The organism is Acinetobacter sp. TTH0-4, assembly GCF_015602665.1.
Classification (GTDB): Bacteria; Pseudomonadota; Gammaproteobacteria; order Pseudomonadales; family Moraxellaceae; genus Acinetobacter; species Acinetobacter albensis.
The window spans coordinates 402,126-459,796 of record NZ_CP059079.1; the positions used below are offsets into that span (position 1 = coordinate 402,126).

At 39.1% G+C, this 57,671-nt stretch carries 51 protein-coding genes, 6 tRNA genes and 3 rRNA genes (2 of these 60 cut by a window edge); 32 read left to right on the top strand and 28 right to left on the bottom strand.

The genetic code is table 11. The features are described from left to right. On the bottom strand, positions 1 to 854 hold the 5' portion of the coding sequence (locus tag H0S58_RS01915) for an acyl-CoA dehydrogenase family protein (RefSeq protein WP_195726979.1). 319 nt of this gene lie to the left of the window's left edge; the window shows 854 of its 1,173 coding nt (coding positions 1-854); it begins with the start codon at positions 852 to 854; its stop codon lies off the left edge, out of view. Positions 855 to 1,041: 187 nt separating this feature from the next. Here H0S58_RS01915 and H0S58_RS01920 point away from each other — a divergent pair, with 187 nt between their 5' ends. The 5 genes from H0S58_RS01920 to H0S58_RS01940 all read left to right on the top strand — a co-directional run bounded on the left by H0S58_RS01920 (position 1,042) and on the right by H0S58_RS01940 (position 6,286). Next, on the top strand, positions 1,042 to 1,299 hold the full coding sequence (locus tag H0S58_RS01920; RefSeq protein ID WP_053579524.1) for a succinate dehydrogenase assembly factor 2: 258 nt from the start codon (positions 1,042 to 1,044) through the stop codon (positions 1,297 to 1,299). After that, positions 1,292 to 1,678: a hypothetical protein gene (locus H0S58_RS01925; RefSeq protein WP_195726980.1), complete on the top strand. Its 387-nt coding sequence runs from the start codon at positions 1,292 to 1,294 to the stop codon at positions 1,676 to 1,678. Before H0S58_RS01920 ends, H0S58_RS01925 begins: the two co-directional genes overlap by 8 nt. 517 nt (positions 1,679 to 2,195) lie before the next feature. After that, complete coding sequence (locus H0S58_RS01930; protein ID WP_053579526.1) at positions 2,196 to 3,263, top strand: hypothetical protein; 1,068 nt, start codon at positions 2,196 to 2,198, stop codon at positions 3,261 to 3,263. 73 nt (positions 3,264 to 3,336) lie between these two features. Further along, positions 3,337 to 3,912: a rhombosortase gene (gene rrtA / locus H0S58_RS01935; protein ID WP_195726981.1), complete on the top strand. Its 576-nt coding sequence runs from the start codon at positions 3,337 to 3,339 to the stop codon at positions 3,910 to 3,912. Positions 3,913 to 4,087: 175 nt separating this feature from the next. Next, entirely contained in the window at positions 4,088 to 6,286 is a 2,199-nt protein-coding gene (locus tag H0S58_RS01940) for a TRAP transporter large permease subunit (protein ID WP_053579528.1), read from the top strand. Positions 6,287 to 6,784: 498 nt separating this feature from the next. Here the strand turns inward: H0S58_RS01940 and H0S58_RS01945 are convergent, their stop codons facing one another. From H0S58_RS01945 to rnr, 5 genes are all read right to left on the bottom strand, one after another. Next, complete coding sequence (locus H0S58_RS01945; RefSeq protein WP_195726982.1) at positions 6,785 to 7,195, bottom strand: hypothetical protein; 411 nt, start codon at positions 7,193 to 7,195, stop codon at positions 6,785 to 6,787. A 15-nt stretch (positions 7,196 to 7,210) separates the two neighbouring features. Next, positions 7,211 to 7,420 (bottom strand): YheV family putative zinc ribbon protein, encoded by a 210-nt coding sequence (locus tag H0S58_RS01950; protein ID WP_171250377.1) that lies wholly within the window; start codon positions 7,418 to 7,420, stop codon positions 7,211 to 7,213. Between the two features lie 40 nt (positions 7,421 to 7,460). Then, positions 7,461 to 9,518 (bottom strand): M3 family metallopeptidase, encoded by a 2,058-nt coding sequence (locus tag H0S58_RS01955; RefSeq protein WP_227592250.1) that lies wholly within the window; start codon positions 9,516 to 9,518, stop codon positions 7,461 to 7,463. Between the two features lie 51 nt (positions 9,519 to 9,569). Then, positions 9,570 to 10,124 carry a hypothetical protein gene (locus H0S58_RS01960; protein WP_195726984.1) on the bottom strand — a complete coding sequence of 185 codons (555 nt, stop codon included), beginning with the start codon at positions 10,122 to 10,124 and terminating at the stop codon, positions 9,570 to 9,572. Positions 10,125 to 10,198: 74 nt separating this feature from the next. Then, the gene (gene rnr, locus H0S58_RS01965) at positions 10,199 to 12,616 is read right to left on the bottom strand and encodes a ribonuclease R (protein WP_195726985.1); all 2,418 of its coding nucleotides are present in this window, start codon (positions 12,614 to 12,616) and stop codon (positions 10,199 to 10,201) included. A 265-nt stretch (positions 12,617 to 12,881) separates the two neighbouring features. Here rnr and H0S58_RS01970 point away from each other — a divergent pair. The 4 genes from H0S58_RS01970 to H0S58_RS01985 all read left to right on the top strand — a co-directional run bounded on the left by H0S58_RS01970 (position 12,882) and on the right by H0S58_RS01985 (position 13,569). Continuing rightward, positions 12,882 to 12,973: transfer RNA gene (locus H0S58_RS01970), tRNA-Ser, on the top strand. Between the two features lie 15 nt (positions 12,974 to 12,988). Beyond that, a tRNA-Arg gene (locus tag H0S58_RS01975) sits at positions 12,989 to 13,065 on the top strand. Positions 13,066 to 13,145: 80 nt separating this feature from the next. Further along, positions 13,146 to 13,222: transfer RNA gene (locus H0S58_RS01980), tRNA-Arg, on the top strand. A 270-nt stretch (positions 13,223 to 13,492) separates the two neighbouring features. Continuing rightward, positions 13,493 to 13,569 (top strand) — tRNA-Arg (locus H0S58_RS01985). Between the two features lie 96 nt (positions 13,570 to 13,665). Here the strand turns inward: H0S58_RS01985 and H0S58_RS01990 are convergent. Next, a complete protein-coding gene (locus tag H0S58_RS01990; protein WP_195726986.1) occupies positions 13,666 to 14,967 on the bottom strand; it encodes an SRPBCC family protein in 1,302 nt (433 codons plus the stop codon). A gap of 169 nt (positions 14,968 to 15,136) precedes the next feature. Between H0S58_RS01990 and H0S58_RS01995 the strand changes: the two genes are divergently transcribed. After that, positions 15,137 to 15,634: a YcxB family protein gene (locus H0S58_RS01995; protein WP_053580296.1), complete on the top strand. Its 498-nt coding sequence runs from the start codon at positions 15,137 to 15,139 to the stop codon at positions 15,632 to 15,634. 56 nt (positions 15,635 to 15,690) lie between these two features. Further along, on the top strand, positions 15,691 to 16,332 hold the full coding sequence (locus H0S58_RS02000; RefSeq protein WP_195726987.1) for a fumarylacetoacetate hydrolase family protein: 642 nt from the start codon (positions 15,691 to 15,693) through the stop codon (positions 16,330 to 16,332). Between the two features lie 122 nt (positions 16,333 to 16,454). Here the strand turns inward: H0S58_RS02000 and H0S58_RS02005 are convergent, their stop codons facing one another. Continuing rightward, a complete protein-coding gene (locus H0S58_RS02005) occupies positions 16,455 to 17,702 on the bottom strand; it encodes a YihY family inner membrane protein (RefSeq protein ID WP_053579535.1) in 1,248 nt (415 codons plus the stop codon). Between the two features lie 115 nt (positions 17,703 to 17,817). On the opposite strand from H0S58_RS02005, the gene wrbA reads away from it, so the two are divergent. Next, positions 17,818 to 18,414 carry an NAD(P)H:quinone oxidoreductase gene (gene wrbA / locus H0S58_RS02010; protein ID WP_195726988.1) on the top strand — a complete coding sequence of 199 codons (597 nt, stop codon included), beginning with the start codon at positions 17,818 to 17,820 and terminating at the stop codon, positions 18,412 to 18,414. Positions 18,415 to 18,461: 47 nt separating this feature from the next. On the opposite strand, the gene H0S58_RS02015 is transcribed toward wrbA, so the two are convergent. The 5 genes from H0S58_RS02015 to H0S58_RS02035 all read right to left on the bottom strand — a co-directional run bounded on the left by H0S58_RS02015 (position 18,462) and on the right by H0S58_RS02035 (position 21,816). Continuing rightward, a complete protein-coding gene (locus H0S58_RS02015) occupies positions 18,462 to 18,848 on the bottom strand; it encodes a hypothetical protein (protein WP_053579537.1) in 387 nt (128 codons plus the stop codon). 212 nt (positions 18,849 to 19,060) lie between these two features. Beyond that, complete coding sequence (locus H0S58_RS02020) at positions 19,061 to 19,423, bottom strand: VOC family protein (RefSeq protein WP_212772141.1); 363 nt, start codon at positions 19,421 to 19,423, stop codon at positions 19,061 to 19,063. A 168-nt stretch (positions 19,424 to 19,591) separates the two neighbouring features. Then, on the bottom strand, positions 19,592 to 20,167 hold the full coding sequence (locus tag H0S58_RS02025; RefSeq protein WP_053579538.1) for a xanthine phosphoribosyltransferase: 576 nt from the start codon (positions 20,165 to 20,167) through the stop codon (positions 19,592 to 19,594). Between the two features lie 90 nt (positions 20,168 to 20,257). Then, a complete protein-coding gene (locus H0S58_RS02030; protein ID WP_193889621.1) occupies positions 20,258 to 20,971 on the bottom strand; it encodes a DUF3108 domain-containing protein in 714 nt (237 codons plus the stop codon). Between the two features lie 155 nt (positions 20,972 to 21,126). Beyond that, positions 21,127 to 21,816: a hypothetical protein gene (locus tag H0S58_RS02035; RefSeq protein WP_195726989.1), complete on the bottom strand. Its 690-nt coding sequence runs from the start codon at positions 21,814 to 21,816 to the stop codon at positions 21,127 to 21,129. A 236-nt stretch (positions 21,817 to 22,052) separates the two neighbouring features. On the opposite strand from H0S58_RS02035, the gene H0S58_RS02040 reads away from it, so the two are divergent. Further along, positions 22,053 to 22,931, top strand: a complete 879-nt coding sequence (locus tag H0S58_RS02040; RefSeq protein WP_195726990.1) for an energy transducer TonB — start codon at positions 22,053 to 22,055, stop codon at positions 22,929 to 22,931. Positions 22,932 to 22,979: 48 nt separating this feature from the next. Here the strand turns inward: H0S58_RS02040 and H0S58_RS02045 are convergent, their stop codons facing one another. From H0S58_RS02045 to miaB, 4 genes are all read right to left on the bottom strand, one after another. Further along, a complete protein-coding gene (locus tag H0S58_RS02045) occupies positions 22,980 to 23,378 on the bottom strand; it encodes a hypothetical protein (RefSeq protein ID WP_195726991.1) in 399 nt (132 codons plus the stop codon). A gap of 99 nt (positions 23,379 to 23,477) precedes the next feature. Beyond that, positions 23,478 to 23,957 (bottom strand): rRNA maturation RNase YbeY, encoded by a 480-nt coding sequence (gene ybeY, locus H0S58_RS02050; RefSeq protein WP_053579543.1) that lies wholly within the window; start codon positions 23,955 to 23,957, stop codon positions 23,478 to 23,480. Positions 23,958 to 23,965: 8 nt separating this feature from the next. Further along, on the bottom strand, positions 23,966 to 25,072 hold the full coding sequence (locus tag H0S58_RS02055; RefSeq protein WP_053579544.1) for a PhoH family protein: 1,107 nt from the start codon (positions 25,070 to 25,072) through the stop codon (positions 23,966 to 23,968). A 37-nt stretch (positions 25,073 to 25,109) separates the two neighbouring features. Continuing rightward, the gene (gene miaB / locus H0S58_RS02060) at positions 25,110 to 26,564 is read right to left on the bottom strand and encodes a tRNA (N6-isopentenyl adenosine(37)-C2)-methylthiotransferase MiaB (protein WP_195726992.1); all 1,455 of its coding nucleotides are present in this window, start codon (positions 26,562 to 26,564) and stop codon (positions 25,110 to 25,112) included. Between the two features lie 423 nt (positions 26,565 to 26,987). On the opposite strand from miaB, the gene H0S58_RS02065 reads away from it, so the two are divergent. From H0S58_RS02065 to H0S58_RS02085, 5 genes are all read left to right on the top strand, one after another. Next, positions 26,988 to 28,907, top strand: coding sequence for a transglycosylase SLT domain-containing protein (locus H0S58_RS02065; protein ID WP_413784415.1), 1,920 nt, complete (start codon positions 26,988 to 26,990; stop codon positions 28,905 to 28,907). A 31-nt stretch (positions 28,908 to 28,938) separates the two neighbouring features. Next, positions 28,939 to 29,595 carry a ribonuclease I gene (locus H0S58_RS02070; protein ID WP_195726994.1) on the top strand — a complete coding sequence of 219 codons (657 nt, stop codon included), beginning with the start codon at positions 28,939 to 28,941 and terminating at the stop codon, positions 29,593 to 29,595. Positions 29,596 to 29,764: 169 nt separating this feature from the next. After that, complete coding sequence (locus tag H0S58_RS02075; protein ID WP_053579547.1) at positions 29,765 to 30,751, top strand: malate dehydrogenase; 987 nt, start codon at positions 29,765 to 29,767, stop codon at positions 30,749 to 30,751. A 179-nt stretch (positions 30,752 to 30,930) separates the two neighbouring features. Continuing rightward, complete coding sequence (locus tag H0S58_RS02080; protein WP_053579548.1) at positions 30,931 to 31,179, top strand: DUF2789 family protein; 249 nt, start codon at positions 30,931 to 30,933, stop codon at positions 31,177 to 31,179. 118 nt (positions 31,180 to 31,297) lie between these two features. Further along, entirely contained in the window at positions 31,298 to 31,558 is a 261-nt protein-coding gene (locus H0S58_RS02085; RefSeq protein ID WP_053579549.1) for a DUF2789 family protein, read from the top strand. Positions 31,559 to 31,658: 100 nt separating this feature from the next. Here H0S58_RS02085 and H0S58_RS02090 read toward each other — a convergent pair whose 3' ends face one another. Then, a complete protein-coding gene (locus tag H0S58_RS02090) occupies positions 31,659 to 32,186 on the bottom strand; it encodes a hypothetical protein (RefSeq protein WP_195726995.1) in 528 nt (175 codons plus the stop codon). 90 nt (positions 32,187 to 32,276) lie between these two features. Then, the gene (locus H0S58_RS02095; RefSeq protein WP_195726996.1) at positions 32,277 to 32,879 is read right to left on the bottom strand and encodes a 2OG-Fe(II) oxygenase; all 603 of its coding nucleotides are present in this window, start codon (positions 32,877 to 32,879) and stop codon (positions 32,277 to 32,279) included. Positions 32,880 to 32,995: 116 nt separating this feature from the next. On the opposite strand from H0S58_RS02095, the gene H0S58_RS02100 reads away from it, so the two are divergent. The 9 genes from H0S58_RS02100 (at position 32,996) to H0S58_RS02140 (ending at position 48,119) form a co-directional block, all read left to right on the top strand. After that, positions 32,996 to 33,853 carry a 23S rRNA (adenine(2030)-N(6))-methyltransferase RlmJ gene (locus H0S58_RS02100; RefSeq protein ID WP_053579552.1) on the top strand — a complete coding sequence of 286 codons (858 nt, stop codon included), beginning with the start codon at positions 32,996 to 32,998 and terminating at the stop codon, positions 33,851 to 33,853. 46 nt (positions 33,854 to 33,899) lie between these two features. After that, complete coding sequence (gene pssA, locus H0S58_RS02105; protein WP_053579553.1) at positions 33,900 to 34,727, top strand: CDP-diacylglycerol--serine O-phosphatidyltransferase; 828 nt, start codon at positions 33,900 to 33,902, stop codon at positions 34,725 to 34,727. A gap of 38 nt (positions 34,728 to 34,765) precedes the next feature. Continuing rightward, positions 34,766 to 35,839: a DUF6670 family protein gene (locus tag H0S58_RS02110; protein WP_195726997.1), complete on the top strand. Its 1,074-nt coding sequence runs from the start codon at positions 34,766 to 34,768 to the stop codon at positions 35,837 to 35,839. Positions 35,840 to 36,279: 440 nt separating this feature from the next. After that, positions 36,280 to 37,819, top strand: a 16S ribosomal RNA gene (locus H0S58_RS02115). Positions 37,820 to 37,877: 58 nt separating this feature from the next. Further along, positions 37,878 to 37,954, top strand: a tRNA-Ile gene (locus H0S58_RS02120). Positions 37,955 to 38,040: 86 nt separating this feature from the next. Then, positions 38,041 to 38,116 (top strand) — tRNA-Ala (locus tag H0S58_RS02125). 405 nt (positions 38,117 to 38,521) lie between these two features. After that, positions 38,522 to 41,415 (top strand): 23S ribosomal RNA (locus H0S58_RS02130). Between the two features lie 190 nt (positions 41,416 to 41,605). Next, a 5S ribosomal RNA gene (gene rrf, locus H0S58_RS02135) occupies positions 41,606 to 41,720 on the top strand. The 16S, 23S and 5S rRNA genes sit together here with 2 tRNA genes alongside, the layout of an rRNA operon. Before the next feature lie 279 nt (positions 41,721 to 41,999). Continuing rightward, positions 42,000 to 48,119 (top strand): beta strand repeat-containing protein, encoded by a 6,120-nt coding sequence (locus H0S58_RS02140; protein WP_195726998.1) that lies wholly within the window; start codon positions 42,000 to 42,002, stop codon positions 48,117 to 48,119. Positions 48,120 to 48,379: 260 nt separating this feature from the next. Here the strand turns inward: H0S58_RS02140 and H0S58_RS02145 are convergent, their stop codons facing one another. Both H0S58_RS02145 and H0S58_RS02150 read right to left on the bottom strand, forming a co-directional pair. Then, a complete protein-coding gene (locus tag H0S58_RS02145; protein WP_193891406.1) occupies positions 48,380 to 48,805 on the bottom strand; it encodes a beta-lactamase hydrolase domain-containing protein in 426 nt (141 codons plus the stop codon). Further along, positions 48,798 to 49,133 (bottom strand): TIGR01244 family sulfur transferase, encoded by a 336-nt coding sequence (locus H0S58_RS02150; protein ID WP_195726999.1) that lies wholly within the window; start codon positions 49,131 to 49,133, stop codon positions 48,798 to 48,800. Before H0S58_RS02150 ends, H0S58_RS02145 begins: the two co-directional genes overlap by 8 nt. 124 nt (positions 49,134 to 49,257) lie before the next feature. On the opposite strand from H0S58_RS02150, the gene H0S58_RS02155 reads away from it, so the two are divergent. Genes H0S58_RS02155 through H0S58_RS02165 form a run of 3 tightly spaced genes read left to right on the top strand, consistent with a single transcriptional unit; the run spans position 49,258 to position 51,032 of the window. Then, on the top strand, positions 49,258 to 50,154 hold the full coding sequence (locus H0S58_RS02155) for an alpha/beta hydrolase (RefSeq protein WP_053579557.1): 897 nt from the start codon (positions 49,258 to 49,260) through the stop codon (positions 50,152 to 50,154). Continuing rightward, positions 50,155 to 50,586 carry a thioredoxin TrxC gene (trxC, locus tag H0S58_RS02160; RefSeq protein WP_092720850.1) on the top strand — a complete coding sequence of 144 codons (432 nt, stop codon included), beginning with the start codon at positions 50,155 to 50,157 and terminating at the stop codon, positions 50,584 to 50,586. Between the two features lie 5 nt (positions 50,587 to 50,591). Next, positions 50,592 to 51,032, top strand: a complete 441-nt coding sequence (locus tag H0S58_RS02165) for an acyl-CoA thioesterase (protein ID WP_413784416.1) — start codon at positions 50,592 to 50,594, stop codon at positions 51,030 to 51,032. Between the two features lie 127 nt (positions 51,033 to 51,159). Here the strand turns inward: H0S58_RS02165 and H0S58_RS02170 are convergent, their stop codons facing one another. Further along, positions 51,160 to 51,660 (bottom strand): DUF4442 domain-containing protein, encoded by a 501-nt coding sequence (locus tag H0S58_RS02170; protein ID WP_195727000.1) that lies wholly within the window; start codon positions 51,658 to 51,660, stop codon positions 51,160 to 51,162. Between the two features lie 31 nt (positions 51,661 to 51,691). After that, positions 51,692 to 52,180: a YajQ family cyclic di-GMP-binding protein gene (locus tag H0S58_RS02175; RefSeq protein ID WP_053579561.1), complete on the bottom strand. Its 489-nt coding sequence runs from the start codon at positions 52,178 to 52,180 to the stop codon at positions 51,692 to 51,694. Positions 52,181 to 52,271: 91 nt separating this feature from the next. On the opposite strand from H0S58_RS02175, the gene H0S58_RS02180 reads away from it, so the two are divergent. Continuing rightward, positions 52,272 to 52,586 (top strand): rhodanese-like domain-containing protein, encoded by a 315-nt coding sequence (locus H0S58_RS02180; protein ID WP_053579562.1) that lies wholly within the window; start codon positions 52,272 to 52,274, stop codon positions 52,584 to 52,586. A 103-nt stretch (positions 52,587 to 52,689) separates the two neighbouring features. On the opposite strand, the gene mnmC is transcribed toward H0S58_RS02180, so the two are convergent. Genes mnmC through H0S58_RS02200 form a run of 4 tightly spaced genes read right to left on the bottom strand, consistent with a single transcriptional unit; the run spans position 52,690 to position 56,091 of the window. Then, positions 52,690 to 54,600, bottom strand: a complete 1,911-nt coding sequence (mnmC, locus tag H0S58_RS02185; protein ID WP_195727001.1) for an FAD-dependent 5-carboxymethylaminomethyl-2-thiouridine(34) oxidoreductase MnmC — start codon at positions 54,598 to 54,600, stop codon at positions 52,690 to 52,692. 41 nt (positions 54,601 to 54,641) lie between these two features. Beyond that, positions 54,642 to 55,142, bottom strand: coding sequence for a hypothetical protein (locus H0S58_RS02190; protein WP_092720852.1), 501 nt, complete (start codon positions 55,140 to 55,142; stop codon positions 54,642 to 54,644). Between the two features lie 4 nt (positions 55,143 to 55,146). Then, positions 55,147 to 55,449: a YciI family protein gene (locus tag H0S58_RS02195; RefSeq protein ID WP_092720853.1), complete on the bottom strand. Its 303-nt coding sequence runs from the start codon at positions 55,447 to 55,449 to the stop codon at positions 55,147 to 55,149. 27 nt (positions 55,450 to 55,476) lie between these two features. Further along, positions 55,477 to 56,091 (bottom strand): septation protein IspZ, encoded by a 615-nt coding sequence (locus tag H0S58_RS02200; RefSeq protein ID WP_053579566.1) that lies wholly within the window; start codon positions 56,089 to 56,091, stop codon positions 55,477 to 55,479. A 45-nt stretch (positions 56,092 to 56,136) separates the two neighbouring features. Between H0S58_RS02200 and H0S58_RS02205 the strand changes: the two genes are divergently transcribed. Next, on the top strand, positions 56,137 to 56,988 hold the full coding sequence (locus H0S58_RS02205; RefSeq protein ID WP_195727002.1) for a PHP domain-containing protein: 852 nt from the start codon (positions 56,137 to 56,139) through the stop codon (positions 56,986 to 56,988). A 76-nt stretch (positions 56,989 to 57,064) separates the two neighbouring features. Here the strand turns inward: H0S58_RS02205 and H0S58_RS02210 are convergent, their stop codons facing one another. Continuing rightward, positions 57,065 to 57,671 carry the 3' portion of a bestrophin family protein gene (locus H0S58_RS02210; protein ID WP_053579568.1) on the bottom strand. Its footprint extends 305 nt past the window's final position, so 607 of the gene's 912 nt are visible here — the last part of the coding sequence; the start codon falls outside the window, past its right edge; the stop codon is at positions 57,065 to 57,067.

Sequence of the window (57,671 nt, forward strand, 5' to 3'; positions counted from 1 at the left end):
CCAAAAGCTTTACGATCTTTGGTGTATTGAACTGTATGTGCGAATGCAGCTTCAGCACCTGCTTGACAGATAATAGCCACCAGCATGCGTTCCCAAGCCAATTCTTTCATCAGCATTATAAACCCCATGCCTTCCATACCTAAAAGATTAGCTTTGGGCACCCGCACATCATTAAAGAATAATTCGCAAGTATCTTGGCCTTTCATACCAATTTTATTTAGAGGTTTACCTTTGCTAAATCCAACGCGGTCAGCTTCTACAATAATGAGAGATAAGTTAGCCGAACCTTTATCTTCTTGGCCTGTTTTACAAACCACAATGACCATGTCGCATAAATAGCCATTGGTAATGAAGATTTTAGAACCATTAATAATATATTCATCACCATCCAAAACAGCAGTCGTGCGAACTGCTTGTAAATCTGACCCTGTTCCCGGTTCTGTCATGGCAATGGCTGTGACAGTTTCGCCAGATGCCATTTGTGTTAACCATTTTTGTTTTTGCTCATGGTTGCCGAAATTATGAATATAATTCGCTACGATGTCAGAATGTAGAGAAAAGCCCGTACTAGAATCCATGGCATAGGCTTGTTCTTCAATCAGAATCATACTATAAAGACGATTTACCCCATAACCTCCATATTCTTCAGGCATCGTGGCACACAGTAAGCCCAAATCACCTGCTTTGTTCCATAAATCACGATCAACATGTTGCTGTTTCTCATATTTTTCAATATTGGGAATCACTTCTTTTTCATAAAACTTACGTACAGTTTCACGAAAAGCATCATGTTCTTCAGAAAATAAGTTACGTGGTAGCATATTGGTTAATGGGCGAATAGCTCCAGATTGCATTTTTTATATCCATTTATAAAAATAAGTTTCTTAACGAAAATAAAAGATCTGTTGAGTGACAACAATAGGATGAATGCTCAAAGAATGAAGCTGAATGATGAATTTGGTCAATTGAACTAAATGAATCCATTTTTTATTTTCGATCAGGTAAACTAGAAAAAATTTTCACCCATTAATAAGAGATGTTATGACTGAAGAAATCAGCTTGGAAGAACGTAAAGTAATTTATCGTGCACGTCGTGGTTTAAAAGAAATTGATGTGTATTTTGATCCTTATGTAAAAAATTATTATTTGCTTGCAGATTCTGCAGAAAAAGAAATTTTTGCGGCTTTAGTCGATCAAGAAGATCCAGATTTACTTGATTGGTTCATGGAAGTTTCTGAGCCGCCTCGCCCTGAAATGAAAACTTTAATTATAAAATTGAAGCATTACGTGCATGGCTAATCGGTCATTTCATCTGAAGCGCAGTTGTTTAGCGATTGTGTTTCAGTGTAGTTTTTTTATCTTATTCTTGATTGTATTGCAGCAAACGTTATCGATATGGCTATGGCTGTTAAGTTGCATCTTGGCTTGTATTGGTTACTTCTTTTTATTAAAAGCACCTCGTCCGTTATATTTTGAACATTTACAAGCACAAGAGTGGTCACTTTTAAAGACAGACCAGTTGGTCGTGCAGAAGGTGATGATTCATCATTTGGTCGATCATCAACTGTATATCGTGGTTCATTTTCAAAAAGGACAGCACAACTCTCTGGTGATTTGGAGAGATCAATTGCCGCGATTAGAATGGAAAGCATTAAAAAAACTTGCTCAATTGCTGTAATTGTTTGACAATTTACTTGGTTTAAATCTAATTAAAATGTTATTAATCAATATATTAAAAAGAATATCCACATTTGTGTAAGACAAGATAACGAGAAAATTCTGAAATATTTCTATTGTTAGACAATTTTGTCTTCCAAATCGCTTGCTTAAATGTACATTAGCTTTACCCACAGCAAATGAGGAAATCATGATGATGATTCCAACTTGGATGTTTCTGGTGGTAGCAATTGTTTTAGCGATTGTTATTGGACGACTAGGAACAGTGCTGAAGGATCAGTTTGTAAGACAAAAAAGCCATTAGGCTTTAAACCCTTAATAAGTAGCATGTGCCGAACCGTCGCAATGCTACTTTTTTTTGCCTAAAATTTCAAACTTTCCTAGATGCAGTCAATTTGCTTGATCTCATTCCGTGGCAAAGTATCAGATCCAATGAGAGTGAATACTCTTTTATTCAGATTTAGCATCTGATATGTTTAGTGATTATGGACATAAACACAATTATAGAGGACAGGAAAATGTCGAAAGTCCAAAAAATATGCCAAGGTGTGGCAATTATTACAGTTGCAAGTACTTTATTCTCAGGTTGCTCTCAAGTGGTCAAATCAGGAGCAAATATTGCAATTGGATTTAGTGAAAAACATATTGTTCCCCCTATTTTAGCCATGGATGATGCAGAAATGGCGTGTAGTTCGGGCACGGCTTTAACGCCAGCGATTATGGCGACCAAAGATATGGGGGCAGATCCAACACGTATTGCTGTTTTACTTTATGCTTCATCTGGTATTTGTGCAGAAAATCAGGCACTCGAATCTGAACTGCGTTATTTGCGTGCAGCGAAAGCAGGCCAAGTAACAGAAGCGCAAGATGCACGTATTGAACAAAAAAGATGGGCCGCAATTGCTGCACAACGTCAGTATGCTGGTTATCAACTGTTTGAAAAACGTTGGGAAAAAAAATATAAATACAAATTGGGCGAAGAATGTCCAAAAATGAAAAATGATTTGGATCAAACCGTTTATCTGATGGGTTTATTGAGTGGTCTACAGGCCATGACCAATGACATCAATTCAGGTGGTGCAGTCAATGTTCCAAAAGATATTGCGGCTGTGGTTGAGCGTGGTATGACATGCTTGGATAATGCCAAATTCTGGGGTGCGCCGAATGCGACACGTGCTGTGATTTGGACATTATTACCGGGGGCAGGTGATGGTAAGCCAGATCCTTATCAAACCTTAAAACAGTCTATTCAATTGGGCGAGCAAAAAGGTGTGCGTTTATCTCATGCTTTATATGCAGTTGCTGCACAAGCAAGTGGTGACGATGCCAAAATTCGTGATGCACTTAAAACATTTGCAGCTTCACGCTCTGAAGAAAAACCCGTCAATCCTCAATTTAAATTGATTGATAGTATGGCCAAAAATATGGTTCAAGGAATTTCAGATCGTTACTGGACAGAGCATACAGGTGTACGCACAAGTGATAGCGGTATGGAACGTTTTTGGGATGAAGAAGAAAACACCTCAGAATTAGATGAGTTGTTTAGTGAAGGTGAAGAAGCTCAACCCGAAGTGCAGAACAATTAAAATATTCTTCTAATGAGCTTTAATGATGGATTTATGAGATGAATCCATCATTTTTTAACTGGAGGACATGCCAATGAAAGATCCCATGCTTTTACGAAAAATTGTTTTTATTGCATTTGTGGTGTCATTTTCAGCTTGTCTTCAGATTTTTGCAGACTTATTTATTTATTGGAGAGCCAGTTTATTTGACGAGTTTTGGCGTTTATGGACTGCGCATTGGGTACATGTAGGCTGGATGCATTATCTACTCAATATGATGGCTTTTTGCTGCTTACCTTTTATTTTTCCTAAAGTTAAAATTTGGCATTTTACTGCGTTGCTTTTCTTATTACCTGTTTTGATTAGTATCAGTTTTTACTATTTTTATCCAAATATTGAAGCCTATGCTGGTTTGTCTGGTGTATTGCATGGTGCATATGTTGCAGTTGCTGGTGTACATTTGCTTGATCGAAAGGAACGTCCTTTTGCAGCAGGGGTTTTGGCTTTAATTTTAGCTAAGCTGATTTGGGAAAATACGATGGGCAGTGTTGGAACAGCTGAGCTCATTGGTAGTCCTGTACTGGTTGAAGCACATTTATTGGGTGTCGTTGGTGGAGTTGTAATCGCAATAGTTTATATCTGCTGGAAATATATTTTAAAAGAAAATTAGATTGACCTTTAAAACATAAAAGAAAAATGATGTTGTCATTTTTATTTCAATTATATTGGTGCAAATTTATCCATAACAATAAAGGGATTGGATAGAAAAGGGTTTTTTCATCTCGAAAGGAAAATTGGTTGTACTGGAGGCGTGGTAACGACCAAAATAAAAAATAGGAATGCACATGCAAAATGAGGAAAATAACAGATCAGGATTAGGTCTGTTACGTTATATATGGATAGAGTGGTTTTCTACTTTTGTCATTCTACTGCTACTTTTATTGACACTCATCATTGGTACGGGTGAGATGATTCATGGTCAATTATTGCGTGGAGGGGAGCGTTTGTATGGTAATGAAGCCGTTGGGATGCAATATTCTTTTCTACGTGCCGAACCCACCCAGCCCAGTTGTGACCGTCATCCAAATATAGATGCCCAAGTACAACAGCAAATGAAAACCAATGCCAATGACGAGTTTGCTGATATTTTTGGGACAACGTCAGAAGCTGATGTTCGTGCTTCTGTATTGGCTGGGCAACAGCAATGTGAAGAAAAATATCAATTCTATGATAAAGCTATTAAATATATAGATGATCATCCAAGTTTAAGAACTTACCGTACCATTGAAACATCATTTTTTGGTGTATTTAAATTTGGTACAGAAAACCGTGTCATTATTTTATTGTTGATGGTCGTGGTTGCTGCCATTACCGCATCAGTGAAGTTCCATCATATTGGTCTGCGAGCACCGACGACCAAATTAGATTATCGCGTTTATGCATTCTTTATGCTGCTGGCGAATGGTCTATTGACAGGATCGGTACTTAGCCAATATCACTCAATTATTAATTCAGGGGTCACCTCAACCTATGAAACCTTAGTGGTCTATTGGTTATGGATTTTCCTGTTTGTTACTTTGACCTTGATCAGTTTGGTTCAATTATTTAAGCCACCAGTGGTCCAACAAGAAGGTAAAGGGAATATTGGCCTAGCCTTACTGAGTGTTCCTTTATATGCTTATATGGCATTGGTGACGGGTCTAGTCTTTACCTTTGTTATGGATTACCCGATGGGTCAAGGGATTTATCTTGGAATTCTGGTTGAATTCTCAGGTATTTTCTTAAATCTTGCGCTATTCATTTGGGCAGGTATGTTACTGACGCAAACCCGCGTTATGGATTTATTCCTAGGTATATTACGCCCGTGGAATCTCGCGCCAGAAACATTAACTTGGCTTATTTTGATTGCTGCTGCTATTCCAACTGCTTATACCGGTGCTTCGGGAATTTTCGTTGTTGCGGCGGGTGCAATTATTTATAGAGAAGTGTGGAATTCAGGTTCACGCCGTCAATATGCTTTAGCAGTCTCTGCCATGTCTGGTTCCTTAGGTGTGGTTATTCGACCATGTCTATTGGTCATTTTGATTTCAATGCTTGATAGTCGTCATGTAACTTCTGATGAATTGTTTGATCATGGTATTTATGTATTCTGGTTAACTGCATTTATATTCCTTGGCATATCTCTCTATCTTGCAGAAACACGTTTCCGTGTGAACTCACCTAAAGTTGCTGTTCCAGCCATGCTTAAAGCCGTGGTTCCAGTCATTCCTTATATTGTGATCACGATTATTGTCATTGGGCTGTACAAGTATGGCCTAGATACCAAAATGGATGAATTCACAGCACCTGTGATTTTACCGATTATCTTGATTGCCTATATTATGTTTGACAAGTGGTGGGGCGACCGCTTTGTGACACCGCCTGATGCACATGCTGCTTTGGCTTTAGAACATGAAAAGCAATCGACTTTTATGCGTGAACATACGCCACATGTCGGAGAGAAAACACGCGGTTTCCGTCACTCTCTTTGGTTTGCTTCAGCTGAAACTGTAGGGCACATTGGCGCACTTATCATCTTGATGGCATTGTCTGCAAGTGTAGGCGGCCTAATTGAGCGCAGTGAAGTGGTGGAGTTATTACCAACTCATTTGAGTAATATTTATATTTCATTGGCATTTATTGCATTGCTATTGGCGATCATTGGGATGACCACTGATCCCTTTGGTGCGGTCATTTTAGTTGCAGCAACAATTGCACCTGTCGCTTATGAAAACGGTATACATCCAATTCATTTCTGGATGATTGTACTGGTTGCTTTTGAGCTGGGTTATGTTACGCCACCTGTTGCACTGAATCATCTATTGACACGAATGTCGGTCGGAGATGCGGAAGTTCGCGCAGCAGATGCGGAAGCTAAGGCCAAATACAACAAGTTCTATTATCGTTATGAACGTTGGCTATTACCGATTATGGTGTTATTCCCATCGTTATTGATTGTAACTTACGCACCTTATCTCTTTAAGATGTTTGGTTGGTATCAGTAATAAGCTTTAATCTAGTTTAGAAAAAGCACTCCAAATAAGGGGTGCTTTTTTTATTTGAATCTTTGGTATTCAATCTGCATGAGGATGAAAAAAAGATATGGTTTAAAGAAGTGAAAATTAAAGTGAGTATTTTTAGTTATGCATATTATCTTTTAAATCATCATTTACGACGATTTAATGGCATCAAGTTTTAGCTCACGAACTTCGATCAATAACCATTATTTTTAGAACATACTTGAGAGAAGTAAGCTCTTATATCGCAAAAAATAACGAGAAAATAAAATAATCATAGATTATTGATGAGCTAACATCATGATAGAAGCATAGAAATTTATTGAATAAACTTCAGATGAAGAGATAAAACACATTAAAAACAAATGAAATTGAGCCTATTTAAGCGTGTTTTAAATAAAAAATGGATAAAATTCATCTAAATTGATTTGAAAATTTTACTTTTAGAGCTTTCTATTTTTAGTACTCTTAAAGGTAGTCATTGGATTATTTTTGTACCAATTGTGCTTCAATTAATTTAATTTGCTCTTCTTTTAGCGTGATCAGCTGATCTGCATCATTATGTTGTGCTTTGAGTATATTTTCTTGATCATGTAATTGAGTCTGAATATCTTCAAGTTTTGCCACTTCTTCTTTGGCTAAAGCTGGATCGTTTGGAGTAGCAGTTTTCAAAATGCTTTCGTCGACCAGTTGAATGGTTTTTTCATCCATAGTGTGAACAGGTTCACTTGGTTTTACTGGCGTGGATACAGTAGAGTTGATGCTTTCAGGTTCAGTTGTTACTTCGCTTGATGAATTCATAAACCATTGATAGGCAAAAAAAAGCACAATAATGACTACCATGCCTCCAATAATGCCCATTAAAAGCTTAGGACTATGTCTTTGATCTGACGTCATTTATTTTAACCTTTATTATTTTGGCTGACGAGGTTTGAATTGAATGACACCAACTTCATCCGCTATTTCTGGTAGCTGTGGTTCATCAATATGGGTCGGACGATTTTCGCTATATCCACATTCGATGCATTCAATCCACTCATCATCACCAGAGATAAGCATGACCACTCGATCTAACGCTTCACATTTAGGACACTTAGCACCTGCAATGAAACGACGTTTAATAGTCATCTGACTTACCTTCTGATCAATTAAGCCGCCTATTTTAAGGGTTTTTAGAGGGGTTCGTCCAACCTTGATGACGTAATAACGCATCTATTTTTGGTTCTCGTCCTCTGAAATTGATAAATGCATCAAGTGCTGTATCTTTTCCGCCAACTGCTAGAATAAATTGACGAAACTCTTTTCCGGTTTGTGTGTTAAAAACACCTTCCTCTTCGAAACGATCAAAAGCATCACTGGCCAAGACCTCTGCCCACTTGTAAGAATAGTAACCCGCCGCATAACCACCCGCAAAAATATGGCTAAAGCTATGTTGGAAACGGTTATAAGGCGCAGTTGGAGCAAGGGCATATTTCTGACGGATCTCATTCAAGGTGGTCTGTACCTGTTCGGCATTTAAAGCAGAACGGTGCTTGTGAATAGACAAGTCGAATAAGGCAAACTCAATTTGACGTAAAGTTTGCATTCCAGACTGAAAGAAGCGGGCGTCCAATAAAGCCTTGAGTAAATCTTGTGGTAAATGTTGCTGGGTTTCGATGTGCTCACTCAGCAGATCAAGACTATCATGATCCCATGTCCAAAATTCCATAAACTGACTTGGCAATTCAACTGCATCCCAAGCTACACCATGTGTACCCGCCACTGAAATTTGATCGACCTCGGTCAACATATGGTGTAAACCATGACCAAATTCATGAAATAAAGTATTCACCTCATCATGTGTGAGCAATGCAGGCTGTGTTCCTACCGCAGGAGTGAAATTGCAGACCATATAGCAAATGGGTTTTTGTATGCCATTTCCCGTTTGCATACGAGAACGGAAACCACTCATCCATGCACCACCACGTTTACCACTTCTTGCGAATAGGTCGAAATAGAAACCGCCTAATACAATACCTTGATCTTCAAGTTCAAAATAACGCGCATCAGGATGCCAAACGGGTGCTTTACGTTCGACGATATTGATCCCGTATAAACGGTTTACAATACTGAATAAGCCTTGCAAAATTTTAGGCGCAGGGAAATACGGTTTTAATGATTCCTGGGATAAATTAAATTGTTGAACTTTGAGGTTTTCAGAATAATATCCAGTATCCCAAGGTTGTAAATCGCTAACGCCATCTTGCGATGCAATGGCATGGAGTTCGGCAATTTCTTGTGTAGCAGGAGCGCGTGCATGTTCTGCAAGCTCAATTAAGAATTGATTGACTGCTTCGACATTCGGTGCCATTTTACTGGCCAATGAAAACTCAGCGTAATGACTAAAGCCTAAGAGTTGTGCCATTTCATGACGAAGACTTAAAATTTCTTCCATCACGGAAGTATTATCAAATTCTAAATGTTCTGATTGATCCGAGGCACGTGTGGTATAGGCTTTATACAGTTCTTCACGCAATTCGCGATCATCTGCATAGGTCATAATCGCAAGATAGGCTGGAATATCTAAAGTTGCAACGGCTTGTTCAAGTTCACGTTGTTGTCCATATTGTTTTAACAGTTCGATACTACTGGGCGGCAGACCTTGCAATTGTACTTCAGTCAACGGCTTAAAATAAGCTTGAGTCGCATCAAGCACATGATTGGAAAAATCAGATGCAAGCTGAGACAAACGCGCAGAAATCGCTGCATAACGTTTTTTTGCATTTCCCTCTAGAGCCACACCCGATAACTTGAAATCACGTAGTGCAAGTTTAATCGCACTTTGCTGTGCAACCGGCAAGGTATCAAATAAAGCCACATCATGGACATGTTGAAAAGTTTGGTACAACACCGTGTGTTGACCCAATTCGGTATAGTACTCACTCAAAGCAGGGAGGAGAGACTGGTAAACTTCACGGGTTTCTGTATTGTTCATCACAGCATTAAGATGAGAGAGAATACCCCAAACTTCACTCAGATTATTTTCGAGAGTGTCCACTTGTTCCAAGACTAAAAGCTGTGTCTGAATATTTTCAGGAATTTCTGTTAAATTATTTAAAAAATTTAATCCTTGTTGAATAGATTGTTCAATTTGTTGTTTTAAATCGGCAAGTTGAATTCTCTCAAATTGAGGAACAGGCAAAGTGGCCTTGTCTAAAGTCATTTCTATACGCCATAACATTGATAAACTTAATAGTAGATGTAGGGCTTAGACTTCAGAAAATCAAGTAATTTAAAATTTTTTATCAATTTTTGCATTAAGAATTTTCATTTCTTTATGTATTTTTGAAATTTGTTCTGTCATTCCTCCGGTACTTGCAGGAAGAGCTTCAAGTTCTCTAATATCAATAACGGAGCTATCTGAAATTTTAGATTGCCACAGATTTAAGGGGTGTTTATAAGTATAAGTAACTGTAAAAGTAATGGGTTGATCGTTCAAAGCTTCTTTTAAGCCTCCAAATTGTCCCCAATCATAAATATAGCTTTGTTCTGGATGAAAAATTTTAATTCCATATTTGAAAATTCCATTTTGAAATATTTCTTTGGGACTAGCCAATTTTCCTATACCGAATGCTCTTCTAGGTAAAGGCTGGTCAGTTTTAATCTTAAGGTTTTCAGCAACGCCATTACCTATATTTTTTACATTAAGTTGAATAAAAGTTTCTTTTGCATAATGAGGGGTAGCAAATATGATGATTCGTGGACTTTGGTTTGATTTAAAAACAGCGTAAGTGATTAGAAGGGCTAGAATTGAAATTATTAGTGTCAAAATTTCGTGTATTTCCATAAAATATTTTCTAGTTATGTACATTTTTTGATTATAAATAAAATGAGAGCCGAAGCTCTCATTTTATTTCGACATTAATCCTGCTTTATTTTAGCATTGGATTTTTTCTTTTTGGGTTTGGACTTTTTCTTCACTTTATCTTTGTCTTTAATTTTGCCATCAGACTTGGTTGAAGATTTTTTATCTGTAGATGTGGCTTTGGTTTTTGGCTTTTTCTTACGAATCGGCTGTTCACCATTTTCACTCAATACCGCTTTAGCACGAGGATTAAACACTTCTTCTTTAGTTGAAGTTTTGGCAACCCGCGGCGCTCGGCTACGAATAGCACGACCAGCATGAGACAACTGTTGCAATAATTCAAAATCTATTTTGCGATCTTCTAAATTTACCGCAGCAACTTTAATTTTGACTTCATCACCCAGACTAAAAGTTTGTCCACGATTTTGTCCGACTAAGCTTTGGCTGGCTTGATCATAAACAAAGAAGTCATCACCCAATTGACTCACATGAATCATGCCATCGACATATAAGTCTTTAAGTGTCACGAACAAACCAAACTCAGCCACTGCGCTGATCGTGCCCACGAATTCTTCACCTAAATGCTGTTGCATATAGTGACATTTTAGCCAAGTGGTGACAGAACGAGATGCTTCATCTGCACGGCGTTCGGTTTGTGAAAAATGCTCACCTGCATCATCTAAAGCGGCTCCTGAAAGAGGGGAAGGCTTTTGTTTTAAATGTGCTTTAATTGCGCGGTGCAACAACAAATCAGGGTAACGACGAATAGGCGAAGTAAAGTGGGTGTAGGCATCATAGGCCAAACCAAAATGTCCCGCATTGTTTGCGCCGTAATAGGCTTGCATCATGGAACGTAATAAGACTGCATGAATACTTGGTGCATCAATACGGTCTTTCGTTGCTTCAATGACCATCTGGTAATCTTTTTGCGTGGGTTGTTCTGGGAAAGGCAAACCCAGTAACTTCACATATTCACGTACTTTTTGAATGCGTGAAAATTCAGGTGGTTCATGTACACGATACAACATCGGGATGTCATTTTCTAAGGCATATTCAGCTGCTGCTACATTGGCCAACAGCATACATTCTTCAATCAGTTTATGCGCTTCATTACGTGAACGCGGTAAAATTTCTTTAATGCCACCCAGTTCATCAAAAGTCATATAGGTTTCGACAGTTTCGAATTCCATGGCATGACGTTCTGCACGTAAGCCTTTAAGGACTTGATAAAGTTGGAACAACGTATTAATGGATTTACGAACGTCACGATCCTCTGGAATCGCTGCACTATCGCCATCAAAATATTGTGCCACTTGGGTGTAGGTTAAACGTGCTTTTGAATGCATCACCGATGGATAAAACTGGAAACTTGTGACTTTACCTGCACGAGATAAATTTAAGTCGCAGACCATACACAGGCGATCTAAATGCGGATTGAGCGAACACAATCCATTTGAAAGCGCCTCAGGCAACATGGGTAAAACAAAATGCGGAAAATACACTGAAGTGCCGCGTTCTTTGGCTTCCTCATCTAAAGGTTTGTCAGGACGTACATAATGACTCACGTCCGCAATTGCAACCACAACACGGTAACCACCGCCAGGACGCTTTTCTGCGTACACGGCATCGTCAAAATCACGGGCATCTTCGCCGTCAATAGTGACTAAGGCTAAATCACGTAAATCAATACGACCTTCACGGTCTTGAGCATTTGGCTCTTTAAAGTGTTCTGCGTCACGGATCACTTCTTCTGGAAACTCATACGGCAAACCAAATTCTAAAATGGTTTGCGGAATAATAATTTCAGTATCAGCTTTGTCTGCCATAGATTGAACAATATGACCTGTGGGTAATTCTTCACGCGTAGGGTAATCATCAATGGCGACACGAACAGAATCACCCAATTTGACTTGTGCGTGCTGGATCAATTCTTTTTCTAGGGTAATTGGTTGATGTGCATTTGGACTGGCAGGTTGAATAAAATACTCACCATCATAAATGGACACTTTACCAATAATCTGTTTCACACGGTGTTGCAGGACTTCAGTAATAAATCCCCACGCTTTACCTTTTCGATCTACAGAGGTTTGTCGCACTTTAACGCGGTCACCATTGAACACCAAACGCAGTTCTCGCTCAGCCAATAGCACGTCATCATGATTGGCAATTTTTGCAGTACCTAAACCTTTTGCATTAATGTAGACGGTTGCTTCATGGATCGGTTGGCTGGTTGCAAGTTGGAACTTTATTCCATCTTTCATTAATTGGCCATCGCGTACCATTGCACTTAATCGATGGCTCAAAGCTTCTATACTTTTTTCATCTGCAAGATTGAACTGCTCGACTAAATCGGCATGAGATTGTGGTGCTTGTAATTTTTCAATCGTTTCTGAAATTAGAATACGGCTTGGAATAGGATTGTCATAACGCTCAGCTTCAGCTTTAGCTTCAGGATCGACCCAATTTTTCATCATGTCTTTGGCTTCATGTCAGAAGATAGGATTAGCATAAGTCATGCAGCGTGATACTGCACGTAAATGATTGCATTATTGTGTTTTAAGCTTCGATTTTAGCGTGCGCTGTGCTATTTCAAAAGCTGAAATATGATTGAAGCGCAGAAAAGTAGCTCACATTACGCCAAAATCGTTTAAAAAGTAGTTGATTGATCAAAAATATCAGAATTTTTTGAAATGTGACTTGAAGAATGAGAGTTTAGTTTGTATTATGGCGGCTCGTTACGGTGAGGTGGCCGAGTGGCTGAAGGTACTCCCCTGCTAAGGGAGCGTGGGTCTTAAAGCCCACCGAGGGTTCGAATCCCTCCCTCACCGCCACGAATAACTTGAAATGCGCTCATAGCTCAGCTGGATAGAGCACTTGGCTACGAACTAAGGGGTCGGGAGTTCGAATCTCTCTGAGCGCACCAATCAAGTTAAACGTGTAATTTTTTATTATTCAATTGAATGATGTTAAAATAGTAACGATGTCGAAAGACAACTCAAGTACGCGCTCATAGCTCAGCTGGATAGAGCACTTGGCTACGAACTAAGGGGTCGGGAGTTCGAATCTCTCTGAGCGCACCAACTTGAACACATCGAAAGATGTAAAATTAAAGAAACCGCATCTATTGCGGTTTTTTTGTGTCTAAAATTTATTAGAGAAACTATTTTTTTAAATCATCTGTTCTGAGAAGACCTTAAGGCTAATTAAGTTTGGTCGATTTTAATAGTGTATTACTCTAAATCTACTTTAAAAAATCCTTTTGCCCAATAACTGTCCATTTGATTTCAGTTTGGTGAAAAAGCACTTAACAGGATGTTAAAAACGCGTATAATGCAGCTCATCAAGACGTCGCGCTCATAGCTCAGCTGGATAGAGCACTTGGCTACGAACTAAGGGGTCGGGAGTTCGAATCTCTCTGAGCGCACCAACTTGATGATCGTAAGATGTAAAATTAAAGAAACCGCACATGTTGCGGTTTTTTGTCATTTAAATTTTAGAATCAAAATGAGATCAATAATTTTATTCATTCTTTCACTTGTTGTTTCATTTTGAGTGCCAATACTGTATTTCCACCAATCGCAGGCAACATTTCATGGTAGGGCAGGCTTCGCATTGCGCGAAGCAAAAATGGCGCTTTATCATGAATTTTCATGGCACTACTGATTTGAAGTAAGGTTCCTGAATGTTGTGGAATAAGCTGCATACCACCTTGAATAAATTTTAAATCCCCGCCTACTGCATAAAATCTGTTGGCTAAATTGTTAGAATGATTAAAACGAAGTTTGAAGTCAAAAGGAATGTTAATGACGCCTAAGCCCACTGAAATTTTGTAATCAGCGTCTAGTGTATTGGCATCAAATTTTTGAATATTCATCTTTTTAATTTGGCGTGGAAAAAGTACCTGAAAAGAAGTGGGTTCTAACCAGCGTTGCATCTGCTGTGGAGCTTGCGCAAAATAATGATAACTGCGACTAAAGCGTAAATTCTCTAGACCGTGTGAATACGACACTTTGGCTGTTGGAAAAATAAATGAAACGGGTTGCTGTGAGCGTTGACTTAAGGCAGTAATTTTTTGAATTTGAATAGAATTTAAGTGCAGTTCAGGTAGTTGTCCCATTTTTAACACGGGGGAACGGGGTGTTTTGAATTTTTGTTGTAATGCTTCGAGTAGAAAAGCATTGGTACTGGCAGGAATTCCCAGTTTAGCCTCTGGAATAGCCTGCAAAATTTTACTTAATAGAAAACCTTGAGGATGGTTTAGGTCACCCCATTGGGTTATGGTCACTAAAGTCTGTTGATTGCCCAGATCAAACCATTCAATTTTACCTGCCCCATAAGGAATGGGTGCATCGACAACAAGGGTTGAAATACTACTGTTGTTTAAATGATGCTGCATTACTACATTTTCTTTAAAATTGAGAATAGGAATAGGCGTGGGAATATGTACTTGGTATTTTACTTGGGTAATATCGCCTTGCTGTTCTAAAATTTTGGCCGATTTTAGTGTAGGGAATACATTCACATAATGAGTGTAATGCGTCAGAGTTTTTGCAATGTATTGTGCATCGACAGGAACGACAACAGCTGCACTATAAAATTGTGCAGCAATTTTGGTGTTGTTGCGGTAAGTTGGCAGCTGAAAACTTTGTTGAGGATGAGCATAAATAAAAATACGGTTACCTGTAAGTGCAGCCAGCTGTTGAGGATCGTTATTAAAACTCTTTAGACTGCTGGGGACTTGTGCATCCCAAGGGATTAATTTTGCCCAAGAATAACTGTTGAATATACAGCCTAAAAATAGGGCTATAAACCGAATCGTGCGCATAGAACAACATCCTGTTTATCGCTGTTTTAATTATTTCTATGCTGTTTTAACGCTTTTTAAGCCGATTAAAAAGTAGGCTTGTGTAATTCTAAACATGAAAAAATAAGGAAATATGGAAATTCAGTGTAATATCTTGCCTTAATATTTATACATGTTTGATGATGGAATTATGTCAGAAAATCAGCCTGCCTTGTCTTTACGGTATTTCCTGAATTTAGAAGAATCTCAGGATGGTTTTGCACTTGCGACTTTTGGTAAAAAACAAATCACACGTTTTATTACGCCGTTGGTAAGTATCGCCATTATGGTCTGGGGCTTTATGCTCGGTTTTAGTGGTGTTGGGCGTTATTACGTGGCATTGGGGGCTTTTTTCTTAATTATGCAAATGATCATGCGTTATTGGTTTTTACCAATGATGTTTAAACGACAATTTGTCAAATATCAGTTTGGTAAGAGTGAGCAAGGGATTGAATTATTTCAAGATCATGCTGAGATTTTTGCGAATGGTCGCAAACAAGCGTTTAATTATAGCGAAGTGCAAAAATTTGCCATGGGTAAATTAACCTATATGCTTGAGCTTAAAAATCGGACCGTGATTATTGTGCCTAAACGTGCTTTTGAGCAATCAGCCGATCAGACATTATTTGAACATACATTTAAGCAGTAAGTTTTTTTAAGAACTCAGTTTTTTAATCGCGTAGAAATGAAATATAAAGGAAGATCATGAGTACACGTCCATCAAAAATTATCTGTGTCGGTCGTAGTTATGCAGACCATGCTAAAGAATTAGGCAATGCCATTCCTGATCGTCCTGTTTTATTTATAAAGCCGCCCAGCAGCTTACTTTCTTTAGAACAAGGGATTTCATGGAATTCTGCATGGGGCAGTTGCCATTATGAGTGTGAATTAAGCTTACGCATTGATCGAACCTTAAAAGCCGAAACCGATCCAGCTAAAGTTTTACAGGCTGTAGGCGCCGTGACGCTTGGTTTAGATTTAACTTTACGTGATTTACAAAATGATTTGAAACAGAAAGGTGAGCCTTGGGAACGTGCAAAAGCCTTTGATGGTTCTTGTGTTTTGGCAGACTGGATTGATGTTTCAGAAATTAAAGACTGGCACAACGTTCAATATAGTTTTCATGTAAATGATGAGTTGCGTCAAGCAGGAGATACTGCTTTTCTTATTTTTGATATTGCCACATTACTGGTCAATATTAATCAGGTTTTTACTCTAGAACCAGGTGATGTGGTAATGACAGGTACACCTGCAGGTGTAGCAGCATTAAAAGCAGGGGATCAGTTGAGTATGACTTTGCAAGGTAAAACTCAAGATTTTGTCTGGAAAACTTTTGTTCAAGCCTAAGGTAAATTAAAAAAAGGACGACATGATGTCGTCCTTTTTTCATTGTATTTTTTGTTTCATCCTTGCTAGTCAGTAAATGTAGGAAAAAATAAAATTATGTTTGGCCTTACTTAAATTGACTATTATTTCTGTTCTAAAATTTTAGATAACGGAATAGCCAATTTTGCTGACAAATAATCATCCGTTTCAATCAGTGTGGGCCCGAGTTTCTGCATCCATTCATCATCAGGATGAATGTTGCCTACATCATGGCGTTGCGGAAGTGGGTAAGGAAGTTTTGAATAGAAACTCCAGAAATCGACTTGAGATAAATTGCGTACCAATACAAATTCATTATCATCCGTCCGTTTGACTAGATTCTGTTGTTCCAACATTTGTACATAGGCAGGCCAGCGCCCAATTTCTTCTCTTCCTAAAACATCTAAAGCTTCTTTATCGGTGACGCTTTCGCCCTTAAGTTGTTTTTTATAAAATAATTCCAATAAATCTAACAACATAATAATGGGATGGCGTTTTTGTTCTTTGCCTGTATAAAATGCGGTTAAGGCATAACTAATTTCTACACCCAATAAAATAATATTCCAAGATAAGAAAATCCATAAAAGAAAAATTGGAACAGCAGCAAAAGCACCATATACAATTTCATAACTAGTAAAATTGGACATGATAAACCCGAATAAATTCTTTAATAATTCAAATACCACTGCACTGAATGTGCCTGCAATTAAGGCAGATTTGATAGGAACGCTACGGTTTGGAATAGTCCAATTGAGAATAAAGAAACCTAAAATGGTAAGTGAAAAGGAAATACACCAAAAAATAAATGCGCCATTCACTTCATAGCCTGCAAAATTATTACTCAGTACATTTAAAGATGCGACCGCAGATGAAATCACGAATGCACTACCCAGTAAAATTGGGCCGAGTGAAATAATGGTCCAATAGCGCATAAAACCAATAATCCCACCGCGAGTTTCTCGTACTCGCCAAATTCGGTTGAAAGCAGTTTCAATGCTGGTCAGCATCATCACAGTCGTAATAAACAGAAATAAAATACCAATGACAGTCAGATTGCTGGATTTATCAGTGAAGGCATTAAAGGCTTTATCAAATGCGATTGTGGTTTTAGGTAAGAAATTACTATAAATCAATTGCTGTAATTGCTGACGGGCAGGCTCGAGTGCTTTAATAGATGAAATAATCACCAAAAAAACCGTCAGCATCGGAACAACGGCAAACAGGGTTGTATAAGTCAACGAGCCTGCTTGTTCACGGCAACGATCTGCTTCAAAACGTCTGATCACAAATAAAACAAATTGAAACCAAGTTTTGTTATAAAAAGGAAGTTTACTTAAATATTTTTCTAACATAGATATAAAGTCTCAATTTTTTTAATCATCTTAATGAATTTTCATCACCAAGCTTAACCAAAAAATAGAAAAAATACCGTATAGTTTTCTTCTTTGATCTTGATTATAAAAAATTATGCAGCCTTATGTTCTTGTTTTATATTACAGCAAATACGGTTCAACCAAAGAAATGGCCCATTTAATTGCCAATGGTATTGAAGCTACAGGAATAGCAGTCAAAATTCGTACTGTTCCAGAGTTGTCTACTGTAGTCGAAATGGCAGCACCAAGTATTCCTGCTGAGGGGGATATTTATTGTCGTTTGGATGATTTGGAAAATTGTTCAGGTCTGGCTTTAGGCTCACCAACACGCTTTGGTAATATGGCGAGTGAAATGAAGTATTTTTGGGATCAGACCACCAGTCTTTGGTTAAATGGTGCATTGCACCATAAACCTGCCTGTGTATTTACTTCATCAGGTTCTATGCATGGTGGTCAGGAAAGTACACTTTTGAGCATGCTTCCACCATTGTTTCATCATGGGATGATGATCATGGGATTACCCAATGCGAACCCTGCTTTATCTCATACCAAGTCGGGGGGAACACCTTATGGCGCAAGTCATGTCAGTGGGCCACGTCATGATTTGACATTAAGTCAGGATGAAAAGGTTCTATGTGAAGAACAAGGTAAATATTTAGGTCAAATCGTGCAAAAATTACAATCGCTTTAATCTTCGATAAGCTTGCACATTCTTCTCAAAAAGTGAGCTAAATCAGCTCACTTTTTATCTTGGATGACGTCGATTTTTATTTTTTGTTTAAAGCGGTGCTTACACTTTAAGCATTTGTAATCTAAGAAAATATTTTTATCGATAATTACACCTGCTTTTTTGCCTAATACATTACCTAAGACACCGCCAGTTACCCCAGCAGCGATAGCACCGACAAAAGTACCCACTGTCCCGCCGAAAATAACGCCTAAAGGGCCTGCGACAGCTCCAATCGCTGCACCTGTAGATGCGCCAGTTGCTGCACCACCGACTGTGCCTGCTGTTGCACCAGCAGAAGTCATCAATAAACCACTAATGGTTCTTAATTGTTTTTCATGATTTCGTTTTTCAACGTCAGCAGATCCACATTTTGGGCATTGAATAGATTGTTCCATTTACTTTTATCTCTGATTCATCTTGTTATAAGGTTTAGAAATGTTATTAAAATTGCTAACATTTGCTAAAAAATTATGTCTATCAACAACATAAAATTTCGGAATATTTTATATTTGTCTAATTTTAGCTGAAGATAGGCTTGAGAAGTTTATCTAAGTTGTAAATGTAAACTGTTCATTAAGGAGAAAGGTTTTATACAAAGAGTGTCGATTTATCTATAGCGACGACTAGAAATTGAAATTGAATTCCCATCAGGATCTTTTGTATTGGAAAACTGATAACCATTTGCTTGATGCGTGACACCAAAGACCAAGCCATTTTCGAAAGCCTGTTGTTTGAAAGCGTTTAAATCTACAACTGAAAACACCAATTTAATATTCGCTTGTCCTGTTTTTAAGCTTTTAGCGGCTTGGTGAATTAAAATTTGTATGTTTCCACTTTCTGAATTTAATTCAATTAAGCCATCTATAATTTCTTTATTGCTCTGAAAGTTAAAATGTTTTGTATAAAAAAGTGCTGTTTTTTGCATATCTTTCGCGTAGATCATAATACTTTGCAAAGAAGGAGTAATCATTTTAATCCTGCATAAAATTTTAAAAAGTGAAATTTTTTTGGATGTACTCTATATTGAACTATTGATAATATTTTAGTGCGCTATTTTGCAATCAGCTGTTTATGATTTATACACAATCTAAAATAAAAAAAGAGTGCTTAAGCACTCTTTTAAAATTTAAATTGAAACTTAGTCTCGTACAAATTCAACAGTGCCGTGACTTAAAGATTGAACCCGTGCTAAAGATTCTACGCGATATCCTTTTTCAAGCAAAATGTCGCGACCTGATTGGAATGATTTTTCAATCACAATCCCGACACCCACCACTTCAGCATTGGCTTGATGAATTAAGTCAATTAAGCCCAAAGCAGCTTGACCATTTGCCAAGAAGTCATCAATCACTAAGGCTTTATCGCTAGCACTAAGATGTTTGTTTGAAATCGCAATGGTACTTTCGGTTTGTTTGGTGAAAGAAAATACTTTAGAACGGTATAAATCATCTTTTAAGGTTAAAGACTGATATTTACGTGCAAAAATCACAGGTACACCCAGTTCTAAACCCGCCATAACAGCAGGTGCAATGCCAGATGCTTCGATGGTAATAATCTTGGTGATACCGGCATCTTTAAAACGTGCAGCAAATTCTTTACCAATTTGCTGCATGAGTACAGGATCAATTTGATGATTCAGGAAAGCATCAACTTTCAGAACTTGATCTGATAGAACGATACCTTCAGTTAAGATTTTCTGTTCTAGTGCGTGCACGGGAGAGTCCTCTAAGGGCAAATGCTTGTTCAAGCAAAAGCGTATTTTAAAAAGGCTCTCAAAAAATGCAAGTAAAATTGACCAAATGGTTTAATTTGTTGAGCCTTTGTAGCCAGTTAATAGCAATCCATAAGAAGTTTTACCATCTTGATGAGACACTTTTACTGGTGCGTAGTCCAATTTAGGCGCTAACCAGAAAATTGTATCGCGATTTGGCTTATCATGTTTCATTACTACTTTAATGGTGTCAAAAGTACCATAAGATGTTTTAACTTTCTCTGAACCCTGTTTGACGAAACGACGGGCTTCAATTTCTTTGGCATCTGCAATCGCATAACTTGGCTTTAAACCAGACGTTTTTAAATCTTCACGGAGTTGTAATTCTGCATTCAATTCATCCAGTACTCCAGCCTTCCATGCAAATGATCGTGCTTTATCATCTTTTTTAGTCGAAATGGTTTTTGTATTTGGATTGAAATTAATACTCATCGTGTTGTTATGCACTAAAATCTTGCTGCTTCGGCTAAAACTATTTGAAATGATGTTATTGCCGCTTAAGCTGAAACGACTGGTTTCAGTTGCAGAGGCGATAGCACCTGCTTTTGCAGCAAAGACATAGCTCCAGTTATTGCCTGACTTGCTTAAAGTCCGTGTAGCCGAACCCATATTTTTGCCATTATAGCTAAATTGATAACTTGCTTGGAATGGACTCATGGCAAAGGTCTGGCTTGAGAACCCTGTGAACAATAAGGTCGCCATTACGCCCGTGGCCATCGCAATTGTTTTCAATACATGTTGAGCCATAAGTCATCTTTTCCTATGAAGTTGAATTAAAATACAGTTCATTTTACTTATGCAACATTATGCACTTGGATGATGAAGATAAAATTTGGATTTTTATCTCATCTGTATCTTTGTGTAGTCTTTTTGGATAATTGAATACAGTTGAACTAATCAAATTATGAATTTACTTTTTGCTTGATGGGACTGACTTCGGTTTCAGATAATTCCTCGTCAAGTGACCAGTCTTCTATCGGGTCTTCAGACATTTTTCTAAACAGTGCTGTCAGATTGACATTACCCATGACCACCAGTTTGGCTTCACGTAAAACGGCATGATTGACATGAACTTTGGCTAAAGTATCAATAATAGAACGTTGTTTACCTAACCAGCGATTTAAATCTAGATAGAGTAAATCGTCTTTCACTGTTATGACATTTAGCTTTTCTAAAATCATGCCTAAAGGATCTTTATTTAAAACTTTTTGATAGAAAAATAAGGCCATATTGACGGCTAATTTTTGGAATACATTTTTAAATTTTGCATCAATGACTTGCGTGTCACTGATTTGCTCAAAAACAATGAGTTGGGTGTCTTTATTCATTTCCATTTGAATCAGCTTTAAGTCGACTGACAAAGTAATATTCAGGCCTTTAAAGTCTAATGTGGCATATAAGCGTAGCCAATCCTCATGTAAGTCCGCATGCAAATCTTTCAGCATAGACACATTATCAGTCACGAAACGTTGAAAAGTGGCGTTCAGAAAAACTTGCGATAATGGGAATTCACGCTCATCTTCAATAAACCCTTCTGCTTTTTGATACACTTGGCGTATACGTTTAGAGATATTGGATAGTAGCGTTTGCATATTAGGCATCCTAGCTAATTCATCTTTTTACTTGGATAAATTTTTTCGAAAGTATTAAAAATACAAGTATTCTGTCTTGCAGTTTAGCAAAATTAATTGCACCATTTTCATGATTTTAATTGGGTATAGCTGGCTTATTGATAGAGTTCTCGTTTTTCGCTCATAAGTAGAAGCTGTAATTATTTTATACTGCATAATGCAGTTTGGGGAACCAGACATTTTGTCGGTTTAATGTGATGCTTAAAAAAATTAGTTTTGCACCTTTTATGCATGCATGGTGGAAAGACCCTGTTTTTAGCAGTGCCGTTATTTTGGCTGTAGTTCTGCATTTGATTGTTTTAACCTTACAGTTTGCAATGCCACAAGAAAGCGATGCAGCAGTCAAAGAAATTGCAGTAACTTTACGCCCAAGTAAAGATCAAATTAAAAATGCAGATTTTTTGGCACAGGCTGATCAGCAGGGTTCAGGCACATTTCGTGAGGCACATCGTATGTCAAGTGATATGCCGGCTGCTGAACTTGAACAGACTGCGGGTGAGCAAGAACAAGAAACTTTAGAGCGTTTACAACAAAAAAGTGAACTCAGCTTTGAGGAAAAGGTTTTAATGACCACCCTCAGTTGGAAAAAAGAAGCGGAACAAAATCAACGTAAAAAGGCCATGCAAGCATTAAATAGCCAGTTTCAGGCCAAAGCTGCAATGGTCGCCAGTCTTGAAGCACAATATTTACAACGTCAGCAAAACTTTAGCCGTCAGCAAAAAATTAAAACAGTCGATGGCATTCAAGCTAAACGAGATATTTCTGCAGCATATTTAGAAAAATTTCGGCAGAAAGTCGAGTTCTACGGCAACCGTTATTATCCTGATACTGCAAAAGAGCAACGTTTAGCTGGTGAAGTTCGTTTAATGGTCATCTTAAATAAAAATGGCGGTATTCGCGCACTGCGTTTAATTGAAAGTTCAGGGCATCCAGTTTTAGATGAAGCTGCTAAAACTTCGGTGCGCAAGGCTGCGCCATTTGGTGATTTTGAGCAAAATATGAAGGATATTTCAGAGCTTCGGGTTGTACGAACGTGGCGTTTCGATCCTGCTGAAGCTGAATTTGAAGTGCATTGATGATTTGCCAGTAATGATTTCTATTTCACGGTTTCAATGATTTATATTTTATGGTGTGGCACGGATATAATGTCCTTGATGGCTGCCATCCATCCAAGTGACCATTAAATGAGCATCTGAAATTTTTAAACGAGTAGGAAAAATTTCTAACTGTTTGGTGTATTTCGGCAATGCTTTTAAGCCAATACAGTTGCCATTTTTCCACCATGTGCCTTCTGCATATTGGTCTAAAGATCCCACGGCTAAATACCATTTAAACTTGCCATGGTCTTGAAGTAACAGTTCTGAGCCGACTTCCATGACACCTTGTAAATAATAATGCCCAGTCCACGCTTGATCTGTAGCTTGAAATTTTACCTCTTTACAGTCGGTTGCATGATTGGCATAGAGTGGGGTGGTGCAACATAATGCGAGTACACATACTATTTTCGAAATCGGCTGATACATTTTATGAGGCCTAGATCTATTTTTTAATATTGGATTATTTTTAGCATAAATAAACCCGACTCATCTAGATGCATCGGGTTTGATTTTTTTATATAAAAATTATTGTTCTAGATAGGGATTTTCAAAACCTAATTTGGCTAAAATTTGAATCTCCAAAGCTTCCATTTCTTCCGCGTCTTGCTCAGATGTTTCATGATCATAACCCATTAAATGTAATGTGCCATGCACGAGCATGTGGGTAAAATGCTCAATTGGTGTTTTGTTTTGCTCAATTGCTTCTTGTAACACCACAGGAATACAAATCACTAAATCACCAAGAGGAAATGTATCTAAAATTTGTGCCATTTCATCAGGCAAGTCACTCGGGAAAGACAGTACATTGGTTGGTTTGTCTTTATCTCGATATTGAAGGTTGAGTTTATGACTTTCATCATGATTGACACAGGCAATACCCATTTCACAATCACTTTGTGTATCGATATAGCGTAGTGTCGTTTCAATGACTTTTTTTAAATAAACACGTTTGAGCACCAATTCAGGTGCTTCAAACGCTTGTTGAATCGATAGACTAAGTTTCAAAACAATCCTTACATATTTTCTTGACTTTGCTCTGTCTGCCCATGATGTTGAGCATCTGCAGCTGAGTCATTTTCAGAAATTAAGGCATCTTGACGAGCTTTACGTTCAGCACGTCCTTCTGCACTTAATCGGTGTTGTTCACTGTCCCAGCCTTCATAGGCTTCAACAATTTTTTGTACCAGCTGATGACGGACCACATCACGTGAATGGAAGCGCGTGATATGAATTTCTTTAATGTTTTCAATCACACGCAATGCATGAGATAAACCTGACTGTTGACCACGTGGTAAATCGACCTGAGTAATGTCACCCGTAATGACCGCACGTGAACCAAAACCTAAACGGGTCAAGAACATTTTCATTTGTTCTGGCGTGGTATTTTGTGCTTCATCTAAAATGACAAAAGAGTGATTCAGCGTTCGACCACGCATATAGGCAAGTGGTGCGACTTCAATCACCTGACGTTCAATCAGTTTTGCAACTTTTTCAAAACCCAACATTTCATATAAAGCATCGTAAAGAGGACGCAAATAAGGATCGATTTTCTGGCTTAAATCGCCAGGTAAAAAGCCAAGCTTTTCACCAGCTTCAACAGCAGGACGCACCAAAAGAATACGTTGAATTTCATTACGTTCCAACATATCCACTGCTGCGGCTACAGCCAAATAGGTTTTACCTGTACCTGCAGGGCCAATACCAAACGAAATGTCACTTTGTAAAATACGTTGTACATATCGTTTTTGATTGGCTCCTCGTGGATTAATACGACCCTTACGCGTTTGTAACCAGACTTCTTCCAAACCTGTATGTTCCTGATCTGGATCAATCTGTAATTCACGGTCAGTTTGACTGCCCTGAATCATCAAATGAATAACATCGGCACTGATTTGTTGTGAGAGTTCCGCTTCTTCATGCAAACGCTGCAATAAGCTTTCGGCTCTCTCAACCGCATCTATTTCACCGTCGATATAAAAACTATCGCTTCGGTGCGCTATTTTGACATCTAAACGTTGTTCGATTTGTTTCAGATGCCCGTTATAAGCACCTAACATACTTTTTAAACGGTCTACTGAAATGCCTGGAAAAGCCACGGTACGTCGAATCGCTGCAGTCAAGATAATTCCTTATAATGATTGTGTGTCAGCTCTTACATTACGCCACGTCAGGCTCAAGATTCAATAGCTCACCGTAAACAAAATTTAAAGTTTTAATTTCAGTAATTTCGATTTCTGCAAAACGCCCGACCCACGCAGCATCACCAATAAATGAGACTAAACGCGTGTTGTCTGCAGTTCCGACCAATAAATTTGGATCTTTGTTGGATACATTTTCAATCAAAACGCGTTGAACTGTACCTAACATGGCATCTGTTTTATCAATGCTTGAACGTTTAATCCAGCGTTGAACTTTACCTAAACGATCTTTTTTGACATCTTCAGGGGTATTGTCTGGCAAGTCAGAAGCAGGCGTACCTGGGCGTTTTGAATAAATAAAACTGTAAGAATGATCAAAATCTAAATCTTGAATAAACTGGTAGGTTTCTTCAAAGTGCGCATCCGTTTCGCCTGGGAAACCAATGATGAAATCGCTCGATAAATGCATATCCGGACGGACTTGACGTAAACGCGCAATTTTATCGATATACACATCAATCGTGTGGTTACGCTTCATGGCTTGAAGGACATCATTTGAACCACTTTGAACAGGCAGATGCAGATGCGAGACCATTTGCGGTAGATCACTATAGCATTGAATCAGATCATCGTTAAATTCAAGCGGGTGCGAGGTTGTATAACGCAAGCGACCAATGCCCGAAATTTCTGCAACCAGACGCAATAAATCGGCAAAGGTACAAATTTCACCTTCGAAAGTTTCACCACGGTAGCCATTCACATTTTGACCTAAAAGCGAAATTTCACGTACACCTTTTTCAGCCAAGCCTGCGATTTCAGCCAATACATCATCTAAAGGACGAGAGACTTCTTCACCGCGGGTATACGGAACCACACAGAAAGAGCAGTATTTTGAACAGCCTTCCATGATTGAAACAAATGCTTTATAGCCTTCAACACGTGGCTCAGGTAAAAAGTCGAATTTTTCAATATCAGGGAAAGAAATATCCACCAATTTGATTTTGTCTTTTTTCGGCTTTTCAATTTGATCAGAGTGTTGATCGAGCATTTGCGGTAAGCGATGCAGGGTTTGCGGACCAAAAACCATGTCCACATAAGGCGCGCGTTTTTGAATGTTATCGCCTTCTTGTGATGCCACACAGCCACCGACACCAATCACTAAGTCAGGATTTTTTTCTTTTAGCTTACGCCAGCGACCCAGTTCAGAAAAGACTTTTTCTTGCGCTTTTTCACGAATAGAGCAGGTATTCATCAGGAGAATATCGGCTTCTTTTGGATCTTTGGTGAGCACATAGCCATGTGAGTCGCCCAAAAGATCTGCCATACGATGACTGTCATACTCATTCATCTGACACCCTTGCGTTTCAATGTACAGTTTTTTGACTGAATCTTGAACATGGGTGTGCTGTGGCTGGGTGACAGTGTTTTCTGAAGCAGCTTGGGCACTTTTTGGAATGAAGGTTTGAACCGTCATGTAGGCTCCTAGAAGGATAAATCAAAGAAATCACAATTTTAGATTTCCCTTATTTCCCATGAGTGAAATGGGATGCAGGGAGAACCACTTTTCTTTTTGATTTCAATTTTGGATTAAAACTGAAGTGAAAAAAATTAGGCTGGCTCAATCTGTCTAATTGTAATTTGAATAGAAGAAAGGCGCATATTTTAGCAGGAATTGAAGATAAACTTATAGATATAAATAAGCGCATAAAAATATTGATTTATGCAGTAAAAATGATTGAAAATTAATATTGTCTAATCATAAGGTTACATAACAGAACAGTAGACCTATTGAATAGTACTTAAACTATTTACACATGATTAGGCAAGATCTATACAAGATTAAAGGACGGAAGACCAGCATATGTTCAATCGGGTAATTCATAAAAAATATTATAAAATGCTTGCGTTGAGCTTGGCATCAACAGGTTGTATGTCCCTAAGCCATGCGGCAGATGAACAATTTAATGATGCTTTAAGAGCCGCCAATTCTGGAAATATAGGGTTACTTCAACAATACCAACGCTCTATGCAAAATGATGTATTGGGCTATTATCCTGAATATTGGGCACTCAATTCCAATTTAGCTGCACAATCATCCAGTCAAATTACCAGTTTTGCCCAACGTTATCCACAATCTGCTATGACCGAAAAATTGGCAGCAGATTATGTTGAGGAAAAAGTTAAACAAGCAGATTTTGCATCTGCACAGCCGGTTTTGCCGTATGTAACCAATGCAGATCAGGCAGAAAGCTGTGCAGTGGCTCAAGTGCGAGCCAAGTCAGGTGATCCACTGGTTTTTGCCGAATTTAAAGATGTGTGGTTGACGACCAATTCACAGCCAGAATTATGTACAGGTCTGGGGCGTATGATGCTATCTAGCCCCTTAATGACGGAGCAAGATCGGCAACAACGCGTATGGGGGCAACTTCGTGCAGGTCAGTCAGGTCAGGCATTAGCCACAGCACAAACATTAGGCATTAATTTATCTCTAGCACAGCTCAATCAAATTCAGGCAAATCCATTAAATTATTTATGGTCTGCACCCAAAGCATCAAGCGTTGATCACGCTTATTTAATTTTTGCAATGGGACGATTAGCGGACAGTGATTTAAATTCTGCGCTGTCTGCAGTTCAGCGTGCAGCACAAGGGACACCTGTACAAGTACAAAAAGCCTTATATCGTGCAGTTGGATATATTGGTGGTACAACGGTCATGAAAAATAACTTTAACCGTGAAGTGCTAAATTATTTAGATGCCAGTTATGGTCTGCCTTTTAGTTCAGAAGAAGCAGAGATTTATGCCCGTCAAGCGATTCGCTTTAGCGCATGGGAAAGTTTGATTCGCGCCATCGATGCGATGAGCGTCACCCAAAAACAAGAAGATCGTTGGCAATATTGGTTGGCACGTGCTTCAGAACAGCGTGGCGATGCCTCATCAAAACGTGCAGCACAACAGATTTTTAAAAAACTGGCTGAAGGTGATGACTATCATAATTTGCTGGCTAAAGACCAGTTGGGGCAAAAATACAGCAACCTGCCGAATAATGTTCAACCCTCTAATCATGATTTACAACGGTTGAATCAGGATATTCATTTTAGTCGTGCCTTTGCTTTGCGCCGTGTAGATGCTCCTGAAAATTATATTAATCGTGAATGGAATTGGGCAGTGCGTCAGGCCTATTTAAAACATGATGATGGTCTTCTATTGGCCGCAGCTAAACGTGCCACAGATATGGGGTGGTATGACCGTGCCATTTATGCTGCAGATCGGACTGAAAATAAACATAATTATGCTTATCGTTATGCCATGCCACATCAAAACTATGTGGTCAGTCACAGTCGTAATGCTGGCGTCGATCCTGCATGGGCGTATGGTCTGATGCGCCAGGAAAGTCGTTTTGTGACGAATGCACGTTCACACGTAGGTGCTGGTGGTTTAATGCAAATTATGCCAGACACGGCAAAACTGATCGCAAGACAAATGGGTGAAAGTTATAATCCTGCTGCATTGACTGATATGAACACCAATATTCGTTATGGTACGTTCTACTTATCTATGATTCAAAGTCAGTTAAGCAATAGCCCTGTTTTGGCTACTGCGGGTTACAATGCTGGTCCAAATCGAGCACGTCGTTGGCAACCTGAAACTCAAGCGATTGCGGCTGATCAATATACAGAATCGATCCCCCTGAATGAAACACGTGATTATGTTAAACACGTCATGACCAATGCTACACATTATGGTGTATTGCTTGGACAAGGTGCACAGTCACTTGAAAAACGTATGAATATTATTCCTTTAAGAAACAATCCTTAATATGAGTTGTAGCGATAGGTCTGGTTTGTTGATGATTTTTTTTGAATACATGCCTGCGTTAAAAAAGTGGGCAGCTTTTGGCTTGAGTGGAGTAGGACTCATCCTGATAACGCCTCGTATTTATGCAGTGCCCGTGCAGGGCTATGTCATGGTGATACAAATGACGCCTGCCGTATGTATGTTAGATACCCACAGCTCAAAGAAGAGGAAATGTTTAGAGGGGTATGCATTAAATATTTCAGGCTTATATCCTGAAACATCAAAAACCGATTGCAAAACCAATTCTTCCGCTGAACTCTCACCGTTACAAGCAAAAGTCGTTGCTCGTGTTATGCCTGATGGAAATACTCGGTTACAACTCTGGAGATCGATTGGTGGGTGTGTCCCGATGAATGCCAGTCAATATTTTCGTACGGTGATTAATTATGCTGAACGTTTAAAAATACCCAGTGAATTAACCAGTCCTGAAACGCGTACGATCCAACTTACTGAGTTTCGTTCACAATTTTTGCGTTTAAACCCAACGCTACCAAGTCAAGCGCTTAGATTTAATTGTGCCGCTATTCAACAAAACACCATTTTAACGGAAGTCAAACTTTGCTATAAAACCAATGGTCAATATAAGCAATGCTCAGTCACCGTAGACACGAATTGTCCAGCCTCATTTACAATAAAAGGTTCTTACTAGTCTTTTTGACCTATTTTATTGATACTTCCTATCAGACTTTTGTTGAAATTCATTCTCTTTTGCATGCATCGGTTGATTGATTGGAGTACAATCTTTGGCGATTACGATTATTAGATTAAATGGACTAACTATTTAATCGCATTGACTATCCTCAATTGGAGATAATTAGATGAAGCAAGCCGTTCGTGTTGCCGTTACTGGTGCTGCAGGTCAAATTGGTTATAGCTTACTATTCCGTATCGCAAGCGGCGAGATGCTAGGTAAAGATCAACCGGTTATTTTGCAGTTGCTCGAAGTTCCTTTTGAGAAGCCTCAAGCTGCGCTTAAAGGCGTCATGATGGAACTTGAAGACTGTGCATTCCCTCTATTAGAAGGCATGATCGGTACTGATGATCCAGATGTGGCATTTAAAGATGCTGATTACTGCTTACTTGTAGGTTCTCGTCCACGTGGTCCTGGTATGGAACGTGCTGAACTTTTACAAGAAAATGCTAAAATCTTTACTGTTCAAGGTAAATCAATTAACGACCATGCAAGCCGTGACGTTAAAGTTCTTGTTGTAGGTAACCCTGCGAACACGAATGCTTATATTGCGATGAAATCTGCTCCAGATCTAAACCCAGGTCAGTTCACTGCGATGCTTCGTCTTGATCATAATCGTGCCCTTAGTCAAGTTGCGGCTAAAACAGGTAAAGCGGTTAAAGACATTAAAAACCTTACTGTTTGGGGTAACCACTCTCCAACCATGTATGCTGACTACCGTTTTGCGACCATCAATGGCGAAAGCGTTAAAGACATGATCAACGATCAAGAATGGAACGCAAACGTATTCCTTCCTACGGTTGGTAAACGTGGCGCTGCAATCATTGAAGCACGTGGTTTATCTTCTGCTGCGTCTGCTGCAAATGCTGCAATCGACCATATGCGCGACTGGGCTCTTGGCACAAATGGCGAATGGGTAACGATGGGTATTCCTTCTGACGGTTCTTATGGTATTCCTGAAGGCGTGATGTACGGTGTTCCAGTAACATGTGAAAACGGTCAATACAAACGTGTTGAAGGCTTAGAAATTGATGCATTCAGCCGTGAACGTATGGATGCTACACTTGAAGAATTAGAAGGCGAACGTGCAGCAATTGCTCACTTGTTTAACTAATTTTTTAAAAATTTAGTTTTAAAGCTAAATTGTAAAAAGCACTCTAACAAGAGTGCTTTTTTAATGCCTGAACTTTGTAAAGGGAACAAAACCATAACAAGATAATAAGGAGTTCTAGCTGAACTCTTTACTAAATCACGTTATTTTGAGTATTCAGAATAAAAACTTGAGGAAAAAAGATGTTTGATGAGCAACCGACCCTAGAACTTTTATTCCAACAGTTAGGCTTAGAGCATAACCAAGAAGCTATTGAGAAATTTATTCAAACCCATCAATTGGCTGCTGAGACTAAACTCCATTGTGCAGATTTTTGGAGTGAAGGGCAGCGCGAGTTTTTACAAAGTCATTGGAAAAAAGATGATGAATGGGCCATTGTAGTCGATACATTAAATGAACAATTACATAGTGATGCACATGTGCATTTGTAAGACAGTGTTTTAATCACAAATTGAAACAACATAATAGTTTGGATGGCTATTATTTTGCTGATATTTCTTATAAGTTAAATGTATAACAAATGACAATTTAGCAAATAAGGAGTACCCGATGCTCATGAATAATAAGCCTTCTTTGGAGTTACTGTTTTCTCAACTTGGTCTTGCCAGTAGCCAAGCAGCGATAGAGTTGTTTATTCGTACCCATCAATTGCCTGCACATATCAATCTGCATGATGCACCGTTCTGGACTAAGTCTCAGCGTGAGTTCCTTATTCGTTATTTAGTAGAAGATGCGGATGAATGGGTCATGTGGGTGGATGAGTTGAATCAACAGCTGCATATGAATGCGTCTAAAGCACATATGGCTTAAAAAATATCTGATGAAATTTGATTAAAATAGAACATCAGAAAACTAAAAACTCCGGTTGAAGGAGTTTTTAGTTTTTTAATTGAAATCTTTATTTTTTTAATTAATGAAGCTTGGTCTGAAGTAATTCGACAAACCACAGATCTTGTCGAATATTTTTAAAAGCAGGATGCGTTTGCAAAAGTTCTAAATCAAAATCACTGGTTTTACTGTATTTCATTAGCCAATGCCGTGTAAGCGCAATCTCATTTTTAGAAATAGACGCATATGCCAGTAAAAAATAAATATCACTGTGCGCATGTTGATTAAGCGGTTTTAAAATTTGCTGTGTAATTAATGCAAAACGTACTTCTTTACTGATGTCAAAATACATCATATATGCTTTAGCCAATTGAATAGACAAGTTTAAATAAACCCGCATAGGCATTTCTTCATATTCAATACGTGCTTGCTCTAAAAGAACAATTGCTTCTTGTAGAAAATGAATCTGTTCTTGGCGGGAATTACTAAATACCACCAGTTGTAAGCGCAAGTCTGCACGTTCTAAAGCAAGTTCAGGCGTATTATTTGTTAAATACAATTGATCGGTCTCACCGATACGCTCGATAATTTGTTTTGTATTTTCAAACATTGGCCCAACCTCATAAATGAATAATCGGTATATCGGGTCAAATTTAAGAATTAAAAGGGCGCGGCTGCATTCTGCTTTTAAAAGCATCAATTACAATACAGAACAACCATTACGTAGCCATGCAGTGATAGACAGGCGTTGATGTTTTGCTACAAGTACTTCATGCAATAAATCACTTTGAAATAATACCAAGCGATTGGGATGAGGTTGAATGGTATGCCATTTTTGATTTTTGTCTTGAAGGTGTAATTCTCCACCCCAATCTTGTTGCCACTCTTGGTGTAAGTAATAAACACTCGAAATCACACGATTATTTTTTTGTTGTGGATTGTCTCGATGTAAAGCGTAATATTCGCCTGATTGATAGCAGGCAAAATGCGCTTCCACTTCTTTAATCCCTAAGTAGAAATTTTGATTAAGGAGCTGAGAGAGATGCCGTAGTATTTCAATATGCTGTTGAGCTATGGCTAAATCATCCTCAATCCAAAGAATATGATCACTGCGGATTTTACTGATAACACCACTCTGAATAGCAGCAGTGCGAAAATGATTTAAATTGGTTATGCATTCTTCCAATAAAGAACTCATGTAGTCGAGCGGGTAAGTATGATCAATAATCGTAAAACCCTGTTGATCTAAATCGTCAATGATTTGATCAACATGACATGACTTTGGGAGTCGAGTTGCATCCATATCGCTATACTCAAAAATAATAAGAAAAAGGGTGGCGTATTCTAGAGCAAGATATCCTTCGGAATGAAACAATTTTTCATGCTAAAATATCTATTGATTATAGGAATGAAAGAAACATGAATTACCGTCACCATTTTCATGCAGGCAACTTTGCTGATGTTATGAAGCATGTGTTATTGCTCCAACTTTTAACACGTTTAAATGCAAAAGATAAACCTTATCGCTATATCGATACGCATGGTGGTGCAGGTAAATATGATTTATCGACATCGGCTGCACAAAAGTCAGGTGAGTTTTTAAATGGTATTCATCGTTTAGTTAAACTAGATGATTCAATTACGCGTAATGCGCCAGAAGCCATCAAACAATATCTTAAAATTGTTGCAGATATGCGTGCAGGTTCAGGTCAAGGTGCTTACCCAGGTTCCCCTTGGTTTGCCTTAGAGGGCATGCGTGAAACTGATCAAGCCACTATTTTTGAAATGCAAAGTGAAGTTTTTCAGCAATTATATTTTAATATTCGTGATCGCCGTGCAGGTCTGCATGAACGTGATGCGTATGAAGGATTGTTAGGCGTTATTCCACCGAAAGAAAAGCGTGGTTTAGTGATGATTGATCCGCCTTACGAATTAGAACGTAAAGATTTTCCACAATTGGTAGAATTGTTGGCAATGGCACACAAGAAATGGCCAACAGGTGTTTTTGCTGTGTGGTATCCAATTAAAGATCGCGCCATGATTGATCGTTTTGAAAAGAAAATGATCAAAACTGGGATTCGTCGTCAATTGGTGTGTGAAATTTGTGTATGGCCTGATGATACTCCTGTGGGATTAAATGGTTGTAGTTTATTGGTGATCAACCCACCTTGGAAATTCTCACAAGATGCAGATGAAGCACTCCAATGGTTATTTCCACATTTGCGAATGAGTGAAAATGGTGGTCATGCTGCGGTACGCTGGTTGGTTGGCGAGTAAGATAAGCGCTTAAGAAGAGATACGGTTACAGTTAGGATCGACAAGAATGACAAATATAAACAAACCTGAAAGTAAGTCTTCTACAGTGGATGAGCATGCTTTTGATGGCATCACCTTTGAAGTTGAAGAAGAGGAACATACCCAAGAAGGGCAAAAGGTAAAACGTCGTGGAATCTATCTGTGGCCGAATCTGATTACCACTGCTGCTTTACTGTCGGGTTTTTATTCAATTATTGCCAGTATGAATGGTGATTATACCCAAGCGGTGTACGCCATTTTTATCGCGGCATTACTTGACGGTCTAGATGGGCGAGTGGCACGCGCAATTGGTGCGCAAAGTCCGTTTGGTGAGCAATTTGACTCCTTGTCGGATTTACTCGCATTTGGTGTTGCGCCGGCTATTTTAATGTATAGCTGGAGCCTGCATGATTTAGGTCGTTTGGGTTTGGCAGCATGCTTTGTTTATACTGCATGTGCTGCATTTCGTTTGGCACGTTTTAATGTACAAATTGGTGTAGTCGATAAACGCTATTTTATTGGTGTTGCCAGTCCATTGGCTGCGGTGATGATTATCTCATTAGTACTGGTCGCGCGAGATTTTCCAGCAGTTTTCGATTTACGTGAAAAAGGTATTCAAGCCATTAATGCCGCTGTCATTATCTCAGTGGGTTTGTTGATGATTTCAAATATCAAATATTATTCGTTTAAAACAGTAGATCGTAAACGTGTACCTTTTGCAGTTTTACCGATTATTGTTTTTATATTGGCGGCAGTTACTTATAATATTCCAGTCGGCATTTTGATCATTTCAATTATTTATGCGTTGTCTGGTTTTGTGACAACATTTATGGCAAAAAAAAATAACCCTATATAAAATGAGATTAATATAACGACAATAAAAAGGAGCATGAGATGCAGTTGTTTCCAGATTTATTTGACCAATCCAAACAACTCAGTCAGGCTCCTTTTCAAGCCCAGCTTGCTTATCATCCACCAAAAGGGCGATATAAAATCATTCATCAGGGCTTGATCATTCCTGATCTACCTACTCCCTTACATTATTTAAACTTTCGAAGCCTGATAGGGCAGCCCAATGTGCCTATATTGCGTAATGAAAGTGTAATTTGTAGTACTGCTCAAGATACTGCGACTGTGATGGTTAGCACAAGTCCACATATGGTTGGGCAACTCAATGCCTATTCAATTCTCAAAGATTGTCAATTCCACAAAGAGCAATTCCAGTTTGCTGAAAGGGAACTTATTTCGGGATGTTTTCCACACTTCCATATCTTACGTAAAGATAATGAGCTCAGTTTTGATTTAAATATTCATACCAGTAATATTATTTCTTATTTTATTAAATTGCCGATGGGGATGGCTGAATATTGGTCGGTGTTGTGCACATGTGAAGGTGAGGTAGTCTACAAAGATCAGAAATTTAGCATTCAACATATAGGTGCATTTGAATATGGGCGAGCAATTAACTTTTCATATTTACCTCTTGCTTTTTTTACCCACCAGATCATCAATTTAGCCAACAATCGTCAACTTGTTTTAATGCAGCTCCGTGACTCATTTAACCGAATTTTACAATCTCGGTTGTATTTAAGAGATGCCAGTAATGGCACAGTGCAAATGTTTGATCAAAATGTTCATTTCAAAGTTCATCGTGTTTATCCAAAAGTAAAAACTCCAAATGGGCATAGCATGTATTTACCACGCGAGTTTGAATGGCGTTATTTGGGTAAAGATGGTTATGCTCTTTCAGTTCAAGCGCAAAGTCGTGGTGATTTTAAGTTTGGGTTGGCTGCGGGTTATGTTGGAAGCTTTAAATATCAAGTTAAAATAAATAATGAAGAACAAGAGGGGGAAAGTGGGTATTGTGAATACATCGATTGCCGCTCTTTAAGGTGGCAAGAAAAAAACAACCAAGCAAAAATAAAAGATAATTTTGCACATTCTGTACCTTTTGCATGCAAAACCTAGTATTTAATTTAGCAAATAGAAGAATAAATAAACATTTGAAGTGTTTTTAATAAAATAAAATAAAAAAGGGGTTGTATGGTGATTAAAATGCTGTAGAATGCACATCCATCGGCGGTGATGTTGATTAAAACTTGTTGAGAAACAAGGGTTTAGCTTAAAGGGTTAAATCTAAGGATCTTAAAGAAGTTTAAAAATAATCAATAAAACCAGTTGACTCTTTAAGAATAAAGAGTAATATAGCCGACCTAGCTTGCTGGTGACGAATCAGCAAGAAGATCATTAAGAGCTTATGAAGAACAACTTGTGTGGATTTTTACTGATTGATTGATCGAAATTATTTTCATTGATTGATGGTAGAAATTACTCGAAGTTTATTTGAGAAATATTTGTCAGAAAATTGATGAGCCAAGATTGGTGCCCTATAGGTACTAAGCAATATTAAACTGAAGAGTTTGATCATGGCTCAGATTGAACGCTGGCGGCAGGCTTAACACATGCAAGTCGAGCGGGGAAAAGTAGCTTGCTACTTAACTTAGCGGCGGACGGGTGAGTAATACTTAGGAATCTGCCTATTAGTGGGGGACAACATTTCGAAAGGAATGCTAATACCGCATACGTCCTACGGGAGAAAGCAGGGGATCACTTGTGACCTTGCGCTAATAGATGAGCCTAAGTCGGATTAGCTAGTTGGTGGGGTAAAGGCCTACCAAGGCGACGATCTGTAGCGGGTCTGAGAGGATGATCCGCCACACTGGGACTGAGACACGGCCCAGACTCCTACGGGAGGCAGCAGTGGGGAATATTGGACAATGGGGGGAACCCTGATCCAGCCATGCCGCGTGTGTGAAGAAGGCCTTTTGGTTGTAAAGCACTTTAAGCGAGGAGGAGGCTACTCTAGTTAATACCTAGGGATAGTGGACGTTACTCGCAGAATAAGCACCGGCTAACTCTGTGCCAGCAGCCGCGGTAATACAGAGGGTGCGAGCGTTAATCGGATTTACTGGGCGTAAAGCGTGCGTAGGTGGCCAATTAAGTCAAATGTGAAATCCCCGAGCTTAACTTGGGAATTGCATTCGATACTGGTTGGCTAGAGTATGGGAGAGGATGGTAGAATTCCAGGTGTAGCGGTGAAATGCGTAGAGATCTGGAGGAATACCGATGGCGAAGGCAGCCATCTGGCCTAATACTGACACTGAGGTACGAAAGCATGGGGAGCAAACAGGATTAGATACCCTGGTAGTCCATGCCGTAAACGATGTCTACTAGCCGTTGGGGTCTTTGAGACTTTAGTGGCGCAGCTAACGCGATAAGTAGACCGCCTGGGGAGTACGGTCGCAAGACTAAAACTCAAATGAATTGACGGGGGCCCGCACAAGCGGTGGAGCATGTGGTTTAATTCGATGCAACGCGAAGAACCTTACCTGGTCTTGACATAGTAAGAACTTTCCAGAGATGGATTGGTGCCTTCGGGAGCTTACATACAGGTGCTGCATGGCTGTCGTCAGCTCGTGTCGTGAGATGTTGGGTTAAGTCCCGCAACGAGCGCAACCCTTTTCCTTATTTGCCAGCGGGTTAAGCCGGGAACTTTAAGGATACTGCCAGTGACAAACTGGAGGAAGGCGGGGACGACGTCAAGTCATCATGGCCCTTACGACCAGGGCTACACACGTGCTACAATGGTCGGTACAAAGGGTTGCTACCTAGCGATAGGATGCTAATCTCAAAAAGCCGATCGTAGTCCGGATTGGAGTCTGCAACTCGACTCCATGAAGTCGGAATCGCTAGTAATCGCGGATCAGAATGCCGCGGTGAATACGTTCCCGGGCCTTGTACACACCGCCCGTCACACCATGGGAGTTTGTTGCACCAGAAGTAGGTAGTCTAACCGCAAGGAGGACGCTTACCACGGTGTGGCCGATGACTGGGGTGAAGTCGTAACAAGGTAGCCGTAGGGGAACCTGCGGCTGGATCACCTCCTTAACGAAAGATTGACGATTGGTAAGAATCCACAACAAGTTGTTCTTCATGATGTATCGATGGGTCTGTAGCTCAGTTGGTTAGAGCACACGCTTGATAAGCGTGGGGTCACAAGTTCAAGTCTTGTCAGACCCACCAAGTCTACTAACTGAAATAATGAAGAGATGAGAGTCTTGGAGTTGAGTTACAAACGAGAGATACATAAAGCTAATAAGTGATAAGCTGGGGACTTAGCTTAGTTGGTAGAGCGCCTGCTTTGCACGCAGGAGGTCAACGGTTCGACTCCGTTAGTCTCCACCATATATTGTTCTTCAATATATAAGCTAAGAAGTTAGATTATAGAATTTAATAAATAAGATCATGATTAAATGATTTTTTAATTTATTAAGTTCTGTGATTTATCACAGTTACCTACGGTCTGACGAAGACGTAGTTAATCATTAACAGATTGAGAATTTGAGTTGAAATAATTGTTTGAACTCAGAACTAATTCAGCATTGACTGTAATACGCAAGTATTTCATTTCAATGACGAAGAAGAACTGAGAACTAGCGAAATTAACTGAATCAAGCGTTTTGGTAGATGAATTTAGATTGAAGCTGTACTGTAGTTAAATCTACAGACCACAAACTGTATGAGAAGGTCGTAAGGCTGACTCTGTTGTTACATCACTTGTAGGGTGTTAACGACTGTTTGGGGTTGTATAGTCAAGTAATTAAGTGCATGTGGTGGATGCCTTGGCAGTCAGAGGCGATGAAAGACGTAATAGCCTGCGATAAGCTCCGGGGAGGCGGCAAATATCCTGTGATCCGGAGATTTCTGAATGGGGAAACCCACTTACCATAAGGTAGGTATTGCATGATGAATACATAGTCATGCAAGGCGAACGAGGGGAAGTGAAACATCTCAGTACCCTTAGGAAAAGAAATCAATTGAGATTCCCTTAGTAGCGGCGAGCGAACGGGGATCAGCCCATTAAGTTATCTAAGTTTTAGTGGAATGCTCTGGGAAGTGCAACCGTAGTGGGTGATAGTCCTGTACACGAAAGGGCTTAGATAATGATGACGAGTAGGGCGGGGCACGTGAAACCTTGTCTGAATATGGGGGGACCATCCTCCAAGGCTAAATACTCCTGACTGACCGATAGTGAACCAGTACCGTGAGGGAAAGGCGAAAAGAACCCCTGTGAGGGGAGTGAAATAGATCCTGAAACCGCATGCATACAAGCAGTGGGAGCCGACTTGTTCGGTGACTGCGTACCTTTTGTATAATGGGTCAGCGACTTACATTCAGTAGCAAGGTTAACCGCATAGGGGAGCCGTAGAGAAATCGAGTCTTAATAGGGCGTTTAGTTGCTGGGTGTAGACCCGAAACCGGGTGATCTATCCATGAGCAGGTTGAAGGTTGGGTAACACTAACTGGAGGACCGAACCCACCGTCGTTGAAAAGCCGGGGGATGACTTGTGGATAGGGGTGAAAGGCTAATCAAACTCGGTGATAGCTGGTTCTCCCCGAAAGCTATTTAGGTAGCGCCTCGGACGAATACCATTGGGGGTAGAGCACTGTTTCGGCTAGGGGGTCATCCCGACTTACCAAACCGATGCAAACTCCGAATACCAATGAGTACTATCCGGGAGACAGACTGCGGGTGCTAACGTCCGTAGTCAAGAGGAAAACAATCCAGACCGCCAGCTAAGGCCCCAAAATTATAGTTAAGTGGGAAACGATGTGGGAAGGCATAGACAGCTAGGAGGTTGGCTTAGAAGCAGCCACCCTTTAAAGAAAGCGTAATAGCTCACTAGTCGAGTCGGCCTGCGCGGAAGATGTAACGGGGCTAAAACTATATGCCGAAGCTGCGGATTTGCAATTTATTGCAAGTGGTAGGGGAGCGTTCTGTAAGCCGATGAAGGTGGATTGAGAAGTCTGCTGGAGGTATCAGAAGTGCGAATGCTGACGTGAGTAACGACAATGCGAGTGAAAAACTCGCACGCTGAAAGACCAAGGGTTCCAGTCCAACGTTAATCGGGGCTGGGTGAGTCGACCCCTAAGGCGAGGCCGAGAGGCGTAGTCGATGGGAAATTGGTTAATATTCCAATACTTCTGTGTAATGCGATGAGAGGACGGAGAAGGTTAAGTCAGCCTGGCGTTGGTTGTCCAGGTGAAAGGTTGTAGGCATGCATCTTAGGCAAATCCGGGGTGCTCTATGCTGAGAACTGATAGCAAGCTGTACTTGTACAGTGAAGTGGCTGATACCATGCTTCCAGGAAAAGTCTCTAAGCTTCAGTTACACAGGAATCGTACCCGAAACCGACACAGGTGGTCAGGTCGAGTAGACCAAAGCGCTTGAGAGAACTCTGCTGAAGGAACTAGGCAAAATGGTACCGTAACTTCGGGAGAAGGTACGCTGTCGACGGTGATGGGATTTACTCCCTGAGCGGTTGACAGCCACAGAAACCAGGCCCCTGCAACTGTTTATTAAAAACATAGCACTCTGCAAACACGAAAGTGGACGTATAGGGTGTGATGCCTGCCCGGTGCTGGAAGGTTAATTGATGGGGTTAGCGTAAGCGAAGCTCTTGATCGAAGCCCCAGTAAACGGCGGCCGTAACTATAACGGTCCTAAGGTAGCGAAATTCCTTGTCGGGTAAGTTCCGACCTGCACGAATGGCATAATGATGGGGGCGCTGTCTCCAGCAGAGACTCAGTGAAATCGAATTCGCCGTGAAGATGCGGTGTACCCGCGGCTAGACGGAAAGACCCCGTGAACCTTTACTGCAGCTTGACATTGAACTTTGATCTTACTTGTGTAGGATAGGTGGGAGGCTTTGAAACCGAGACGCTAGTTTCGGTGGAGCCAATCTTGAAATACCACCCTGGTAATATTGAGGTTCTAACTCTGCTCCATAATCTGGAGCGAGGACCATGTCTGGTGGGTAGTTTGACTGGGGCGGTCTCCTCCTAAAGAGTAACGGAGGAGTACGAAGGTGCGCTCAGCGTGGTCGGAAATCACGCGTAGAGTATAAAGGCAAAAGCGCGCTTAACTGCGAGACCCACAAGTCGAGCAGGTACGAAAGTAGGTCTTAGTGATCCGGTGGTTCTGTATGGAAGGGCCATCGCTCAACGGATAAAAGGTACTCTGGGGATAACAGGCTGATACCGCCCAAGAGTTCATATCGACGGCGGTGTTTGGCACCTCGATGTCGGCTCATCTCATCCTGGGGCTGAAGCAGGTCCCAAGGGTATGGCTGTTCGCCATTTAAAGAGGTACGCGAGCTGGGTTTAGAACGTCGTGAGACAGTTCGGTCCCTATCTACCGTGGGCGTTGGAAATTTGAGAGGATCTGCTCCTAGTACGAGAGGACCAGAGTGGACGAACCTCTGGTGTACCGGTTGTAACGCCAGTTGCATCGCCGGGTAGCTATGTTCGGAAGGGATAACCGCTGAAAGCATCTAAGCGGGAAGCCTACCTCAAGATTAGATTTCCCTGTGACTTTATGTCACCTAAAGAGCCGTTGAAGACTACGACGTTGATAGGTTGGATGTGGAAGCATAGTGATATGTGAAGCTGACCAATACTAATTGCTCGTGAGGCTTGACTATACAACACCCAAACAGTTGTATTGCATCATCTAAGTGATTCAAAACCAAGCAATATACCCTTGATTTAGTTAACGCTACAAACTAAAATCTCAACTCAAATTTAATGTCTGTTAATAACTCTTTTGGTACAAAGTAAGGCTTACGAAATAAATCCCGTAAATAAGACCCGAACAAGTCCATAAACAGTTGTGCTGGCGACAATAGCAAGAGTGAACCACCTGATCCCTTCCCGAACTCAGAAGTGAAACCTCTTCGCGCTGATGGTAGTGTGGGGTTACCCATGTGAGAGTAAGTCATCGCCAGCTCATTATTCTAACCCCCCCTCAGTCTTAAGACTGAGGGGGGTTTTTCTATACATAATTTAAAAAGTAGAAAGTTGATTTTATTTTAAATTATTAGAAATACTTAAAATCAATCAATTTTGAAGAATTTTCATTTACCTAAAAATAAATTTAAATAAAAAATTAGTTTTTAAATTTTCAATTAGCTAACATTGAAATTTTTTGTTAGGTTAGGTACATTTAATGTAAAATCTATACTTGTTTTTGTATAACGATACTTATTTTTATAAAATGGATAAAATCATGACATATTTAACTAATTTAAAAAAATTAGGGGTGAAATCAACAGTTTTAGTTTCTTCAGTGGCACTAGTTGCTTGTGGTGGTGGTGGAAGTGATGGTTACTATGGAGATAATAATTCGAATAGTAATCAAAATGGAAATGGTTCAAACGTAGATACAGAAAAAAAAGAAGCCACAGGTATCACGTTGACAGTTAATAAAAATGAATTAAATGTAAAGGGTGATGAAGTAAGCATTACTGCTAAAGCAGTAGATAAAGACGGTGGTGGGGTTGCAGGTAAGACTATTATTTTGAACATTGCAGATTTTGCAAAAAATGGAGCCACCAGTGATGCTTCAGAGAAAATAACAGATCAAGCAGGTAATGTAACATTTTCTGTAAAATTGGATGGAACAAATTTAAACCTTACAGAACTGATTTTTACGACAACAATTAAAAGTACAAAAATTAATAATATTAGAAAAGTAGCAGTAACAGGTGCTGGAACAGTCGTTCAAAGCCAGTATGAGTTGGCTTTTGATGACATTAAACATTTGCCAGTATCTGGTGGTGAAAGTGTTGTACGTGTCCGAGCAATGGATGTGAATGGTGGTGGCGTACCTAATGAAAAGGTTACGCTTGCAGTAAAAGACTTTAAAAACAATGGCGTTACTATTAAGGGTGGATCTAGTGTAGTAACCGATAATGAAGGTTATGCAGTATTTACCTTGGTATTACCAAAGGGTAAAGAAATAGATCGTCAAGAATTGATTAAAGCAGGTATTGCACTCGAAACGACTTTAACTGAACAGTCTGGTGCTACCAAAACACAGATATCTACTGTAATAGTTGATTCTGTTCAGAGTGTGGTGAGTAGTTTATCTATTTTAACTTCAGATAATAATAAAGTTAATGCTATTGATGGTTCGATAAATGTTGTAGTAAAAGCAAAGAATCCAGAGGGTAATGCTGTTGCAAATAAGAAGGTAAAATTATCTTTAGATGATTTAGCACTTGAATTTGGTGCAAAGTTAGTTAGCCAGACTGCCACAACAAATGCAAACGGTGAGGCCAGTTTTACGATTAGAACTGAAGCGAATAGTGCAAACCCTACTGGCCAATTATTAGTGACCAATGGCATTACAATAATATCTTCTTTAGATGAAGAAAATAGTGCTGAGCAAACTAGTAAAATTACAGTTGTTTCTACACCACAAGAGGAAGTTGCTTATCTAAGTGCTGTTGTGTCTGATCAAATTGAAATTAAAGGAGGTCAAGCAACTGTCACAATTACTGCTAAAGATAAAAATGGCGGTTCTATTGCGAATAAACAAATTATATTAAATGTACCAAATAGCCAAAACAGCGGTTTAGCGATTGTTAATGGTTCAAAAGTTACAACAGATAATAATGGTCAAGCCAGTTTTAATTTAGCATTTAATAAAACTAATATTTCTCCAGATAATATTAATACTTTATTGAAGAATGGTGTAACAGTTTCGGCTGGTTATACAACATCTGCAAATACACAAGTGACACAAACCGCAAAAGTCAGTTTTTATCAACAGCAAACAATTGAACAATCTAAAGAAGTCCAACGTTTAGAATTAAGTGCTACAAAAGGTGTAGTATCTTCGACCAATGACACAGTACAGATTAAAGTACGTGCAATAGATGTATCTGGTAATTTTGCTGCAAATAAATCTGTAACTATTGGTTTAACAGAAGCAGCACAGTCGAATGGTGTGACATTAGATGGCGCTGCAACCAAAGTAACGGATAGCAGTGGTTATGTAACTTATACTTTAAAAGTAAATGCATATAATGCGGCAGCAATTGAAAATTTGGTTAATTCAGGCATTGCTATTGCCGCGAGCGCGATGCTTGCGGATGGTTCTACGACCGTAAAACAAAACATGCAAGTAATGGTTGAGGCTGTAACACTAGATGGAGTAGATGTCAGTTATCTCACTATATCTGCTGATCAAATGATTAATATTAATAAAGGAAAAGTGACTATCACTGTTAAAGCGGTAGATAGTAATGGTGGTGTTTTAATTGGTCAGGATGTTACTTTAAGAGTTGCTGATAGTGCAAAAAATGGATTAACACTGCTTGGTGGTTCTAAAGCAAAAACGGACAGTAATGGTAATGCGACTTTTGTATTAAACTATGACGGTCATATTACTGATGCAGCGTTGTTAGCAAAATTAAAAGCAGAAGGCGTTTTGTTAACTGCAACTTATCAACAAGCCTCTTCTGGTGCAATCGTTACGCAAACTACGAATCTTCGTTACTATGAGCAGACTGCAAATGTTGATGTTAAACAAATCAATATTAATTTAGACAAAGGTGTAGTTGTTGCCGCTAATGATGAAGTTAGAGTTACAGTTCAAGCTATAGATGAGAATGGACAATTAATTTCTAATCGTAAATTAAATCTCGCATTAACTGAAATTGCAAAGAATAATGGTGCATCAATTCTGGGTGCATCTGCTCAAACACCAGCCAATGGTCAGGCTGTATTTATTGTGAAATTAGCAGCACCAAATAGTGAAGCAATTAACGCATTAGTGGCTGAAGGATTATTGGTGACAGCATCTGCTGAACAAAGTAATGGTTCAGCTATTTTTCAAACAGCAAAAGTTATGGTTGCGGCATCGGTTTCTTCATCTGCTGATGTTGCATATTTAGCAATTGAGAACTTTGCAGCTGTAGATATTGATCAAAATGCCGAAAAAACTATTACAGTTAAAGCTTATGATAGTAAAGGTAGCATCGTTGCCAATAAAGATATTGATTTGAGTCTGAGCAAAGTCTATTCGGGCATTAGAATAAAAGAAGGTTCGAAACTTACAACCAATGTGAATGGTGAAGCTAAATTTACCTTGGTTTATGATGCATCGATTACTTCAAGTGTAGATAAAGCACAGTTAGAAAAAGATGGTCTGGTTCTTAGTGTTAAATACGGCAATATTACTCAAACTGTAAAAGCGGCATTCTATCAACAAGCTGTCAATATTCAGCGTATGGACTTGATTGTAGATAAACCTGCTTTGGTAATTAATACGAAAAGCGATGAAAAAATAAAAGTAACAGCGATTTTGAAAGACAGTCAAGGTAAAGCAATAACAAATCGTCAAGTCACATTAGCATTAGATAATGGTGCATTACAAAATGGTGTAAGCATTATAAATACAACGGGTGGCTCAATTGTTGTTACAACCGATGCAGCAGGGCAGGCTCCAGTTGAACTGCTTGTTAAGCCTACAACGGCACAAGCAGTTCTAGCTTTAGTTAGCTCTGGGATTGGAATTGGTGCCTCTGTAGTACAAGGTGATGGTAGTGGAGTAATTGTACAAAATACTAAAGTTAATATTGTTTCTGCTGTGTCTTTAGCGGAGGTGAGCTATCTCACAACAGATGTTTCAAATACTGTTAAAACTACGGGTGGAAAGTCAACTATTACTGTTAAAGCGTTTAATAGTCAAGGTTCAAAAATTGCGAATAAATTGATTAAATTAAATTTAGCTAATATTCCAACAGGTTTAAATATTAAACTGGATGTAGCAAGCAAAACGACTACTGTAAATGGTGAAGCTCAATTTATCGTCACGTACACGGCTCCAGCAACGCTAACAGAAGCGCAAGTCAATGCCTTGCTAACTGGTATTCAGGCAACTGCTACATATGTTTCTGATGCTGGTCAGAATGTGACGCAAAGTACTATAGTGCAATTCAATATTGATGCAGAAGATGTTAAAAAAGATGCATTACGTATTGATTTAATAGCATCCAAAGGCGCTGTAATTGCAGACAATGATACATTTACTTTTACTGCTAAAGTTTTTGATAAAAATGGTAATCCTCTGGTGGGTAAAAAAGTCGGTATTGGTTTAAATACTGCTGCTACAGAGAATGGGGTAACTGTTAATGTAAATAGTGTAACGACGAATGCGAGTGGGGAAGCTAAATTTACAATTTTAGTAAAAGCATCAGATAATCAAAAAATTGAAAATCTAATTGCGAATGGTATTACGATTGCCGCATCAGTGGTGCAAGCTGATGGCTCTAGATTAAGCCAAAATACCCAAGTAATGGTAAAAGCACCTCTAAGTCAAGATGTAAGTGTATTAGAAGCTACACCATCAAAACAAACGGTTTCTGTTCTAGGTGATAAAACAGTTATTGCAGTTAAAGCGAAAGATAGCACTGGTAAAGGTTTAATCAATAAGGAAGTGAATTTTGCACTTTCTCCAAGTTTAAGTTCTCGTGTAAACGTGGATAGAACTTCTGCGATTACAGATTCAGAAGGTTTTGCCTATTTTACTGTGACGGTTGCAGATGGAAATATTGAAGACCTTTTATTGGAGAAAGGGATTACTTATGCAGTCACCACATACAATAGCGGTTCAACTAAACCCATTAATCAGATTGGTAAAATAAACGTTACTGCGCCTGTTGAAGCAATTAATTTGACTGCAAGTACCTCTAAAAATGAACTATTGGCATCAGGTGATAGTGCGGAAGTATATGCGAAACTCGTTGATATAAAGGGTGAACCAATTAAGGGATATCCTATAACGTTAACGGTGAAAAATTCCGCCTTAAATGGTGTAACCATTTCAGGTCTAGAAAAAGCAACTGCAATGACTGATAGCAGCGGGAATACAAAATTTAAGGTTGATTTAACCAAAATTACAGGCAAACAATACGATCAATTATTGGCTAATGGGGTAGATGTTATTGCATCGATTACATTGGCAAATGGTGTAGTTCGTACAACACCAGTACATTTTGATGTAAATGAAGCAATTAATCGTAATCACTTAATTATTCTGAGCTCAAAAACTAATTTAAGTGTTGATGGTGATAAGGCAATTATCACAGTTGCACTTTTAGATCAAAATAATCAACCTGTCAAAAATGAAAATGTAACACTTTCTGCCAATAATTCTGCGAGTATCATTATAGGTACACCAGGTAGCGGAAACCCTACAAATACAAGTGAGCCACAAACTGTTAAAACTGACTCTAATGGTAATGCATTCTTTTCGGTTGAAACAGATGGAACTACTATCGATGATGATTTATTAATTGCAAGTGGAATTGAATTAACCGTTACGCATTCAAATGATGCAGGTGTAGTGAAACAAATTCATCGCTTAAGTGCTTTTAAACCTGCTCCTGTTGGTGTGCAACCAGCTCGTTATAGTGTACGTGTGCAAGCAGCTAAACCCACTCTAAATGTTCGAAGTGATATAACAGATGTTACAGTAACATTGGTTGACACAAATGGTGGTGGCATTGTTAATAAATATGTTGAATTAGCAATTAGCGATTTTGCTCGTAATGGTGCAATTATTGTTGGACCATCAGGTTTAGCCACAGATGAAAATGGTCAAGCTGTGTTTAAAGTGAAAGTAGATGAATTTACTCGAGCTGTTGGTTATGATGCTGCCAATTTTGCTGCTGATGATTTATTATTGACAGCGAGATTTAAAGAAGAAGGTTATCTTAATGCCTCACAAGCCACTCAGGTTAATGTGGTTCAAGCAGTTATTCAAAACCCAGTTGCATCTATTGTCATTGGAGTTAATCCTACGGAAGTAGCATCTTCGACAGACGGCGTTTATTACACACGTAATCTTTCGGTTAGTGTAGTAGATTTTGATGGTAAACCTTTGTCCAACCAAGAAGTAGCAATGGATATTACGCCTACCTTTTATATAAAAGGGCGTTACACATGGGATCTTGTAACAGATGCTTTAGGTAATCAAAAAGAAGATTGGGTGATTCATCCAACCGTGGCATGCCCTGCTAACCCATTAGGTGCGGCTGTAACAAATAGCCAAGTAACCAACATTCCAGTAAAAGTTCCGACCTTCCTAGGAAGTGCTGGGACGACTGCAAAATATACAACAGATAGTGATGGGAAATTTGATTTTACAATTCGTTATCCGAAAATATATTCTCAATGGTTAAATGTACAAATTGCTGCAGCTTCTACGGTAGCAACTCTACCAACACGTACTGTGTATGATCTTGGTTTACCGCCACTTTCCTCGGATTATAGTACTGATGGCTCTTATGGTCCGAATCTTATGAGTCCTTATGGTACAAATAGTACTTGTCCATAAGAATTATTGAAAAAAATGGAAGCTTAAAAGCTTCCATTTTTTATTTTAGGGATTTCAAAATTACTCTACTTAAATTATTAATTAATCTATGGGACGATATCTTCAAATTTGATTCACTAACATAACTAAAAAATAGTTAATATTTTCGATAATTTAAATTTTTTTAAATACTGGTGCCTACACTTACACCGACCGTAGGTCTGACATTCATTGAGCTACATCCCAGCATTAAACTAGACACCAATAATAAAAAAATCATTTTATTCATGAAGTAATCCTTGTGATTGAGCCTGATTAAATAAGATGCTAGAGCGAGAACCACTGCGACAAACCATTAGAATGGGTTTAGGCAATTCTTTATAGTATTTTGAAAATTCAATCACATCAGTTTGAGTAATTTGACCATTCACAATGGGTTGATAAATTACACTCACATGTGACTGTTCTGCAATTTGGCGTAATTGTGAAACCGAAATACGATTCCCTTGTTCTTGATCAGGGCGATTGACAATCACAGATTTAAAGCCATTTTTAATTAATTGCTGAAACTTATCTGTGGTCATTTCCCCTGACACACTTACTTGCGCATTCAGTGCCTGACTTAACTTCTCATTTTGAGCAAATAAATGCGGGGCATAGCTTAAGCATAAACAACATAAAAGCGTAGGTAAAATGGCCTTAATCATCTAACAAATCCATTTGCTTGGCCAATTGATATAAATTATTGGAGCGATTTCCAGTACGACAGAACATCAATACTGGTTTTGGAAGTTCATTAAAATGATTGGCGAAAGTACGTACATCCAGTTCGGTAATTTGACCTGCTACTACAGGTTGAAAAACGTAATCTAAACCTGCATTGCGCGAAGCTTCTTCAATTTGAGCGCTAGTCGGTTGTTCAGGACCGCCTTCTAAATCAGGTCGATTATTAATAATCGATTTAAAGCCTTTTTCTACGACTTGTATCACTTGTTCTGGATTAATTTGACCTGCAAAGCCGACATTTTCACTCATTTTGTCACTCCATCATTCGTTAAATAGTTTTATGCTTTATGATAGCATTAAGCTAAAAGTTGAGCTTGATCTGAAGAAATTTTTATAAGCAATTATAACCATAAAATAACGCAATGGAGCGCATATGCATTCCTATACAGTTGAACCACTGTATGTGAAAAGTGGGCAAGAAGTGATTGCCGCAGACTTTTATCGACCTAAAACAGAACATAAACCTGCCGTCATTATTATGGCCCATGGTTTAGCAGCATTACGTCAATTTAAATTGATCCAATACGCTCAGCGTTTTGCTCAAGCGGGTTATGCAGTGGTACTGTTTGATTATCGTTACTGGGGGGGGAGTACGGGACGACCACGGGAATTAGTGTCTATTCAATTCCAACTCGAAGATTGGCGCACGATGATCGCGCATATTTTTGAGCGAAAATCAGTGGATAATCGGCGAATTGTACTTTGGGGAACCTCTTTAAGTGGGGGCTATGTATTAAATTTAGCTGCTGAATTAAAAAATGTTCAGGCTGTAATCGCACAAATTCCCTTTGTAGATGGGGCAGAAAGTGCCAAGCTTTATCCCTTGCAAAAATTACCCAAAGCTTTAAAAATATCGAGTCAGGATTATATGGGTGCAAAAGTCGGTATGGCACCGAAAACACTGCCTGTAGTCAGTCACAAAGACTTATGTTTTATGCCGACAGCAGATAGCTACAGTGGATATTTATCCATTGTAAATCCAGATTATTATTGGAGTGGTGAAATTCCAGCCAGAATATTTTTTAATCTCATTCGTTATCGTCCTATTCTGGATGTTCGTAAAATTAGTGTACCTGTGTTATTTATTGCCTCTAAACAAGATAGTTTAATTCCGATTGAATCAAGCCGTGAAACTGCAACTAATATTGCACCTTTTGTGGAATATCATGAATGGGATATGCAACATTTTGATATTTATCATGGGCAATGGTTTGAAAAAGCGATCACGACGCAATTAGAATTTTTACATCAATATATTGGAGTCAGTTAAATGATTATTGTCTGTCCTGCATGTAGTGCAAAGAATCGAGTGCCTGAAGAGAAATTAACAGAAAGTCCAAGTTGTGGTCAGTGTCATCATGAGCTTCTACCTCAGGCCCCAATTGAATTAAATGAGCAGAATTTTAGTCACTTTATTGCCAATAGCGATTTGCCTGTTTTTATTGATTTATGGGCAGAATGGTGTGGGCCTTGTAAAATGATGGCACCACATTTTGCACAAGTTTCGAAACAAAATCCGAAAGTTATTTTTGCTAAAATTAACACTGAAGAATCTCCACGACTCAGCAGCGCGTTTAATGTCCGGAGTATTCCCACTTTGGTTCTAATGAATAAAACCAGTGAACTTGCTAGAATAAGTGGTGCACTACGAGCGACAGAGCTACAACAATGGCTTGATCAGCAGTTAAGTGCCCATTCATAATGCAAATGTCCGGAGTTAATGTGTTAGATACTCATGTAAAACCTGAAGGAACGCTTTCCCTTCAAACCATTGCAATGCCTGCAGATACCAATTGGAGTGGTGATGTTTTTGGTGGGTGGATTGTTTCTCAAATGGACTTGGCAGGGGCAATTCATGCTGAGCGTTTTAGCAAAGGGCGCTGTGCCACGATTTCGATTAATCAAATGACTTTTTTGGTTCCAGTTAAAGTCGGTGATGTGATTAGTTGCTATACCAAAATTTTAAAAGTTGGAAATACTTCGATTCAGATGCAAATAGAAGTTTGGGATAGTCATGATAGTTCACGTGAACCGATTCGAGTGACTGAAGGGGTATTCACTTTTGTTGCAGTGGATGTCAAAGGTGGAAAACGTCAAATTTCAGAGCATATAAAACAAAAATTTATTTCAGCGCAACTTGCGCAATAAATAAACATTTAAAAAGCCCAATCATGATTGGGCTTTTTTATATCAAGTTATTTTGAATCAGATGGTTAAAACTATTGAAGTCATCAAACCTGATGTGAAACCGCGAGTAAAAAGAAAGGCGAAATACTTATTTTTTTAACTGAGATTTTGCAATCCAAGCCCAGAGCATTTCACATTGAATCGGTTCTTCACCTGATTCATCAGTAACCTTTACGTTCACTAAGGTTTCACCTTTTTCAGTGCTTTGCATCAGTTTTTGCTGATCATCTGTTAGTGTTGCAGTTGCAATCATTGCACCTTTGCTTGGGCGTTTAAAATCAACTTTAAAACTTTTGATTAATACGATACAAGTGTCCGGAACATTCATTCCTGTAACAAAACCAGTCGCTGTTTCAGCAATTAATGCCATGGCACAGGCATGTACTTGACCAATATGATTTTGCATCGCTTTATGGTTTTCAATTTTGACCACTATTTTTGCGTGGCTGACTTCTAGGTAACGAAGATTGGCGCTACCGACCATTGGAACCACCCGACCAAACGCTTTGCTCCACAAGGTACTGCGAATGCCTTTGGGTAATTTAGATGTAGCTTTTACCATTTTTGATAAGCGATTGGTGGGTTTCATAAGATTCCTCGACTTTTATTGTATGAATAAATCAGTCTTTAAAGTTATTAAATTGTAAAGGCACGCCAAATTGTTGTTCCTTTAAAAACGCCATTGTTTGTTGCAATGTATCGCGTTTTTTATCTGTCACACGAATTTTGTCACCTTGAATAGAAGATTGCACTTTTACGCCACTTTCTTTAATGGCTTTATTGATTTTTTTTGCTGTATCAGAGTCAAGCCCGTCTTTCAGTTTAATCACTTGAATGACATTTTTGCCTGAAGCCGTCATTTTTTGTGGATCAAGTGCTTGAATATCAACTTTACGTTTAAAGAAGTGATTTTCCAGCATGCTATAAACCTGTTCGCATTGAAAATCACTTTCAGTACTGATTTTAATTTCCTTATTTTTTTCGCTGAGTTCAATAGAAACATCTTGGCCGCGGAAGTCAAAACGGGTCGCAATTTCTTTTTGCGTGTTTTGAACGGCGTGATTTACTTCAAAAATCTCTAATTCAGAGACAATATCGAAAGAAGGCATGGTTTAGACCTTTGCAAAGGGAAAGAATATCTGAGATGCTAGGGATGTTTTCTTCATTTGCCAAGTGTTGTTTACATCAAAGGAGTGCACAATGATCCGTAAACAAGAAATTACAACATTTGAGTTCCCAGAAAATGCAGTAATCTGGGATGTTCGTGATACAAAAGCCTTTGCAGAAGGTCATGTCAAAGGTGCTGTTCATCAGCCCATTGATAGCTTGGATGCAAATAGCTTAACTCAAGTGGAGTCGGATCAGCCCATTTACATTTTATGTGGCGGCGGCAGTAAAGCGCCACGTGCTGCTGAAAAGTTAGAAAGCTTGGATGGCGCACGTGAGTATGTGGTATTGATGGGTGGTACGCGTGCCGCACGCGATGCAGGTTTCCCTCTAGAACAGGGAAGCTAAAAAAAAGCGCCATCAGGCGCTTTTTTAATATCAGTCTAAAATAAATTGTCTTTTTTCAGTTTTTTCTTGCTCATAGAGTGAATCAATTTTTATCTTGTACACATCAATTGGGTTTTTGATAGTAAGGTTTTTTCGGCTTTACTTTTTTGATAAAGCGCCTCGGATCAAGTTTATTGACCCAATAGCTCGTCAGTGGACAAGCCTCACCTAAAACTTGAGCCACTAAAACCGCACTACACAGAGGAGCGAATAAAAAACCTTTAGATCCAAGTGCAGTGAATGTATAAATTTCAGCGTCTGGCTGGATTTTGCCCAATAATGGAAAATAATCTGGACTTTGGGTGCGTACTGAGGCGCGTCCTTGCCAAGTGTCAATCGGTGCTAAAGATTGCGCATATTCAGGAAAGACATTGTGGATAAGTGTGTAGTTATGCACATGATCTTCCACTAAAACCGTATGATCATTTTGATCAGGAACAAAAGAAGCGCCTAAAAGTAATTGATGAGCATTTAATTGCATGCAATAGCCGCCATAACTATAAGCTTGATTAGAGTCTAAAGGTTGCTGGGAATTATCGACCCAACTGACTTGGCCGCGATTTGGTGTTAATTTGGGCAACTGAGTCGAAATTTTTTGGCTATTTAATGCTGCACACACAATAACATGGTCAAACTCACCTAAACATTGCTGATTAATATCCATGACCTGAACATTCGTTTTGGACTTAAGTTCCAAAATATCTGCTTTCTGAAACTGAATCAAAGGATGTTGTAAAATTTGATCACTTAATTGGTGTGGTGATAGAGTCGCTGCGGATAATAATGTGACACTCGAATACTGGGTCTTAAGATTAGATTCAATCTGAGTTTGATTTACACCTTCAGTAAAAATGCCTGATGGATAATTTGCTGTAAGTGTCATTAAATCATCGTCTTCTTTTAATTGTAATTGATTGACATGAATCGGTTTAAACGCTTGAAATTTTTGATAATAGGGCATGGCATATAGCCACGCCAACGTAACCAAATGCTTGCCACTTTGCTCAATACGACCTAAACGAGGATTGAGCAATGCCAGTGGATTACCTGATGCACCCGCCAATGGCGCTGATTGATCGTAAATCGTGACTTTATGCCCCCGCTGTGCAAATACATAGGCGCAACTTAATCCTGCAATTCCAGCGCCAATAATCGCAATTTGACGTTGTCGAAATGTCTCGACTGTATTTAGTTGGATTGATGCCTGAGTTGTTGTCTTCATTCGGTCTTGATGTTCTGATTCTGGAAAACTCCATATGGCTTTAAGCATCAGATCTTGATTGTTAAAAGCCACTGGACAAGAAATGGTTATTCCATGCTGACTAAGACCTTGCTTTAATACATCTTCTACACTGGATGCTGTAAATGTAGTGCCATAGTCTGAAAGTCGAACAATATGATTTAAAATATGCTCTTGCCAAAGTTGAAGATTACACACATGAAAAAATCTATCGAGAAACCAAGCATCTACTGTTTTGGTTTTGGCAATGACAGGAAAAATCTCATTGGCATCACCGAGCCATAAATCAATTGAGAATCGTTGTTTTGGGAAATCCAGCCTATGGCAACCTGCGATAGGCAAAGGATAGGCTTGAATGAGCTGTTGTGCTAAAACTTGCAGTTCTGGCCACATCGCAAGTACACGAATAAGATCTGCTTTTTTTAAAGGAAATTTTTCGACACTAATGATATGCAGATGGCTGTGATTATCTGGGCGAACTTGCTGCCAGAGTTGCCATAAGGCCAAAACATTTAAACCTGTACCAAAATGTGTTGCACCTACACAAAAATATTCAAAATCGTATAGTTTTGCTAAACGTGTAGATAAATTATGACCTTGAATAAAAACATGCTGAATTGGGTGCAAGCCATTTTCTATAGAAGAGTAGACATTCCCACATTGTTGGCAGATCGGAATATCCATGCCATTAATACACTGCCAATCTAGATCAGCAGTTTGAATTGCATCAGACAAAAGCTAGACCACCTTTAAAGCAAACATTAAAAAATGATGATTTACCACTGACGACGACGTTTAGTATGAACATAACTTGCGATAAGAAAACCCAGTAAAACACCTATAGCAATCGTGGCAGCACCATATAAAAACATTTGTGCGCTACGTTCACTTTGTAATACTTGAACTTGTACACCTAAACTGTCATTTTTTAATTGGAGTTCTTGGTTTTGCGATAAAGCGTCCAAATTGGCCTTTTCTAACTGTTGTAAACGGGTCGCCTGATCTTTGACTAAGGCTTTAACTTTGGCATCTTGCAATGCTTTATTTTTTGCCAGTTGTTCAGCAGTCAACGGTTTTACTTCTTGTGGTAAACCGTTTGGATTGACCGCCACGGCCGCAGGAAGAAGATTAGGTTTATTTGCCGCCAAAGTTTGAGGTGTTGTCGTAGTCATTGCTTGAGGAGCAGGGGCTACAGTAGTGATAGGTGCAGTTTCAACTGCCCAAGCAGAAATACAGATGAAAGATAAGCCCAATAAGCTTGAGGCAACAACACGCATGATTTTATCCTTGAGGGAACGCTTTATTAAAAGGTTTCACATCAATATGAGCATAAACACCTTCTTTAAGGAAAGGCTCGTCTTTTAACCATAGATCCAGTGCTTCACGTGTTTCAAAGTCGACAATGAGTGTACTGCCATAAAAACCCGCTTGTGGATTGTTAGGGTCTTTGGGCATTGCACCTGCTACAATTAAACGACCTTCATCATTTAATTGTTGTAAGCGTTGTAAATGTTGTGGACGTGTAGCAAGGCGTTTTTCAACTGTACCTTCGTGATCGGTACAGCTTAAGACGAATAAAGGCATATTTTTTTCTCGATTCGTTCACCTGAATTATGCTTCAGGTGATTTAAAGTATTTACGTAAAACAATAAACTGAATAATAATAAAGGAAAACATCACAATCATGTCACCAAATGCGGTGAATTCACCCCAATATTTTCCATTTGCGAATATGAAAGCAAAAAAGACATGTAAGCATGACATCAAAATAAACATGGCGGCCCATGCAAAGTTTAAATTTTTCCAGCCTTTCACTGTCAAATCAAAAATAGGCCCAAATAAACGCTGAATAAGGGGCTTTTTATCTTTCATAAAATAAGGCGACAGTAAGAAAGCACCAGCAAAAACAAGGTTTAACAGCGCAGCTTTCAGTTTGATATAAAAGTCATCACTCAGCATGAGGGTAATGCCGCCAAAAATCACTGTCATAAACAATACAATCCACTGTTGTTTATCTAAACGGAATTTTTGAATTACAAATAAAGCGCCGTATATCAGTAGCATAGAAATAATCAGGCCAGTGGTTGCAACCAAAATATTATTATTATCTATACCGCCTGTAGAACCAATCAATTGTAATAAAGGATGGTCTGTGTCTTTTGGGTCGACGGTTTTATATAAATAAAAGAAAATAATGAGTGGCACAAAGTCTAAAAGTGCTTTCATGTTAGAGTATCTAAATCTGATCAAATAAATGACATAGTATAAGTGATGCAAGGCGTAGATTTACATACACACAGTAATATTTCTGATGGAACTTTGTCTCCAGAACAACTTGTGCTTGCAGCCATCGAAAAAGGGATTCATACCCTTGCGTTGACTGACCACGATACAATGGATGGCTTACAGCTTGCTGAAAAAGTAGCGATTGATTTGCCTTTAACCATTATTTCAGGGGTAGAAATTTCCAGTCAATGGTCACGACCTGCAACGCAAAAGAGTTACGGTGTGCATATCGTGGCTTTAAATATGCAAAATCCAGAACCTTTACAGATTTTACTGGAACAACAAAAACAGATTCGAGCCATTCGTGCTAAACAAATATGTGATTTACTGATTCCATTGATTGGTCAGGACATTTATGCTGATGTCATGGCTAAAGTGGATCACATTGCAGACCGCATTACTCGAACCCATATTGCGAAAGTTTTGGTGGAAAAAGGCATTGTTAGCCGTCCGCAACAAGCTTTTGATAAATATATTAAAGAAGGTAAAAAAGCCTATGTGAAATTTGATGGTGTGGGTTTAGAAGATACCATTCAAGTTATTCATGAAAGTGCAGGTTATGCAGTATTGGCGCATCCAACCAAATATGACTTATCTGCGACCAATATTCGTTATTTAATCGAAATTTTTGCCAAATTTGGCGGCGATGCAATTGAACTTCCCACTGCAATCGAACCTGCTTCCACCCGTCAAATGGTGGATCGAATGATTGCTGAATACTCACTTAAAGTTTCTGTTGGCAGTGATTTTCATGGCGATCACATGCCATGGATTCGATTGGGCAACATTCCACGTCTTAAAGAAGGTCAAGTTGGGATTTGGGAAAGTTTTGTTTAGTGATTCTCTCTTCTCGCATTTTTGAGAGGAAGAGAGACATTTCAGAACATCATGTAATATTCTAAGGCTAAAGCAATTAAAGTAAATTATGATCCTGCGCTTGAATCGGTGGTGGGGTTGGTTTACCTAAAGTGCCCAACAACTCAATTTCAATAGTACGTACCATGGCATCTAAGGGTAAATCGTTACTTTGTGTACCGAAAGGTTCTTCAATTTCTGAACTTAAGGCATCTAATCCTAAAAAAGTATAAGCCAAAATACCAACCAGTAAAGGTGTTGCTAAACCTAAGGTTGCACCTAAACTAAATGGCAGCATGAAACAGAAGAAATACACAGTGCGGTTAAGGAGCACTGAATATGCAAAAGGCAAAGGGGTGGTGGCAATACGGTCACAGCCTGTTTGAACAAGGCTGAGTTCAGCCACATGATCATTCATTTGGGCATAAATAATATCGGAAATTTCACCTTCTTTGAGTGCTTGCATCAATTCCCATTGAATCAGGCTGAGTGTGTATTGCGGTGCATTGGCTTGTTGATATAACTGCGTTAAAGCCTGTTGACTCAGACCGCTGGTTTCAACCAATGCCAATGGATTTTTTGTTTCATGGCGTAAACGATCACGTAATACATTGGCAAATACAATAACGTGTTGAATCACACGTTCACGTCGACCTTGTGCCAAC

Excerpts from the sequence above, each read along its gene's own strand:
- H0S58_RS01920 (WP_053579524.1), top strand. The coding sequence starts at position 1,042 with ATGACTGAAGAAATCAGCTTGGAAGAACGTAAAGTAATTTATCGTGCA.
- H0S58_RS01925 (WP_195726980.1), top strand. The coding sequence starts at position 1,292 with ATGGCTAATCGGTCATTTCATCTGAAGCGCAGTTGTTTAGCGATTGTG.
- H0S58_RS01930 (WP_053579526.1), top strand. The coding sequence starts at position 2,196 with ATGTCGAAAGTCCAAAAAATATGCCAAGGTGTGGCAATTATTACAGTT.
- rrtA (WP_195726981.1), top strand. The coding sequence starts at position 3,337 with ATGAAAGATCCCATGCTTTTACGAAAAATTGTTTTTATTGCATTTGTG.
- H0S58_RS01940 (WP_053579528.1), top strand. The coding sequence starts at position 4,088 with ATGCAAAATGAGGAAAATAACAGATCAGGATTAGGTCTGTTACGTTAT.
- H0S58_RS01945 (WP_195726982.1), bottom strand. The coding sequence starts at position 7,195 with ATGACGTCAGATCAAAGACATAGTCCTAAGCTTTTAATGGGCATTATT.
- H0S58_RS01955 (WP_227592250.1), bottom strand. The coding sequence starts at position 9,518 with ATGTTATGGCGTATAGAAATGACTTTAGACAAGGCCACTTTGCCTGTT.
- H0S58_RS01960 (WP_195726984.1), bottom strand. The coding sequence starts at position 10,124 with ATGGAAATACACGAAATTTTGACACTAATAATTTCAATTCTAGCCCTT.
- rnr (WP_195726985.1), bottom strand. The coding sequence starts at position 12,616 with ATGATGAAAAATTGGGTCGATCCTGAAGCTAAAGCTGAAGCTGAGCGT.
- H0S58_RS01990 (WP_195726986.1), bottom strand. The coding sequence starts at position 14,967 with ATGCGCACGATTCGGTTTATAGCCCTATTTTTAGGCTGTATATTCAAC.
- H0S58_RS01995 (WP_053580296.1), top strand. The coding sequence starts at position 15,137 with ATGTCAGAAAATCAGCCTGCCTTGTCTTTACGGTATTTCCTGAATTTA.
- H0S58_RS02000 (WP_195726987.1), top strand. The coding sequence starts at position 15,691 with ATGAGTACACGTCCATCAAAAATTATCTGTGTCGGTCGTAGTTATGCA.
- H0S58_RS02005 (WP_053579535.1), bottom strand. The coding sequence starts at position 17,702 with ATGTTAGAAAAATATTTAAGTAAACTTCCTTTTTATAACAAAACTTGG.
- wrbA (WP_195726988.1), top strand. The coding sequence starts at position 17,818 with ATGCAGCCTTATGTTCTTGTTTTATATTACAGCAAATACGGTTCAACC.
- H0S58_RS02015 (WP_053579537.1), bottom strand. The coding sequence starts at position 18,848 with ATGGAACAATCTATTCAATGCCCAAAATGTGGATCTGCTGACGTTGAA.
- H0S58_RS02020 (WP_212772141.1), bottom strand. The coding sequence starts at position 19,423 with ATGATTACTCCTTCTTTGCAAAGTATTATGATCTACGCGAAAGATATG.
- H0S58_RS02030 (WP_193889621.1), bottom strand. The coding sequence starts at position 20,971 with ATGGCTCAACATGTATTGAAAACAATTGCGATGGCCACGGGCGTAATG.
- H0S58_RS02035 (WP_195726989.1), bottom strand. The coding sequence starts at position 21,816 with ATGCAAACGCTACTATCCAATATCTCTAAACGTATACGCCAAGTGTAT.
- H0S58_RS02040 (WP_195726990.1), top strand. The coding sequence starts at position 22,053 with ATGCTTAAAAAAATTAGTTTTGCACCTTTTATGCATGCATGGTGGAAA.
- H0S58_RS02045 (WP_195726991.1), bottom strand. The coding sequence starts at position 23,378 with ATGTATCAGCCGATTTCGAAAATAGTATGTGTACTCGCATTATGTTGC.
- miaB (WP_195726992.1), bottom strand. The coding sequence starts at position 26,564 with ATGACGGTTCAAACCTTCATTCCAAAAAGTGCCCAAGCTGCTTCAGAA.
- H0S58_RS02065 (WP_413784415.1), top strand. The coding sequence starts at position 26,988 with ATGCTTGCGTTGAGCTTGGCATCAACAGGTTGTATGTCCCTAAGCCAT.
- H0S58_RS02070 (WP_195726994.1), top strand. The coding sequence starts at position 28,939 with ATGATTTTTTTTGAATACATGCCTGCGTTAAAAAAGTGGGCAGCTTTT.
- H0S58_RS02075 (WP_053579547.1), top strand. The coding sequence starts at position 29,765 with ATGAAGCAAGCCGTTCGTGTTGCCGTTACTGGTGCTGCAGGTCAAATT.
- H0S58_RS02080 (WP_053579548.1), top strand. The coding sequence starts at position 30,931 with ATGTTTGATGAGCAACCGACCCTAGAACTTTTATTCCAACAGTTAGGC.
- H0S58_RS02085 (WP_053579549.1), top strand. The coding sequence starts at position 31,298 with ATGCTCATGAATAATAAGCCTTCTTTGGAGTTACTGTTTTCTCAACTT.
- H0S58_RS02090 (WP_195726995.1), bottom strand. The coding sequence starts at position 32,186 with ATGTTTGAAAATACAAAACAAATTATCGAGCGTATCGGTGAGACCGAT.
- H0S58_RS02095 (WP_195726996.1), bottom strand. The coding sequence starts at position 32,879 with ATGGATGCAACTCGACTCCCAAAGTCATGTCATGTTGATCAAATCATT.
- H0S58_RS02100 (WP_053579552.1), top strand. The coding sequence starts at position 32,996 with ATGAATTACCGTCACCATTTTCATGCAGGCAACTTTGCTGATGTTATG.
- pssA (WP_053579553.1), top strand. The coding sequence starts at position 33,900 with ATGACAAATATAAACAAACCTGAAAGTAAGTCTTCTACAGTGGATGAG.
- H0S58_RS02110 (WP_195726997.1), top strand. The coding sequence starts at position 34,766 with ATGCAGTTGTTTCCAGATTTATTTGACCAATCCAAACAACTCAGTCAG.
- H0S58_RS02140 (WP_195726998.1), top strand. The coding sequence starts at position 42,000 with ATGACATATTTAACTAATTTAAAAAAATTAGGGGTGAAATCAACAGTT.
- H0S58_RS02145 (WP_193891406.1), bottom strand. The coding sequence starts at position 48,805 with ATGATTAAGGCCATTTTACCTACGCTTTTATGTTGTTTATGCTTAAGC.
- H0S58_RS02150 (WP_195726999.1), bottom strand. The coding sequence starts at position 49,133 with ATGAGTGAAAATGTCGGCTTTGCAGGTCAAATTAATCCAGAACAAGTG.
- H0S58_RS02155 (WP_053579557.1), top strand. The coding sequence starts at position 49,258 with ATGCATTCCTATACAGTTGAACCACTGTATGTGAAAAGTGGGCAAGAA.
- trxC (WP_092720850.1), top strand. The coding sequence starts at position 50,155 with ATGATTATTGTCTGTCCTGCATGTAGTGCAAAGAATCGAGTGCCTGAA.
- H0S58_RS02165 (WP_413784416.1), top strand. The coding sequence starts at position 50,592 with ATGTCCGGAGTTAATGTGTTAGATACTCATGTAAAACCTGAAGGAACG.
- H0S58_RS02170 (WP_195727000.1), bottom strand. The coding sequence starts at position 51,660 with ATGAAACCCACCAATCGCTTATCAAAAATGGTAAAAGCTACATCTAAA.
- H0S58_RS02175 (WP_053579561.1), bottom strand. The coding sequence starts at position 52,180 with ATGCCTTCTTTCGATATTGTCTCTGAATTAGAGATTTTTGAAGTAAAT.
- H0S58_RS02180 (WP_053579562.1), top strand. The coding sequence starts at position 52,272 with ATGATCCGTAAACAAGAAATTACAACATTTGAGTTCCCAGAAAATGCA.
- H0S58_RS02190 (WP_092720852.1), bottom strand. The coding sequence starts at position 55,142 with ATGCGTGTTGTTGCCTCAAGCTTATTGGGCTTATCTTTCATCTGTATT.
- H0S58_RS02195 (WP_092720853.1), bottom strand. The coding sequence starts at position 55,449 with ATGCCTTTATTCGTCTTAAGCTGTACCGATCACGAAGGTACAGTTGAA.
- H0S58_RS02200 (WP_053579566.1), bottom strand. The coding sequence starts at position 56,091 with ATGAAAGCACTTTTAGACTTTGTGCCACTCATTATTTTCTTTTATTTA.
- H0S58_RS02205 (WP_195727002.1), top strand. The coding sequence starts at position 56,137 with ATGCAAGGCGTAGATTTACATACACACAGTAATATTTCTGATGGAACT.